Annotated in this window: 47 protein-coding genes and 2 tRNA genes (2 of these 49 cut by a window edge); 36 read left to right on the top strand and 13 right to left on the bottom strand. The window is 72.6% G+C overall.

Annotated features, from left to right (window positions below; genetic code table 11):
- Positions 1–1152, bottom strand: partial view of a murein biosynthesis integral membrane protein MurJ gene (murJ, locus tag ABD330_RS18630; protein WP_344466436.1) — the 5' portion only. It extends 750 nt beyond the left edge of the window; the window shows 1152 of its 1902 coding nt (coding positions 1–1152); the start codon lies at positions 1150–1152; its stop codon lies beyond the left edge, outside the window.
- Positions 1153–1548: 396 nt separating this feature from the next.
- A complete protein-coding gene (locus ABD330_RS18625) occupies positions 1549–2364 on the bottom strand; it encodes a phosphatase PAP2 family protein (RefSeq protein ID WP_344466434.1) in 816 nt (271 codons plus the stop codon).
- Positions 2365–2790: 426 nt separating this feature from the next.
- On the opposite strand from ABD330_RS18625, the gene ABD330_RS18620 reads away from it, so the two are divergent.
- Together ABD330_RS18620 and ABD330_RS18615 are read left to right on the top strand one after the other, a co-directional pair.
- Positions 2791–3762: a sigma-70 family RNA polymerase sigma factor gene (locus tag ABD330_RS18620; RefSeq protein ID WP_425555571.1), complete on the top strand. Its 972-nt coding sequence runs from the start codon at positions 2791–2793 to the stop codon at positions 3760–3762.
- A gap of 120 nt (positions 3763–3882) precedes the next feature.
- Positions 3883–4131: a hypothetical protein gene (locus ABD330_RS18615; RefSeq protein ID WP_344466432.1), complete on the top strand. Its 249-nt coding sequence runs from the start codon at positions 3883–3885 to the stop codon at positions 4129–4131.
- Between the two features lie 43 nt (positions 4132–4174).
- Here ABD330_RS18615 and ABD330_RS18610 read toward each other — a convergent pair whose 3' ends face one another.
- The 5 genes from ABD330_RS18610 to ABD330_RS18590 form a co-directional block, all read right to left on the bottom strand.
- Complete coding sequence (locus ABD330_RS18610) at positions 4175–4609, bottom strand: large conductance mechanosensitive channel protein MscL (protein ID WP_344466430.1); 435 nt, start codon at positions 4607–4609, stop codon at positions 4175–4177.
- 100 nt (positions 4610–4709) lie between these two features.
- On the bottom strand, positions 4710–5036 hold the full coding sequence (locus ABD330_RS18605) for a hypothetical protein (RefSeq protein WP_344466428.1): 327 nt from the start codon (positions 5034–5036) through the stop codon (positions 4710–4712).
- Positions 5037–5360: 324 nt separating this feature from the next.
- Positions 5361–5678 carry an FmdB family zinc ribbon protein gene (locus ABD330_RS18600; protein ID WP_344466426.1) on the bottom strand — a complete coding sequence of 106 codons (318 nt, stop codon included), beginning with the start codon at positions 5676–5678 and terminating at the stop codon, positions 5361–5363.
- 126 nt (positions 5679–5804) lie between these two features.
- Complete coding sequence (locus ABD330_RS18595; protein WP_425555570.1) at positions 5805–7112, bottom strand: MFS transporter; 1308 nt, start codon at positions 7110–7112, stop codon at positions 5805–5807.
- A 346-nt stretch (positions 7113–7458) separates the two neighbouring features.
- Entirely contained in the window at positions 7459–8916 is a 1458-nt protein-coding gene (locus ABD330_RS18590; RefSeq protein ID WP_425555574.1) for a potassium/proton antiporter, read from the bottom strand.
- A gap of 274 nt (positions 8917–9190) precedes the next feature.
- Between ABD330_RS18590 and ABD330_RS18585 the strand changes: the two genes are divergently transcribed.
- Positions 9191–11935: a penicillin acylase family protein gene (locus ABD330_RS18585; protein WP_344466420.1), complete on the top strand. Its 2745-nt coding sequence runs from the start codon at positions 9191–9193 to the stop codon at positions 11933–11935.
- 79 nt (positions 11936–12014) lie between these two features.
- On the opposite strand, the gene ABD330_RS18580 is transcribed toward ABD330_RS18585, so the two are convergent.
- Positions 12015–12593: a 5-formyltetrahydrofolate cyclo-ligase gene (locus ABD330_RS18580; protein WP_344466418.1), complete on the bottom strand. Its 579-nt coding sequence runs from the start codon at positions 12591–12593 to the stop codon at positions 12015–12017.
- An 80-nt stretch (positions 12594–12673) separates the two neighbouring features.
- Between ABD330_RS18580 and ABD330_RS18575 the strand changes: the two genes are divergently transcribed.
- The 12 genes from ABD330_RS18575 to ABD330_RS18520 all read left to right on the top strand — a co-directional run bounded on the left by ABD330_RS18575 (position 12674) and on the right by ABD330_RS18520 (position 27839).
- Positions 12674–13615, top strand: coding sequence for a GGDEF domain-containing protein (locus tag ABD330_RS18575; protein ID WP_344466416.1), 942 nt, complete (start codon positions 12674–12676; stop codon positions 13613–13615).
- 70 nt (positions 13616–13685) lie between these two features.
- Positions 13686–14606: a UTP--glucose-1-phosphate uridylyltransferase GalU gene (gene galU / locus ABD330_RS18570; RefSeq protein ID WP_344466414.1), complete on the top strand. Its 921-nt coding sequence runs from the start codon at positions 13686–13688 to the stop codon at positions 14604–14606.
- A 27-nt stretch (positions 14607–14633) separates the two neighbouring features.
- Positions 14634–15953 (top strand): molybdotransferase-like divisome protein Glp, encoded by a 1320-nt coding sequence (gene glp / locus ABD330_RS18565; RefSeq protein ID WP_344466412.1) that lies wholly within the window; start codon positions 14634–14636, stop codon positions 15951–15953.
- 272 nt (positions 15954–16225) lie between these two features.
- Positions 16226–16675 carry a cyclic pyranopterin monophosphate synthase MoaC gene (gene moaC, locus ABD330_RS18560; protein ID WP_425555573.1) on the top strand — a complete coding sequence of 150 codons (450 nt, stop codon included), beginning with the start codon at positions 16226–16228 and terminating at the stop codon, positions 16673–16675.
- A complete protein-coding gene (locus tag ABD330_RS18555) occupies positions 16672–17166 on the top strand; it encodes a MogA/MoaB family molybdenum cofactor biosynthesis protein (protein ID WP_344466408.1) in 495 nt (164 codons plus the stop codon). Before moaC ends, ABD330_RS18555 begins: the two co-directional genes overlap by 4 nt.
- Complete coding sequence (locus ABD330_RS18550; protein WP_344466446.1) at positions 17163–17786, top strand: GNAT family N-acetyltransferase; 624 nt, start codon at positions 17163–17165, stop codon at positions 17784–17786. The genes ABD330_RS18555 and ABD330_RS18550 overlap by 4 nt, the downstream gene beginning before the upstream one ends.
- Before the next feature lie 150 nt (positions 17787–17936).
- Positions 17937–19109 (top strand): divisome protein SepX/GlpR, encoded by a 1173-nt coding sequence (gene sepX / locus ABD330_RS18545; RefSeq protein ID WP_344466406.1) that lies wholly within the window; start codon positions 17937–17939, stop codon positions 19107–19109.
- 99 nt (positions 19110–19208) lie between these two features.
- Positions 19209–19282 (top strand) — tRNA-Ala (locus ABD330_RS18540).
- A 254-nt stretch (positions 19283–19536) separates the two neighbouring features.
- A complete protein-coding gene (locus tag ABD330_RS18535; protein ID WP_344466404.1) occupies positions 19537–22299 on the top strand; it encodes a PKD domain-containing protein in 2763 nt (920 codons plus the stop codon).
- A gap of 189 nt (positions 22300–22488) precedes the next feature.
- Positions 22489–25218, top strand: coding sequence for a PKD domain-containing protein (locus ABD330_RS18530; RefSeq protein ID WP_344466401.1), 2730 nt, complete (start codon positions 22489–22491; stop codon positions 25216–25218).
- Between the two features lie 325 nt (positions 25219–25543).
- On the top strand, positions 25544–26683 hold the full coding sequence (locus ABD330_RS18525) for a hypothetical protein (RefSeq protein WP_344466399.1): 1140 nt from the start codon (positions 25544–25546) through the stop codon (positions 26681–26683).
- 133 nt (positions 26684–26816) lie between these two features.
- A complete protein-coding gene (locus ABD330_RS18520; RefSeq protein WP_344466397.1) occupies positions 26817–27839 on the top strand; it encodes a hypothetical protein in 1023 nt (340 codons plus the stop codon).
- Positions 27840–27933: 94 nt separating this feature from the next.
- On the opposite strand, the gene ABD330_RS18515 is transcribed toward ABD330_RS18520, so the two are convergent.
- Both ABD330_RS18515 and ABD330_RS18510 read right to left on the bottom strand, forming a co-directional pair.
- A complete protein-coding gene (locus ABD330_RS18515) occupies positions 27934–28803 on the bottom strand; it encodes a peptidase (protein WP_344466395.1) in 870 nt (289 codons plus the stop codon).
- 2 nt (positions 28804–28805) lie between these two features.
- Complete coding sequence (locus tag ABD330_RS18510; protein ID WP_425555569.1) at positions 28806–30155, bottom strand: VWA domain-containing protein; 1350 nt, start codon at positions 30153–30155, stop codon at positions 28806–28808.
- Between the two features lie 83 nt (positions 30156–30238).
- Here ABD330_RS18510 and ABD330_RS18505 point away from each other — a divergent pair, with 83 nt between their 5' ends.
- The 7 genes from ABD330_RS18505 (at position 30239) to ABD330_RS18475 (ending at position 39641) form a co-directional block, all read left to right on the top strand.
- Positions 30239–31063: an ABC transporter ATP-binding protein gene (locus ABD330_RS18505; RefSeq protein ID WP_344466391.1), complete on the top strand. Its 825-nt coding sequence runs from the start codon at positions 30239–30241 to the stop codon at positions 31061–31063.
- Positions 31060–31734 carry an ABC transporter gene (locus ABD330_RS18500; protein ID WP_344466389.1) on the top strand — a complete coding sequence of 225 codons (675 nt, stop codon included), beginning with the start codon at positions 31060–31062 and terminating at the stop codon, positions 31732–31734. The genes ABD330_RS18505 and ABD330_RS18500 overlap by 4 nt, the downstream gene beginning before the upstream one ends.
- A gap of 131 nt (positions 31735–31865) precedes the next feature.
- Positions 31866–33218, top strand: coding sequence for an FtsW/RodA/SpoVE family cell cycle protein (locus tag ABD330_RS18495; protein WP_344466387.1), 1353 nt, complete (start codon positions 31866–31868; stop codon positions 33216–33218).
- 59 nt (positions 33219–33277) lie between these two features.
- Positions 33278–34741: a penicillin-binding transpeptidase domain-containing protein gene (locus tag ABD330_RS18490; protein ID WP_344466444.1), complete on the top strand. Its 1464-nt coding sequence runs from the start codon at positions 33278–33280 to the stop codon at positions 34739–34741.
- 198 nt (positions 34742–34939) lie between these two features.
- Positions 34940–36568 (top strand): DUF2079 domain-containing protein, encoded by a 1629-nt coding sequence (locus ABD330_RS18485; RefSeq protein ID WP_344466385.1) that lies wholly within the window; start codon positions 34940–34942, stop codon positions 36566–36568.
- Positions 36569–36787: 219 nt separating this feature from the next.
- Positions 36788–38032, top strand: coding sequence for a hypothetical protein (locus tag ABD330_RS18480; protein ID WP_344466383.1), 1245 nt, complete (start codon positions 36788–36790; stop codon positions 38030–38032).
- Positions 38025–39641, top strand: coding sequence for a N,N-dimethylformamidase beta subunit family domain-containing protein (locus tag ABD330_RS18475; protein WP_344466381.1), 1617 nt, complete (start codon positions 38025–38027; stop codon positions 39639–39641). The genes ABD330_RS18480 and ABD330_RS18475 overlap by 8 nt, the downstream gene beginning before the upstream one ends.
- 64 nt (positions 39642–39705) lie before the next feature.
- Here the strand turns inward: ABD330_RS18475 and ABD330_RS18470 are convergent, their stop codons facing one another.
- Entirely contained in the window at positions 39706–41406 is a 1701-nt protein-coding gene (locus ABD330_RS18470; protein WP_344466379.1) for a penicillin-binding transpeptidase domain-containing protein, read from the bottom strand.
- 137 nt (positions 41407–41543) lie between these two features.
- Complete coding sequence (locus ABD330_RS18465; RefSeq protein ID WP_425555572.1) at positions 41544–43376, bottom strand: dolichyl-phosphate-mannose--protein mannosyltransferase; 1833 nt, start codon at positions 43374–43376, stop codon at positions 41544–41546.
- 119 nt (positions 43377–43495) lie between these two features.
- Between ABD330_RS18465 and rsmI the strand changes: the two genes are divergently transcribed.
- From rsmI to ABD330_RS18420, 9 genes are all read left to right on the top strand, one after another.
- Positions 43496–44419 carry a 16S rRNA (cytidine(1402)-2'-O)-methyltransferase gene (gene rsmI / locus ABD330_RS18460; RefSeq protein ID WP_344466377.1) on the top strand — a complete coding sequence of 308 codons (924 nt, stop codon included), beginning with the start codon at positions 43496–43498 and terminating at the stop codon, positions 44417–44419.
- Between the two features lie 239 nt (positions 44420–44658).
- Positions 44659–45093, top strand: a complete 435-nt coding sequence (locus ABD330_RS18455) for a hypothetical protein (RefSeq protein WP_344466375.1) — start codon at positions 44659–44661, stop codon at positions 45091–45093.
- Positions 45094–45152: 59 nt separating this feature from the next.
- Positions 45153–46775: a methionine--tRNA ligase gene (gene metG / locus ABD330_RS18450; protein WP_344466373.1), complete on the top strand. Its 1623-nt coding sequence runs from the start codon at positions 45153–45155 to the stop codon at positions 46773–46775.
- On the top strand, positions 46775–47671 hold the full coding sequence (locus tag ABD330_RS18445; protein ID WP_344466371.1) for a TatD family hydrolase: 897 nt from the start codon (positions 46775–46777) through the stop codon (positions 47669–47671). The genes metG and ABD330_RS18445 overlap by 1 nt, the downstream gene beginning before the upstream one ends.
- A gap of 45 nt (positions 47672–47716) precedes the next feature.
- On the top strand, positions 47717–48271 hold the full coding sequence (locus tag ABD330_RS18440; protein ID WP_344466369.1) for a Uma2 family endonuclease: 555 nt from the start codon (positions 47717–47719) through the stop codon (positions 48269–48271).
- A 28-nt stretch (positions 48272–48299) separates the two neighbouring features.
- A complete protein-coding gene (rsmA, locus tag ABD330_RS18435) occupies positions 48300–49181 on the top strand; it encodes a 16S rRNA (adenine(1518)-N(6)/adenine(1519)-N(6))-dimethyltransferase RsmA (protein WP_344466367.1) in 882 nt (293 codons plus the stop codon).
- A complete protein-coding gene (locus ABD330_RS18430; protein ID WP_344466365.1) occupies positions 49178–50110 on the top strand; it encodes a 4-(cytidine 5'-diphospho)-2-C-methyl-D-erythritol kinase in 933 nt (310 codons plus the stop codon). Before rsmA ends, ABD330_RS18430 begins: the two co-directional genes overlap by 4 nt.
- 74 nt (positions 50111–50184) lie before the next feature.
- The gene (locus ABD330_RS18425) at positions 50185–51978 is read left to right on the top strand and encodes an ABC-F family ATP-binding cassette domain-containing protein (protein ID WP_344466363.1); all 1794 of its coding nucleotides are present in this window, start codon (positions 50185–50187) and stop codon (positions 51976–51978) included.
- A gap of 209 nt (positions 51979–52187) precedes the next feature.
- The gene (locus ABD330_RS18420) at positions 52188–53519 is read left to right on the top strand and encodes an MFS transporter (protein WP_344466361.1); all 1332 of its coding nucleotides are present in this window, start codon (positions 52188–52190) and stop codon (positions 53517–53519) included.
- Between the two features lie 64 nt (positions 53520–53583).
- Here ABD330_RS18420 and ABD330_RS18415 read toward each other — a convergent pair whose 3' ends face one another.
- A complete protein-coding gene (locus ABD330_RS18415; protein WP_344466359.1) occupies positions 53584–54180 on the bottom strand; it encodes a flavodoxin family protein in 597 nt (198 codons plus the stop codon).
- 114 nt (positions 54181–54294) lie between these two features.
- On the opposite strand from ABD330_RS18415, the gene ABD330_RS18410 reads away from it, so the two are divergent.
- From ABD330_RS18410 to galE, 5 genes are all read left to right on the top strand, one after another.
- The gene (locus ABD330_RS18410) at positions 54295–54696 is read left to right on the top strand and encodes a winged helix-turn-helix transcriptional regulator (protein ID WP_344466357.1); all 402 of its coding nucleotides are present in this window, start codon (positions 54295–54297) and stop codon (positions 54694–54696) included.
- Between the two features lie 79 nt (positions 54697–54775).
- Positions 54776–54851 (top strand) — tRNA-Thr (locus ABD330_RS18405).
- Between the two features lie 174 nt (positions 54852–55025).
- A complete protein-coding gene (locus tag ABD330_RS18400; protein WP_344466355.1) occupies positions 55026–55694 on the top strand; it encodes a LuxR C-terminal-related transcriptional regulator in 669 nt (222 codons plus the stop codon).
- 152 nt (positions 55695–55846) lie between these two features.
- Positions 55847–56968 carry a galactose-1-phosphate uridylyltransferase gene (gene galT, locus ABD330_RS18395; RefSeq protein WP_344466353.1) on the top strand — a complete coding sequence of 374 codons (1122 nt, stop codon included), beginning with the start codon at positions 55847–55849 and terminating at the stop codon, positions 56966–56968.
- A protein-coding gene (gene galE, locus ABD330_RS18390; protein WP_344466351.1) for a UDP-glucose 4-epimerase GalE crosses the window boundary here: on the top strand, positions 56965–57671 show its 5' portion. It continues 265 nt past the right edge of the window; 707 of the gene's 972 nt are visible here — the first part of the coding sequence; the start codon lies at positions 56965–56967; its stop codon lies beyond the right edge, outside the window. Before galT ends, galE begins: the two co-directional genes overlap by 4 nt.

The raw sequence follows: 57671 nt of genomic DNA, 5'->3' as shown, positions 1-57671 counted from the left end.
GATGATCATCCCGGCGGAGGTGCGCAGCATGCCCGCGATGGCGGCGCCGACCTCCTCCAGCTTGCCGGCCGCCGCGGAGCGGGACATCTGCGGGAGCAGGGCGGTCACCAGGGAGATGGTGATGACGCCTTGGGGGACGACGAAGAGCTGGTAGGCGTTGTTGTAGGCGGCGATGCCGACGCCGGGGAGGTGGAGGTGCTCGCCGAGCTTGCCCGCGCTCGTGGTGAGCCGGGTGATCACGGAGAAGGACAGCTGGGTGACCAGCACCAGCGCCAGCGCCCAGCCGGCCGAGCGGAGCGGTTTGGTGAGACCGGCACCCCGCCAGTCGAAGCGCGGCTTCCACCGGAAGTTCGCGGCCCGCAGCGAGGGCAGCAGGGCGAGGGCCTGGACGACGATGCCCAGGGTGCTGCCCAGGCCGAGCAGCATCGTCGCCCCCGACGTCATGTGCTGCTCGGTCCTGGCGTTGTTGCCGACCAGCATGTAGAGGCCGAAGACGCCGATCGCCACCACGTTGTTCAGCACCGGCGTCCACATCATGGCGCCGAACCGGTCGCGCGAGTTGAGCACCTGGCCGAGCAGGGTGAACACGCCGTAGAAGAAGATCTGCGGCAGGCAGTAGCGGGCGAACGCGATGGTCAGATCGCGCTGGGCGCCGGTGTACGAGGGCGCGTAGAAGCTGACGATCATCGGGGCGGCGAGCACGGCCCCGACGGTCAGGATCACCAGGAAGACGCCGCAGATCGTCAGCAGCCGGTCCGTGTAGGCGACGCCGCCGTCCTTGTGGGTCTGAGCGGCCTGGACGAGTTCCGGGACGAAGACGGAGGCCAGCGCACCGCCGATGAGCATCATGTAGACGATGTTGGGCAGCGAGTTGCCGACGTTGAAGTCGTCGCCTATCGGTCCGGTGGTCAGCGCCGCGACGATCACGGCGCTGCGGACGAAGCCCAGTGCCCGGGAGGCGAGCGAGCCGATGGCCATGATCAGGCCGTTGCGGCCGGCCGACGCGGGGGCGGCCTTCTCCGGGGACCGGCGCTGGGGCGGAACGGGCGCCGCGCTGGGCGCGTACGCGGGCGGCGGGGGGATGTGCCGCAACGACATGGTCGGCGGGTCGCCGTACGAGCCGTGGGGCTCGTCCGTCGTGTGCATGGTCATCGGACCCCCGTCACTCGGTGCCTGGGCGGTGGGGCCACGGGTCCTCCGCAGCTCCGGTCAGGCGGTCCCTCGGTGTACGGAGCCGGTGCTGCCTCGTACGACCGGCTCGGTCCGCGCCGTCGTGCTTGGTTCCCCCGGGCCGGGCACAGGAGTACCCAGCCGGAGAAGTCTGCCCTACCCCGGCACTTCATGGGGAGGGTCGTGCCGTGTGCCGGAGGTCTCGGGGTGCTGGTCAACGGCACGGCCGACGGTGGGGTGGTCGGCGTAGAGGGGGCGATTACGGGTGGTATGCCTGATTTTGAGCTGATTTAACTGGTGTCTGTACGGAGCGTTTTCGAGGATGCGTCACGTTCTTGATCCGCTCCGTGAGGTAGCGCGGGGGTGGTGTGACGTTCCTCACTGCCCGTCAGGATCCGCCTCGCCCCCGGAGACGAGGACGCGCTGGACCCGGGGTCCGGTTCGCCGGTCGACCCGCTGGACGTCCCGGCCCAGGGCGCCGGGGCGCCAGAGTTCGGCGAGGACCGTCACGCCGCCCAGCACCACCCCGGCGGCCAGCCAGCCCGCCAGGACGTCGCTGGGCCAGTGCACGCCGAGCGCGACCCTGGTCCACCCCACCGTCAGGGCCGCCAGTGCGGCGACGGCGCAGGCCGCGGACCGCCCGGCCCGGCCCGCCCGCGGCCAGACCAGGACGACCAGGGTGGCGCAGGTGACCGCCGCGGCCAGCGCGTGCCCGGAGGGGAAGGAGGCGCCCGCCGCCTGTGACACCGGGTCCGCGAAGTGCGGCCGCGCGCGGCCGACGACGGCCTTGCCCGCCGAGTCGGCCAGCCAGCCGACCAGCGCCTGGGCGGCGACCCAGCCCGCCAGCATCCGGGCGCCGATCGCCCACAGCCAGACGGCGGCCGCGCCGAGCAGGGCCCGCATGGTGAGCGGGCCGCCGATGTCGGTGAGGGTCTGCATCGACGCCGTCCACGCGGTGTGGCTCCGGGCGAAGCGGTGCAGGCCGTCCGTCCACCCCTGGTCGGCCCGGGCCAGCGGGCCCCAGTGGCTCTCGACCAGGGCGAGCAGCGCGCCGAGCAGGGCGGTGCAGCCCAGTGCCAGCGCCAGCCATCCGAGCGTGGGACGGCGGCGCCGGGGCGGGCGGGTTCTCCCGGCGCCGCCGGGCGGGGGGCCGGGATCCGAGCCGGCTCGGGCGCCGTCGGTGGACAGGTGCATGGCTGACACCTTCCCAGGGGGAGGGCCGGATCCGGGGTCCAGGGGATAGCGATTTGGCATCTTTTGTGCGGAGAGGCTGCGGATGACCGGTGTCGTTCGTTTGTCCGGCGAGGAGCGCAGCGGCGGCACTCCGGGTCGCGGATCCCTCACACAGGGTTGATGATCGCGGGGAGAATTCCGCAGGATACTGCATCGGACGACGAATCTGGGCCAGTTGGGAATGTTGTCCGAATTCTGTTCGTTGGATCGTTACGTGTGAGCCTCGCTGAGGCCCGCATCTCTGTTGCCCCGGGCCTTCGGGCCCCGGCGGGCGGAGGCTTCGGTGCAGGAGCACCCAGCAGGCGGGGCCACCTCGGCAGGGCACGTCAGTAGGACACGTCAGCAGGACAACCCAGGAAGACCGGCACCAGCAGCAAGGGAGCAAGCATGGCCACTCGTGCCGTCGTTCGCGACAGGGCCGACCGGACTCGCTCGGCCCGCCCGACCAACTATGAGGCCGACCGCGACCTTGTCGGCATGTACCTCGACGAGATCGCCAGGACGCCGCTGCTCGACGCCGCCGAAGAGGTCGAACTCTCGCTGCGCATCGAGGCCGGCGTGTACGCCCAGTACCTGCTGGAGCAGGGCACGCTGCCCAAGGGCGCGAAGCGGGAGGAACTGGAGGTCATAGCCGAGGACGCCGAGCGCGCCAAGGACGTCTTCATCCGCTCCAATCTCCGGCTGGTGGTCGCGGTGGCCCGGCGCTACCCGCGCAGCGGCCTGCCGCTGCTCGACCTCATCCAGGAGGGCAACGCCGGCCTGGTCCGGGCGGTCGAGAAGTTCGACTACGCGAAGGGGTTCAAGTTCTCCACGTACGCGACGTGGTGGATCCGGCAGGCGATCACACGTTCGATAGCCGACCAGTCGCGCACCATCCGGCTGCCCGTCCACCTGGTCGAGGAGCTCGGCCGGATCCGCCGGGTGCAGCGGGAGAAGGCGAAGGAACTGGGCCGCGAGCCCGACCCCGCCGAGGTCGCGGCGGAGCTGGACACCACCGAGCAGCGGGTCAAGGACGTGCTGGACTGGGCCCGTGACCCCGTCAGCCTCAACATGTCGGTGGACGACGAGGGCGAGACGCAGTTCGGCGACCTGGTCGAGGACACCGGCGCGACCTCCCCGGAGGACGCCGTGATGGTCATGCTCCGCCGTGAGGAGCTGGACGGCCTGATCGGCCGGCTGGACGACCGGACGGCGTCGATCATCCGTTCCCGCTACGGGATGGAGGACGGCCGCGAGCGCACGCTGACGGAGGTCGGCAAGCAGCACGGGCTCACCCGCGAGCGGATCCGGCAGATCGAGAAGCACGCCCTGGCCGAGCTGAAGAAGATCGCGGACCACGCGGGCTTCGAGGCCGCCTGACCCACGTTCGGTCCGGGCCCGCGTACGGACCCCGGTACGGCGATCGCCCGTACCGGGGTCCGTCGTCGTGCGGCCTACGCTGGAAGGGACGTGTCGGTGAGCGGAGAAGGAGCGGGGCAGATGGGCGAGCAGCAGGGGCCCGGGCAGGCCGAGCAGCAGGGGCCGGGGCCCGAGCAGGGCGGGGAGCCGCGAGTCGGCGAGCGGAAGCAGCCGAAGGCGAAGCTGGTCTTCGGCGATCCGCTGGACCGGCAGAGCGGCGACGACACGGACAGCGGCTGGGGCGGCGGCAGCGGCAGCGGCAGCGGCAGCGCCAGCGGGCGCGGGCTGGACTGGTACGTGAGCCAGCGGCCGCCGCACCACGGCGGCTAGCGCGCGGCGAGCGGGGACGGGGGCGGGGCAGGACCGGGGTGGATCAGCCGCGGCCGACGACGGGCTGGTCGGTCCCGCAGTAGCGGCACTTGGACGCGGCCTCTGGGATGTCCTCGGAGAGGCAGGCCGGGCAGGTCTTGGCGGGGGCCGGGTCGCCGAAGACCGTGATCCCTCGGTGGGCCTGGACGACCTTGTAGGGGACGACGATCAGGAAGTAGACGACCGCCATGAAGATCACGAAGTAGATCAGGGCGGAGATGAACGACCCGATGTTGAGGTAGGTCGCGTCGTTCCCGGCGTCGCCGAGCTGCCAGCCGAGTCCGGCCGAGTGACCGCCCTGGGCCCTGGTGATGATCGGGTTGATGACGTTGTCGGTGAAGGCCTTGATCAGGGTGCTGAATGCCAGCGCGATGATCAGCCCGACGGCCACGATGACGACGTCACCGCGCATCATGAAGTTCTTGAAGCCCTTCAGCATTACTGCTCCTCGTCCGGTCGGTTGCCCCCAGCCTCCGGCCTCCTCCGGGGTGGCCGCGACCGGGCCGTAGCCGCAGTAGGCCCCACGGGTGACGACCGGCCTATCCCGTCGGCGGGGCGGTACCCGTGCAGCGCGGCGCCCCGGCCGGGCCGAGGACCGTGCTCGTGGCGGCGGCCGGGGGAGGCGAGGTCGGCCGCAGCGGCCCGGCGGCGAGCGCGGTGGCCGTGGCCAGCAGCCCGGCGGCCACCACCCCCGGACGGTGACGGACGGCCTGCCGGAGCCGGTGCCGACCGCCCGAGCCGCGCCGGATCGGCGCGAAGGCGGGGACGGCCCGCCGGGGTGGCACGGCGGGGGCGAAGGCGGGGACGGCCGCCCGGACGGACGACGGGTGCGGACGGGGGAGCGGGGCTTCCAGCTGCGTGGTCACGGGTGGGACACCGCCTCGGAATAGCAGGGCACCGTGGGGCCCGGTCGGGCTCCGTGGTCTCGCGAGCGCCTGGGAGCGGCGTTCGCGAGATCAGAGTGCGCCGACCGTCCGGACGCCGGAAGCCCGCGGCGTCTTCCTGTGGACAACCCGGGGCTGTGGATAACTTCGGTCACCCACACGGGGGACGGGGAGCACGGTGACGCGACCACGAGGGGTGCGAGCGCGGTGGACGGGAGCCCCGGGCCCGGGAACGCCGAACGGCCCGGCGCCGCCGCGGGATCGCGACAGTGCCGGGCCGTGAGCCACGGGGTACGTCCGGTTGGGTCAGCTCGCCGAGCTGGAGCTGGAGCTACTGGCGCTCGTACCGGAGCTGCCGGACCCGCTCGTGGAAGCGGCCGCGGGCGCCGCGGCGGCCGCGGAGCCCGAGGAGGACGACCCCGAGGCGGTCACCGAGCTGGTCGAGGAGGAGCGGCTGTCGGTCCGGTAGAAGCCCGAGCCCTTGAACACCACACCCACGGCCGAGAAAACCTTGCGGAGCCGGCCCTGGCATTCCGGGCACGTGGTCAGCGCGTCGTCGGTGAACTTCTGCACCGCCTCCAAGCCGCTGCCACACTCCGTGCACTGGTACTGGTACGTGGGCACTTGTCTTCCTCCTGCACTTCCCCCTGGCACTCTCGCCTGATGAGTGCTAACGACGGTCAATGATGCGGCATTCCGCTGGATGAGTCCAGCGCTCCAGGTGTGAGCTGCGCCGTGAGCCGGTCGGCGTCAGCCCTGCGAGGCCCCCACCAGCTGGGCCGGAACCGCGCTGCGTGCGACCGGACGGCTCGCGGTGGCCGGCGGGACGAGCAGTCGCCGCAGCGCCACCAGGGCGACCAGGCCGAGCCCGGCGCCCGCGACGGGGACGGCGAAACCGGCCGAGGTGCCGTAGCCGTCGATCAGCTGTCCGGCGACGGTCGACCCGGTGGCCAGGCCGAGCCCGATCGCGCCGGTCAGCCAGGTGAAGGCCTCGGTCTTGGCGCCGTCCGCGACCAGCGTCTCGACCAGCGTGTAGCCGGTGATCAGGGTCGGTGCGATGGCGAGCCCGCAGACCAGCCCGGCGACCGCCAGTGCGGTCAGGTTGGGCATCGCCCACAGCGTGGAGCAGCCCAGCACCAGCAGCGCGTAGCTGCCGAGCATCCGCTGCCGGGCCGGGCGCCGCCAGGCGACCATCCCGTAGAGCACGCCGGCCAGCATGCTGCCGCCCGCGAAGATCCCGTAGACGAGGCCGTTGGCACCGGGCTGGCCCGCCGCCTTGGCGAAGGCCGTGACGGAGACCTGCATGGCCCCGAAGACCGTGCCGACGCCCAGGAAGGAGCCGGCCAGCAGTCGGACGCCCGGCGAGGCGAGTGCGGAGACCCGGCCGGCACCGGGGACGTGCGGGTGCCGGGCGGGGGCGGTGCGGCGCTGGGCCGCGAACGCGAGCCCGCCGACCACGGTCAGCGCGGCCTCGGCGATCAGCCCGGCGGCGGGCGCGATGCCGGTCGCGATGGCGGTGGCGAGCACCGGTCCGACCACGAAGGTGAACTCGTCGGTGACCGACTCGAAGGCGAAGGCGGTGTTCAGCTTCTGCGGCGAGGCCGTCGCCGGGTCGCCGGTCAGCTTGGCCACCCAGCGGGAGCGGACCATGGCGCCGATCTGCGGCACGCTGGCACCGGCCGGCGCGGCGGCCAGGTAGAGCGTCCAGACCGGTGCGTGGCCCAGGGCCAGGGCGATCAGCGCGCCCACCGAGAGCGCGTGCACGACGACGCTCGGCACCAGTACGGCGGCCTGCCCGAACCGGTCGGCGAGCCGTCCGGTCTGGGGCCCGACGAAGGCCTGGGCGACGGCGGAGACCGCCGCGACGGTGCCTGCGGTGCCGTAGGAGCCCTGGGTGTCCAGGACCAGCAGCACGATGCCCAGGCTGAGCATCGCGTAGGGGAGCCGCGCCGCGAGGGCGGGGGCCAGGAACGTCCAGGCGCCGGGGGTGCGGAGTAGCGCACCGTAGCCAACGCGTGCCTGCGGGGTATCGACCGTTCGGCGGGCCGTCACGGTCATGCCTTCCTGCTGCCTGGTAGCGCGGACGGGGCATGGGTGGCCCCGACGGCGCCGAGAGTCGTCCTCTCGCGCGTCGACCGGGGTGATACCGGGTCCGACAGGCCTTTTCGCCCCGGACCGCAGCCGCCGAGCGGTCGCGCCAACTCTGCTTCAGGCAGATGTAGCGGGTGTTCAGTAGTGATGTAGAAGCTTGCCCTCATAGTACGCGCCAGGAGGCAATCCTCCCGGTGAAGCGAAGGTGAACGTAGCGCAGAACACATGAACTGTCGGGTCCGCCGGGCCGAGAGGCAGCGTTGCGCCCCGCTGCCGCCGGATCTGCTGCCGCCGGCCCCGCTCCCGACAGGCCCTAGCGCCCCTGCAGCCAGCCGGCCAGCTTGCCGCCCTGGTCCACGGCGCGCAGCCGCCGCTCCGCGTGCTCGCTGACCTCCTCGGTGGTGACCACGAGCAGCTCGTCGTGGGCCCGCAGCACCGTCGCCTTGTCGGGGACGAAGCTGGTGCCGTCGCGCACCACCAGGGTCACGGCGGACCCGGCGGGCAGCCGCAGTTCGCTGACCTCGACGCCGGACATCCGTGAGGTGCCGGAGAGCGAGACCGAGAGCAGTTGCCCGTGCAGGTGCTCCAGCGGAGCCGACTCGATGTCCAGGTCCTGTCCCAGGGAGCCTTCGCCGATCCGCAGCCAGCGGGCGACCAGCGGCAGCGAGGGGGCCTGGAGCAGGGTGAAGACGACCACCAGGACGAAGACGATGTTGAAGACTTCCTGGGCCTGCGGGATGCCGGCGACCAGCGGGATGGTCGCCAGCACGATGGGCACCGCTCCGCGCAGCCCGGCCCAGCTGAGCAGCGCCTGCTCGCGCCAGGGCAGCCGGAACGGGGTCATCGTCAGCAGCACCGAGGCCGGCCGGGCCAGGAAGACCAGGACGGCGCCGATCACCAGTGCGGGCACCACCGCGGACCCCATGGTGTCGGGGTTGCAGAGCAGGCCGAGCACCACGAACATGCCGATCTGGCCGATCCAGGCCAGCCCGTCGGCGAAGCCCCGGACGGCGGGGCCGTGCGGCAGTTTGGCGTTCCCGAGCAGGACGGAGGCGATGTAGACGGCGAGGAAGCCGGACCCGTGCAGCAGCGCGCCGCCCGCGTACGCCACCAGCGAGAGCGAGATGACGGCGATCGGGTAGAGGCCCGAGGAGGGCAGCGCGATCCGCTTCACCGCGTACGCGCCGAGCTTGCCGACCGCGTAGCCGACGACGCCGCCGACCACCAGCTCGCCGATGATCGTGCCGACCAGCACGTACCAGGAGTCCAGCGGCCCGGTGGTGGCGAAGGCGACCACCAGGATCACCACCGGAGCGTCGTTGAAGCCGGACTCGGCCTCCAGCAGGCCGGTCAGCCGGGAGGGCAGCGGGACGAGCCGCAGCACCGAGAAGACCGCCGCCGCGTCCGTGGAGGAGACGATCGCGCCGAGCAGCAGCGAGACCCGCCAGTCGAAGCCGCCCAGCCAGTGGGCTCCGGCGGCGGTGATGAAGACGCTGACCGCGACACCGAAGGTGGCCAGCACGGTGGCGGCCGGCAGTACCGGTCTGATCGCCCGCAGGCTGGTCTTGAGCCCGCCTTCGGCGAGGATCACCACCAGGGCCGCGTACCCGAGCACCTGGGTCAGCTCGGCGTTGTTGAAGGTGACGCCGAGGCCGTTCTGACCGAGTGCGACGCCGATGCCGAGGTAGATCAGCAGGCTGGGCAGTCCTGAGCGGGTCGCGAAGCGTACGGCGACCACCGCGAACAGGAGGATCACGGCGAACTCGAGCATGAGGCGGTTCAGGTGGTCGACGGTCACGCAGGCGCACCTCGGAGGAGTGATCGGGCGAGGGGGTCGTGCAACAGGGTTTCGTTACTCAGTCTAACATTTTACCTGCTCTTTGGTGACCCGGTGATCATCAGGTGGTCACCGACCGTCCCTCAGCAAGGCCCGGTAGGGTCCAACAGATCCCACCGTGGACGTCCCCCGTGCATGTCCGCCACCCGAGTCGCCCTAATGTGGTGACCTGTCACGGCCGTCGCCCCCCCAGCCAAGGACCCACCAGATGCCCCGCTCGAAGAAGAAGTTCCGGCGCGTCCGTCTGTTCGTGCTCCTGCTGGTGGTCCTGCTGCTCGCCGCATTGGGCGGCGGCTCGTACTGGTCGGTGAGCACCGTGCGGGCCTCGTTCCCGGACGTGACGGGCAACATCACGGTGGCCGGGATGTCCGCTCCGGTCGACGTGAAGCGCGACGCCAACGGCATCCCGCAGATCTACGCCGACAGCTCGGCCGACCTGTTCCGCGCCCAGGGCTACGTCCAGGCCCAGGACCGGTTCTGGGAGATGGACGTCCGGCGGCACATCACCTCCGGCCGGCTCTCCGAGATGTTCGGGTCGGGCCAGGTCCAGACCGACACCTTCCTGCGCACCATGGGCTGGCAGCGGGTGGCGCAGCAGGAGTACGACACCGAGCTCTCGGCCGAGACCAAGAAGAACCTGCAGTCCTACGCGGACGGCGTGAACGCCTGGCTGGCCCAGCACCCCGGCGGCTCCAGCGCCTCGCTGGAGTACGCGCTGCTCGGCGCGGTGCACGGCGGCTACAAGCCCGAGCAGTGGACCCCGGTCGACTCGGTGGCCTGGCTGAAGGCGATGGCCTGGAGCCTCTCCGGCAACATGCAGGAGGAGATCGACCGCTCGCTGCTGGCCCAGGACTTCACCGCGGACAAGATCGCCCAGCTGTACCCGGACTACCCGTACGCCCGCAACGGCACCATCGTGAAGCAGACCGGCAAGATCGACGGCAACGGCAACTACCAGCCCGCCGACGGCTCGGCCGCCCTGCCGCCGCCCCAGCTCGGGCAGGGCCGGGCCACCACCCAGGCCCTGATGCAGACCCTCTCGGACAACATGGCGGGCATGCCGCAGCTGCTCGGCCCGCAGGGCCAGGGCATCGGCTCCAACTCCTGGGTGGTCGCCGGCAGCCACACCACCACCGGCAAGCCGCTGATGGCCAACGACCCGCACCTGGGCCCCGAGCTGCCCTCGGTCTGGTACCAGATGGGCCTGCACTGCCGCACGGTCGGCCCGGCCTGCGGGTACGACGTGACCGGCTTCACCTTCGCGGGGATGCCCGGCGTGGTGATCGGCCACAACCAGAACATTTCCTGGGGCTTCACCAACCTCGGGGCCGACGTCACCGACCTCTACCTGGAGAAGGTCACCGGCCCGGACACCTACCTGTACGACAACCAGGACACGAAGTTCGTCAGCCGCAAGGAGACCGTCAAGGTCGCCGGCGGCCCGGACCGCACCATCACCGTCCGCACCACCCAGGACGGTATGCCGCTGATCTCGGACCAGAGCACCGAGCAGCAGGACATCGGCCGGAACGCCCCGGTCGGCAACGCCGCCCCCGACCGCGCGTCCGGCTACGGCGTCGCCCTGAAGTGGACGGCCCTGACGCCCGGCAAGACCATGGACGCCGTCTTCGAGCTGGACCGGGCCGGCAACTGGACGGCCTTCCGGGCCGCTGCCAGGGACTTCGCCGTCCCCGCGCAGAACCTGATCTACGCCGACACCCAGGGCCACATCGGCTACCAGGCGCCGGGCCTGATCCCGGTCCGCGGCAAGGGCGACGGCCGCTACCCCGCCGACGGCCGCTACCCCGCCCCCGGCTGGGACTCCGCCTACCGGTGGACCGGCTCCATCCCGTTCAACGCGCTGCCCTACAGCTACGACCCGGCCAGCGGCTACGTCGTCACCGCCAACCAGGCCGTGGCCGACCAGAGCTACCCGTACCTGCTCACCAACGACTGGGAGTACGGCACCCGCGCCAAGGAGATCACCGACCAGATCGAGGGCCGGCTCAAGAACAACGGCAAGATCTCCCCGGACGACATGCAGCAGATGCAGCTGGACAACACCAGCGTGATGGCGCAGACCCTCGTCCCGCTGCTGCTCAAGGTCAACATCAACGACCCGTACGTCCGCGAGGCGCAGGACCTGCTGAAGGACTGGAACTACCACCAGGACGCCTCCTCGGCGGCCGCCGCCTACTACAACGGCGTCTGGCGCCAGCTGCTCATCCTGGCGTTCGGCCAGAAGTTCCCGGCCGACCTGCGGGCCACCGGCGACTGCCTGCTGGTCCGTCAGAAGCGCGACCCCACGATGCCCGACGACGCGCTGAACAACACCGTCACGGTCAACGAGTGCGGCACCCGGGACCCGGACAAGGCGCAGCCGGACGGCGGCGACCGCTGGACGGAGGTGGTGCGCCAGCAGCTCGCCAACCCGCAGAGCAGCTGGTGGGACTACATCGACTCCGACCACCACCAGCAGCACGGGCTGACCAGCCTGCTCGCCGAGGCGATGAAGAACGCCCGCCAGGACCTCACCTCCAAGCTCAGCAAGGACATCTCCACCTGGAGCTGGGGCCGGCTGCACACGCTGACGCTCAAGGAGCAGACGCTCGGCACAGACGACTCCTCGATCGCCTCCGGCCTGGTGCACAAGCTCCTCAACCGGGGCCCGTACCAGCTCGACGGCGGCTCCGCCGCGGTCAACGCCTCCGGGTGGAACGCCGCCGCCGGGTACGCGGCCGACTGGGTGCCCTCGATGCGGATGGTCGTCGACCTGAACGACTTCAACGACTCCCGCTGGATCAACGTCGGCGGCGCCTCCGGGCACGCCTTCAACCCCAACTACAACGACCAGACCGCGCTCTGGGCGAAGGGCGTCCTGCTGCCCTGGGCCTACTCGTCCGACCGGGTCGAGCAGGCCACCAAGAACAAGCTGGTGCTCAGCGCGGGGTGACCCCGCCAGGGGGCGTGAGGCGGCAGGTGCGACGGTGCACCTGCCGCCTCACGCCGTTTCCCGCGCCCCCGGGCCCGCTTCAGCGGGTGAGCCAGATCACCCCCGACGGGGTGACCGCCGCGTCCACCGGCAGGTCGTGCGGCTCGGCGGGCACCGCGTCCAGCAGCTCGTGCGGGTAGAGCAGCGTGGCCAGCACGGGCCGCGCACCGGCCGCCGCGAGCCGGGCCAGCACCCGGTCGTAGCTGCCGCCGCCCCGGCCCAGCCGCAGGCCCCGGCGGTCCACGGCCAGGCCAGGCAGCAGCACCAGCGCCGCCCCGGTCACCGCCTCGGGCCCGAGCCGGGGCCCGGTCGGCTCCAGCAGCCCGCGTCCGGCCGGGGCCAGCTCCCCGGCACCCCGGTACTCGGCCCAGTCCAGGTCGTTGTCCGGCAGCAGGACGGGCAGCAGCACCCGCACGCCCCGCTCGCGCAGCGCGTCCAGCAGCGGCCGGGTGCCCGGCTCGCTGCCGACCGAGACGTACGCGGCGACGGTGCGCCCCGGACCGGCCAGCGGCGCCGCGTGCTCCGCGAGCGCGGCGGCGGCGGTTTCGCGCCATTCGGGCGTCAGTTCCCGGCGTTCCGTCAGCAGGCGTGACCTCAGCGCGGTCTTCTCGTTGTGCAACGGATGCTCCTCTGTCCAGTGCCGCTCCCGGCGGCGCTCGCCCACCGGCGGATCCGAGCCTGACACGCGGAAGGCACCCGATGTCCAGCCCACTCCTGGTCCAGGCCCTGGCCCTGCTCGGCGCGCCCGCGCTGGCCGTGGCGGCGGCGGCCGGGCTACGGCTGCGCCGGGCCACGGCGGGCGCGGGCGAGCGGGAGGCGGTACTGCGGCAGCAGATCGCCGAGTTGGAGGTGGAGCGGGCGGCGCTCCAGCGCACCGCCTCCTGCGACCCGCTGACCGGCGTGTGGAACTACCGCCACCTCCAGCTCACCCTGGACCGCGAGGTGGAGCGGACCCGCCGGGCCGACCACGGCGAGGAGCCCCCGCCGCTGGCCCTGCTGATGCTGGAGATCGCCGGGTTCGACGCGATCGTCGAGGAGCACGGGCGCGGCCGGGCCGGCGCCATACTGCGGGACCTCGCGCAGCGCCTCGGCGTCGAGATCCGCCGCACCGACACCCTGGCCCGGTACGGCGGCGAGGAGTTCCTGGTCGTGCTGCCGGACACCGGACTGGACGGCGCGGTGCAGGTCGCCGAGCGGCTCTGCTGGTCGGTGCGGCGGCACCGCCTGCTCGACTGGTCCGCCGCCGGGCCCGAGCCCAGCCGCCCGGCCGGCGGCAACGGGCTGACGGCGGCCGTCGGCATCGCCGTACTGCCCGGCGACGGCGGGCACGCCGCCCTGCTGCTGCGCGCCGCCGACGCCGCGCTGGGCCGGGCCCGGGCGGCCGGCGGTGACTGCTGGCGCGACACCGGAAAGCGCTCCTGCCACACCGCTGACAGGTACCCGGTCGAGCACCTGGCGGCACTGGACGAGCCGGACGCGGCGGTGCGTGACGGAGCCCACGGCACAGCCGGGGACACCGCGGACGAAGCTCCCGAAATCACCGGTAATCTGTCCGTCTGTGCCGGAGGGGGCAGCTACCCCTCCGTCAGTACTGCCCACACCGCTTCCGCTGTGACCGCCCTTCGGGACGGGGGTTCCTGACCGGCTTGGATTCACCTCTGGTCAACCCCGCTCCCTGCTCGGCGGAACCCTGCCTTAGTAAGGTCGACGCATGACGCAGACGAACGCCCGCATCCCTGTCACCAAGGCCGTGGTGCCCGCCGCAGGGCTCGGGACCCGGTTCCTGCCGGCCACCAAGGCAACCCCCAAGGAGATGCTGCCGGTCGTCGACAAGCCGGCCATCCAGTACGTCGTCGAGGAGGCCGCCGCGGCCGGGCTCTCCGACATACTGATGGTCACCGGCCGGAACAAGCGCGCGCTGGAGGACCACTTCGACCGCGCGTACGAGCTGGAGGAGCTGCTCTCCCGCAAGGGCGACCTGGACCGGCTGCGCCGCGTCCAGGAGTCCGTCGACCTCGCCAACATGCACTACGTCCGCCAGGGCGACCCCAAGGGCCTCGGCCACGCCGTCTCGGTCGCCGAGCAGCACGTGGCCGGCCAGCCCTTCGCCGTCCTGCTCGGCGACGACCTGATCGACCCGCGCGACCCGCTGCTCTCCCGCATGATCGAGGTTCAGCAGGAGCTCGGCGGCTCGGTCGTCGCGCTGATGGAGGTCGACCCCTCGCAGATCCACCTCTACGGCTGCGCCGCCGTCAAGGCGAACGGCTTCGGCGAGGACGTCTTCCGGATCACCGACCTGGTCGAGAAGCCCGAGACCGCCGACGCGCCGTCGAACTACGCCGTGATCGGCCGCTACATCCTCGACCCGGCCGTCTTCGACGTGCTGCGCGAGACCAAGCCGGGCCGGGGCGGCGAGATCCAGCTCACCGACGCGCTGCGCGAGCTGTCCACCCGGGACGAGACGGACGGCGGACCGGTGCACGGCGTGCTCTTCAAGGGCCGCCGTTACGACACGGGCGACCGCGCGGACTACCTTCGCGCTATCGTCCGACTTGCCTGCGAGCGCGACGACCTGGGCCCGGGCTTCCGGTCCTTCCTCAAGGAGTTCGTCGCCTCCGAGATGCAGGGCTGACGACTTCCAGAAGGTGAGCGTGAGGCGATGACCGGGTCCACGGAGAGCAGTTGCTGCACGGAGTCCGAGGGCCCGGTCCCGCGCATGTGGACGGTCGACGAGCACCTCGCCGACGTCCTCGCGCAGATCGCCCCGCTGCCCGCGATCGAGCTCCGGCTGCTCGACGCACAGGGCTGCCGCCTGGTCGAGGACGTGGTCGCCGGCGGTGACCTGCCGCCCTTCGACAACAGTTCGATGGACGGCTACGCCGTCCGCACCGCCGACACCGCGGGCGCCACCGAGCAGTACCCCTCGGTGCTCACCGTGGTCGGCGACATCGCGGCCGGCGCGGGCGACCTGCCCAAGGTCGGCCCCGGCCAGACCGCCCGGATCATGACCGGCGCCCCGGTGCCGCCCGGCGCGGAGGCCGTCGCCCCCGTCGAGTGGACGGACGGCGGCACCGGCACCGGCCGGGCCGCCGACAGCATGGGCGCGCCGGTCGACGGCGAGGAGGTCCGGGTGCTCCGGCCGGTCTCCGAGGGCGCCCACATCCGCCGCCGCGGCAGTGACATCAGGACCGGGGACGACATCCTGTCCGCCGGCACCCTGCTCGGCCCCACCCAGCTCGGCCTGCTCGCCGCGATCGGCCGCGACACCGTCCGGGTCCGCCCGCGCCCGCGCGTCGTGGTGCTCTCCACCGGCAGCGAACTCGTCCAGCCCGGCGACCCGGTGGGCCCCGGCCAGATCTCCGACTCCAACAGCTTCACCCTCACCGCCGCCGCCCTGGACGCGGGCGCCATCGCCTACCGCGTCGGCGGCGTCCCCGACGACCCGGCGGTGCTGCGCGCGGTGCTCCAGGACCAGCTCGGCCGGGCCGACCTGATCGTCACCAGCGGCGGCGTCAGCGTCGGGGCGTACGACGTGGTGAAGGAAGCCCTCCAGCCGGCCCAGGGCGGCGAGAGCTACGGCGACGTGGACTTCCGGCGGCTGCGGATGCAGCCCGGCAAGCCGCAGGGCTTCGGCCGGATCGGCGGCGTCCCGCTGCTGGCGCTGCCGGGCAACCCGGTCAGCGCGTACATCTCCTTCGAGCTCTTCGTCCGCCCGGTGATCCGGACCATGCTCGGCGCCCCCGACGTCCACCGCCCGGTCGTCCGGGCGGTCTGCGGCGCCGAGCTGCGCTCCCCGGCGGGCCGGCGGCAGTTCCTGCGCGGCTGGTACGCCGGTGACGGATCGGTCCGGCCGATCGGCGGGGAGGGCTCGCACCTGGTCGGGGCGCTCGCGAAGGCCAACTGCCTGATCGTCGTCCCCGAGGAGGTCACCTCGCTGGCGGCCGACAGCACCGTGGACGTGGTCCTCCTCGCCGGCTGAGCCGGGACCGGAGGGCGGACCGGCGACCGACCGGCGCGCGGGCCGGTGCGCGCCGTACCGGTGAGCGACTCCGCCGCAGGGGGCGGGGCGAGGGGTGAGGCGGGCGCCGCAGCGAGCGGCGCCGGGCCCGGACACGAGCGCCCGCAGGTGAGCCGAGCCACACGGAGGGGAGGTACGGTAGCGCGGTATTCGCACCGTACCTATGGAGTCCTCCCGTGACCGCACCCACCGGCGACCGCCTCACCCACGTCGACGACACCGGCGCCGCCCGTATGGTCGACGTCTCCGAGAAGGCCGCCACCGTACGAACGGCGGTGGCCGCCGGCCGGGTGCGGGTCGCACCGCGCGTGATCGAACTGCTCCGCGGCGAGGGCGTCCCGAAGGGCGACGCCCTCGCCGTCGCGCGGATCGCCGGGATCATGGGGGCCAAGAAGACCCCGGACCTCATCCCGCTCTGCCACCCGATCGCCATCTCCGGCGTGAAGGTCGACCTCACCGTGACCGACGAGGCCGTCGAGATCACCGCCACGGTGAAGACCGCCGACCGCACGGGCGTCGAGATGGAGGCGCTGACCGCCGTCGCCGTCGCCGGGCTGACCGTGATCGACATGGTCAAGGCCGTCGACAAGGGCGCCGCGATCGAGGACGTCCGGGTGCTCAGCAAGACCGGCGGCAAGAGCGGCGACTGGCCGGCCGCGCCCGCTCCGGAGGCCCGGCCGTGAGGGCCCTCGCCGTGACGGTCTCCAACCGGGCCTCCGCCGGGGTGTACCAGGACAAGGGCGGCCCGCTGCTGGCCGCCGGGCTGCGGGAGATGGGCTTCGCCGTGGACGGCCCGCAGGTCGTCCCCGACGGCGAGCCGGTGGAGGCGGCGCTGCGCGCGGCCGTCGCCGCCGGGTACGACGTCGTCCTCACCACCGGCGGCACCGGGATCTCACCGATGGACCTCACACCCGAGATGACCGCCCGGGTGATCGACCGTCAGATCCCGGGCATCGCCGAGTCCATCCGGGCGTACGGGCGGGAGAAGGTCCCCACCTCCGCACTGTCCCGCGGCCTGGCCGGCCTGGCCGGGCGCACCCTGATCGTCAACCTGCCCGGATCCACCGGCGGGGTGAAGGACGGCCTCGCGGTGCTGGCACCCCTACTCGCCCACGCCGTGGACCAGCTGGCCGGCGGCGACCACCCCCGGCCCTCCGCCGGAGGCGGGCACTGAACGCCGCCTGGCAGGTCGAGCTCCACGAGGGGCCGGTCACACTCCGCCCGATCCGGGCCCGGGACCAGAACGCCTGGCAGGAGGTCAGCCGCCGCAACCGGGACTGGCTGCGCCGCTGGGAGGCCACCGTCCCGCCCACCCCGGCCGGCCGCGGCGGCACCCGGCCGACGTACCGGCAGATGGTGCGCTACCTGCGCGGCGAGGCGGCGGCCGGGCGGATGCTGCCCTTCGTGGTGCTGCACCAGGGCCGCCTGGTCGGCCAGCTCACGGTCGGCGGGATCACCTGGGGCTCGATGTGCTCGGCCAACGTCGGCTACTGGGTCGACGAGGGGGTGGCCGGCCAGGGCATCATGCCGACGGCGGTGGCGCTCTCGGTGGACTACTGCTTCGCGGCACTGGGCCTGCACCGGATCGAGGTCTGCATCCGGCCGGAGAACCGGCCGAGCCGCCGGGTGGTGGAGAAGCTGGGTTTCCGCGAAGAGGGGGTGCGGCCCCGCTATCTGCACATCGACGGCGACTGGCGGGACCACTTGGTGTACGCGCTGACGGCCGAGGAGGTCCAGGAGGGCATGCTGGAGCGCTGGCGGTCGATCAGGGCCAGAGGCCCGTACGGTAATTGAATATATGTTCGAAATAGATATCGATATGGCATCGCCGCGCCACCGAGTGGTCACAAATACCGGCAAAATAGTCTGAGAATCAGCTTGATCACACGACACGCCGCGCCAAATTGCTGCCGGGCCTTACCCCGCGCCCGTACCGTGTGAAACGTGAGCAGTAGCGGCCTTATCTACGCGGTCATCGTAGGGGCCTGGGCTGCCTATCTGGTGCCGATGTGGCTCCGCAGGCAGGACGAGCTCAACGAAGCCCGTCCGACGGAACGCTTCAGTACCGCGATCCGCCTGCTGGCCGGCCGTTCGGCTTTGGAGCGGCGGGCATCCCGGGCCCTTGGCGACGAGACACGCGCCGGAACACCCGACGGAACCGGCGACGGAACCCGGGACCGGTCCCGGGGCGATGACCCGGCACGGTCCGCGGCGCCGGTTTCCGACCCGCGCCCGGAGCCCGACGCCGGCACCCGGTTCGGAGCCGAGTTCGCTGCCGAGCCCGACGCCGAACCCGACGCCGGCTCCGACATCGGACCGGAGTCGGAGCGCACCCCGCACGCATCCCTCGACGACCCGATCCCGGCCTCCTCGGCCCGTGCCCAGGGCGAGCACCGCGAGCGCCGGGCCCGGCTGCTGGCGCGCCGTCGGCGGATGGTGACCACCCTGTTCGCGGCCTTCGCGGCCGGCGCGGTGGTCGCAGCGGTCGCGGGCGTGGCCTTCCTCTGGGTCCCGGCCCTGCCGGCGGCCCTCCTCACCCTCTACATCGGCCACCTGCGACGGCTCGAACGCCTCCGGTACGAGGTCAAGCTCGACCGCGTCCGGGCGGCGCAGGCCGCCGAGCGGCTGCGCGAGCGCGAGCGGGCCCGCGAGGCCGACCGGAGCCGGCCGGAGACGCGGCCGCCCGCCCAGCGCCGCACCGGCCGTGGCGCGACCCACGACGCGGCGCACCCGGCCGACGCCAGGCGCCCGCACCTGCGCCTGGCCGTCGACCCCGACGGCGACGGCGGTCACGGCGGTCACGAGGAGCGGCCCACGGCCACGGCCTCGGCGCTGGTGGAGGCGACCGACCACGAGGAGTGGGTGGACGGCATGCGCGAACGCAGCGCGGCCGGCCCCGACTCCTGGGAGCCCGTCCCCGTCCCGCTCCCCACCTACGTGACCGCACCGGTGGCCCCCCGGGTCACCCGCGGCCTCGACCTGAACGCCCGCGGCACCTGGGACTCCGGCCGCACCACCGAGGCCCGCAACACCCAGCTCTTCGACCAGTACGCCGACCCTGCCACCCGCCCGCCCGAGAGCGACTACGCCACCCGCCCCCGCGCGGCCAACGAGTAGCCGCAGCGCCCCGCCGCCGGTCAACGCCCTGCGGCGGGGCGCTCCGCTCCGGGGGTGGTCACGGACCACCTCCAGAAGGTGCTAAAGTTTCCTCTTGTTGGGGCTGTGGCGCAGTCCGGTAGCGCACCTCGTTCGCATCGAGGGGGTCAGGGGTTCGAATCCCCTCAGCTCCACCCAACATCGAAGGCCCTCCCGGGATCATCCGGGAGGGCCTTCGGTCGTTTGTGCGGCAGTGAAGCACGGCAAGCACTCCGGCCACTCCGGCACCGGCCACTCCGGCACCGATCGCTTCGGCTCCGCCACTGGGAACTGACCGGCCGTAACCGTCCTGTGGCGTGCCACAATTCGTCCGCGCCACAAGCGTTCGACAGACTCAGCCACTCGGGGGGACCAGGAAATCATGCGCACGCGCGCCTTGGCAGGGACCGTGATCGCGACCGCAACGCTGCTCGGACTGGGCTTCCCAGTCCTCCCGGCAGTGGCGGCGGAGCAGACGGTGCTGTACGTCGACAAGAACGATCCCAGCTGCTCCGACCACGGCAGTGGCCAGGCCGAGCAGCCCTTCTGCGCCATCTCGGCCGCCGCGGCGGTTGTCCAACCCGGGCAGACCGTAGCGGCGTTGAGCGCCGACTACCAGGAGAAGCTGACCATCACCCGGTCGGGGACGCCCGGGCACCCGATCGTGTTCACCGGCGCACTTCCCGGCTCACACCGCTGGGCCGCGTCGGTGGGCGGGTACCAGCAGAACCCCGTCACCATCTCCGGCGCACACGACGTGGTCTTCGAGAACTTCTCCGTGCTGTCGTCGGTGGACGCCGGGAACGCCATCGTGGTGGACCACTCCGCCAGGATCACGATCGACCACGACTTCGACGGGAACGCCGCCGCCGGCCTGCGGGTGACCGGCGGGAGCACCGACACGGTCGTCAGCCGCAACACCTTCGACGGCACCCACCCCGGCCCCGCGGTGCAGATCGACGCCGGCAGCCGGAACACGACCGTGACCACCAACGTCTTCGACGACGCCTGGGACGGTGCGGTGTCGGTCGCCGACGCCCCTGGTACGAACGTCACCGGCAACACCGTCCACGGCGGCTGCGCCGACGCCATCACCATCAAGGGCGCCGGTACGACCGCCACCATCGAGAACAACGTTCTCGTTCCCGCCGCCGACGAGACGCCGTGCAAGCTCGGCAACGGTCTCGCTGTCGCGTCCGAGGCCGTGCCGCACGTCGAGGCGGACTACAACAGCTTCCAGCCGCTGGCGGGGAGCACGCCGTACAGCTGGGGTGGCGCCGCCTTCTCGGACAGCGCCGCCTTCTTCCAGCAGACCGGCCAGGGCCGGCACGACACCACGGCCGATCTCCAGCTGAACCAGGACCTCATCACCTCCGCCGGCTCCTTGGCCGCGGACTCGGCCGATCCCGCCGCCCCGGGCGAGCCGGACAGTGACTACGACTACGTGCCCGCCGTGGGGAAGCGTGACCGTGGTGCACACGAGTACCGGAGCATCGGCCAGGTGGCGGTCCTGGCCGACAAGCACCAGGGCGCCTACCCCCTCACGGTCACACTCACCGCGCAGGCGAAGGAGCTGTGGGGAACGGACCCGATCGCCTACACCTTCGACTTCGGCGACGGCACCCAGCCGGTCACCGCCGCCTCGAACCAGGTCACCCACGTGTATGCCGCGGCGGGCGACTTCGAGCCCGTGGCGACGGCGTCGGACAGCCACGGGACCCAGGTCTCCGGCGCGGTCGCCGTGCCGGTCAAGGTGCGCACGCCCGGCCCGCCGCAGCCGCGGCTCACCGTCACCCCGCAGCCCACCGGCAGCTTCCGTCCGCTGTCCTACACCTTCGACGGGACCGCCTCGACCGGCCCCTGGCCGATCGTCAGCCGGACCGTCGACTACGGCGACGGCAGCAGCGAGGCCTGTCAGCAGCGCTGCACGCACACCTACGCCGGTCCGGGGCACTACACGGCCACCCTGACGGTGAAGGACACCACCGGTCAGACGGCGACCGGCTCGCTGGCCGTGGACGTGGCGTACCAACCATCGCTCTTCCACGAGGCGTACGGCCGCATCCTGGACACCCGCACCGGCAACGGCTCGTACGACGGCACGCAGGGACCGCTCGGCCCCGACAGTGAGCTGACGGTCAACGTCAACGGGCCGCTCCCGCACGGCGGCGTCTTCACCGACAACGACGGCGGGACGACCGCCGTCGTCCTGAACGTCACGGCGGTGAACCCGACCGCCGCGGGCTTCCTGACCGTCTACCCCTCCGGCCAGACCCGGCCCACCACCTCGAACAGCAACTTCGTCGCCGGACAGACCGCCGCCCACCTGGTCACCGTCCCGGTCGGCCGGGACGGCACGATCAAGATCTACAACCACACGGGCGCGGTCAACGTGCTGGTGGACCTGGTCGGCTGGTACTCGTCGAACGGCGAGGAGCGGTTCACCAGCCTGACGCCCAGCCGGGTGCTCGACACCCGCGTCGGGACCGGCACCGCGACGCCGGGGCAGCTCGGGCCGCAGGGCAGCGTCTGCTTCCCGCTCCCGGCCGGCCTCGGGCTGCCGGCCCACACGGACGAGGTGGTGCTGAACCTCACCGCGACCGGCGCCGACCACGCGGGATTCCTCACCGCGACCGTGGACAGCAGCCTCCGTTTCTTCTCCAGCCTCAACTTCGCGCCCGGCGAGACGGTGGCCAACCAGGTGATCGTGCCGATCTCCGCCCCCATGGGCAACGGCAAGGTCTGCGTCAACAACGGCCCGGGCCACGTCGACGCCGTGGCGGACATCACCGGCTACTACGCCACCGACGGCCAGGGCCTCTTCACGCCGGTCACCCCGAGCCGGTTGCTCGACACCCGCACCGACAACTCCCCGTTCGGCCCGGGTGAACACCGCACCGTGCCGATCGCCGGCACGCCCGGGGTACCCGCCGACGCCATCGGCGCGGTGCTCAATCTGACCGCCACCGAGCCCGACCACGACGGCTACCTGACCGCCTACCCGAGCGGCACCACGCGCTCCGGCACGTCCACCGTCAATTTCGCCGCCGGGCAGACGGTACCGAACCTCACCACCCTCGGCCTCGGCACGAACGGTGGCGTGGACCTCTACAACCTCGCCGGCCACACCCAGGCTGTGGCCGACTTCTTCGGCTACTTCACCAAGGGCTGAGCCGCCCCGACGCCGGTGCCGCCCCCGCCGACCCGGTGGGGGCGGCGCGTCCCGGGCCCGTCCGGCGGCGCGAACTCGGTTGCGGGTGACCGGATCTGGCGGAGTGTCCCCCGGTTCGCCGTAGGTTCGAACGTACGCGCTAGGCTTCGGCCTCTCTGCGTTCGAGCACTACCCAAGACTGGAGGGTCGGTGTCCCATCGCCGCCTCACTGCGACTGCCGCCCTGTTCGCGGCCGGCTTCGCACTGATACCCGCTGTCGGCCACGCCGCCGACAGCGGTCCCGCCGCCGCCGTCCAGGCCCCGGCGGCATCCGCCGCCTTCGAGGCCGCGCGCTCCGCCGCGCTGGACACCTTCGAGAGCCCGGCCGCACACTCCTACCGCATCCCCCGGACGCTGCCGACGGGCGGGCCGACGAGCCGCGCGGCCGGCAGCGGCCGGACGCTCGTCGTCGCCCCCCGGGTGTGCCAGACCGACACCGGGACCGGTACCGCGGCCGCGCCGTTCTGCACCGTCCAGCACGGGGTCGACGCCGCCCAGTCCGGTGACACGGTGCAGGTCCAGGAGGGCAACCTGCGCGAGTCGGTGACGGTCCACACCTCGGGCATCACCGTCATCGGCCAGGGCAACGGGGGCGTCTTCGCCCTCGATGCCCTCGCCGGGCAGCCCGCACTGACCCTGGACGGCGTCACCGGTGTGACGCTGCGAAACCTCCAGCTGCTGTCGGACGGCGTCCCGGCGCTGCGGGTCGTCAACTCGTCCAAGGTGACGATGGACGCCGGTATCGCCTACGCCTGGCAGGGTGACGCCGTCACCGTCGACGGCACGTCCAGCGACGTGACGGTCAGCCGTACCTACGTCCGGATCGGGCGTTGGACCGCGGGGAAGGCCACCGTCCGGATCGCCCCCGGGGCGAGCCGGGTCACCCTCACCGCGGACGCGCTGGCGAACGGCGGTGTCGTCGCCACCGGGGTGAACGGGCTGGCCGTCGCGGGCAACACCGTCCAGCGCGGGTGCTCCCCGGCCCTGGACCTGGACGGCGCGTCGACCGGCGTCACCGTCCGGAACAACCTGTTCGTGGACTCCAACTCCGTCGACAACGACAACGGCGGCTACAAGGAGGACTGCCTGGCGAAGTCGCAGCCCTGGGACCCGAGCGTCCGGGTCGCGGCCGACGCGGTCGCGGGGACCATCTCCGACACGAACACCTTCTACTTCCCGTCCGGCAACGGCACCGCCCCGTACAGCTTCGGGGGGACGGCCTACCAGACCCTGGCCGACTTCCGGACCGTCACCGGTCAGGGCACGCACGACACCGTCGACACCGTGCGGCCCGGCTCGACCCTGATCCGCAACTCGTACGGCGGCCAGGACCTGGCGCTCCAGAAGGGCTCCACCGCGATCGGCACCGCCGACCCGACGGCGCCCGGGCAGCTGGACACCGACTTCTACGGCACCAAGCCGCGCACCAGCCGTGGCGCGGTGGAGTACCTGAGCACCGACCCGGGCCTGGCGATCGGACTGACCGCCAAGAACACCACCGCCCGTGGGATCGAGCTCGACGCCAAGCTCAGCTCGCAGAAGCCGGACTACGCGACCTACACCGTGAACTGGGGTGACGGCCAGCAGACCTCCGGCGCGATCTCCCCGGCCACCGGGCGGGGGGACACGCACACCTACGACAAGCCCGGCCACTACACCGTGACGGCCACGGTCGCGCCCAACTACACGGGTGACGTGGTGACCAACTCGGTGGACATCACCACCGCCGGCTCGCACTACACCGCGTACGGCCCCACCCGCCTGCTGGACACCCGCAACGGCACCGGCGCGCCGACGGCCAAGGTGGCGCCGTTCTCCACCGTGCAGATCAAGGTGGCCGGTCAGGGCGGTGTCCCCGCCGACGCGGTCGCCGCCGCGCTGAACATCACCGCCACCGGCACGGAGCAGGGCGGCTTCATCACCGCCTACCCGGCCGGCAAGGCACGGCCCGGCACCTCGAACGTCAACTTCACCGCCGGGCAGACGGTGCCGAACCTGACGATCACCCCGGTCGGTACGGACGGCTCGGTGGTGTTCTACAACGGCAGCAAGGGTTCGGTGGACCTGGTCGCCGACATCACCGGCTACTTCACCCACTCGTTCTCCAGCGGCTACACCTCCACCAACCCGGGCCGCCTGGTGGACACCAGGATCGGCACCGGCACGGCCAGGGGCTCGGTGCGCGGCGGCGGTTCGTTCACCGTGCAGATCGCCGGCAACAACGTGGGCCCGCTGCCCGCGAGCGGCGTGACCGCCGTGGCGTTGAACGTCACCGTGACGGGCCCGCAGGGCAGCGGCTACCTGACGGCCTTCCCGGACGGGACGGCGCTGCCGACCGCGTCCAACCTGAACTACAGCCCGGGCCAGACCGTCGCCAACGCGGTGATCGTGCCGGTCGGCGCGGACGGGAAGATCAAGATCTACAACGGCAGCTGGGGCTCGGCCGACGTGGTCGTGGACGTCGTGGGCTACTACAGCCCGACGGGCGTCAGCTCCTTCATCCCGGTCACCCCGTTCCGCTGGCTGGACACCCGGACCTGGGGCAAGGGGCCGCTGTACGACAGCAGCCACTACTACATCTACTCGCGGTTCGGTGACCCGGGCGACACCGGGTTCGTCCTCAACACCACCGTCACCAACACCACCGCCGGCGGCTACCTCACCGTCTCGCCGGACCCGAACGACATCGCGGCGTACCAGAACAAGTACGCGACCTGGCCGTCCCGGCCGCTGGTCTCCACGCTGAACTGGAAGCAGGGCGACACCGTGCCGAACCTGGTCCAGGCGACGCCCGGCCCCGGCGGCATCGTCGACTTCTGGAACACCGGCGCCGGCGTCGCCGACCTGGTCGTCGACGTCTCCGGGTACTACACCGTCTGAGTCGGGCACCAGCCCGCGCACCTGCCGCGCACCGGCCGATCCGCCTCGCCGGACAGCCCGGTGACGCTGCCGGCGACGGGCGGGTGAGCACGGATGGCGGCCTTCGAGACCTGGTCTCGGAGGCCGCCGTCCTGCTTTCGGGGGCGCGGTGCCGCCGAGGCCTGCGGGCCGGTCGGGCGTGGCTCCGGCGCAGCGGAGAATTCGTGAGCTGCGGCACCCGGTCTGCTGTACCCTCTGCGAGATCAACAGCCTTACGCGGGTTGACTCGGGGGGATCACCAAAGGTGAATCGATGGCTGGCCATGGCGCTTTCCGGGGGGTGCGCCGTGGCTCAGGCGATGCTCCTGTTCGCGCTCCGTCCGCTGATCCTGATCGAGCGCGGCGCCGGGCCCGCGCGACTGGTCGGCGACGACATCCGGGTGCAGGGCCTGGACCTCGGCGGCTTCGCGGCGAAGGGCGGCGGCCACCTCGGCTGGTGGGTGCCGCAGCTGGTCTTCCTCGCGCTGTCCACGGTGCTGATGTACGGCGTGCTGCGGTCCGCACCGGACGCCCGGCCACGGGTCCGGACCGCGCTGGAGCTGGCCGGGGCGATGCTGTTCGCGGCGGGCGTCGCCGATTTGCTCTGCCTCGCCATGGACCCTGCGCGGCGCCCGACCGGTCTCGGCTACCGCGACTGGTTCGTCGACATCCAGTTGAAGCAGGCGTGGTCCGCGCCCGTGCAGTTCGTCCTGCTGACCGGCTGGGCAGTGCTCCTGCCGTGGGCGGCGGTGTGGCGCCTGCGGGAGTGGCCGATCTTCCGCGAACTGGTGGGGGAGACGGGCACCGGAGACGGCGTCGGCCCGGAGCGGGCTCCGGTGCTCGGCACCGCGCACGAACGCCGCGACGCGGTCCTCGCCGGAATCATCCCGATGGTGCTGCTGGCGGTTGCCGGCGGGCCTCTCCTGAGGCACTCGAACGTGCGCCAGCTGAAGCACGGATCGCTCACCTTCGCCCCGGATCTCTGGCTGCCCTACCGCCCGCCAGCCCTGGCCGACGAGTGGAGCGGAGTCCTCTACCCCGCTCTGCGGATGCGGCCCCTCAGAACGGAGAACATCGCCGGGTGGCTCGGGACCCTGGCGGTCTGCCTCGTGCTGCTCCTGGTGCTCGCAGCGGCACTGCGGGCCGTCGCCACGGGCATGGCCGGGAAGCACCCGCTGCGTCTGCTGATGGAGTGCTGGTGCGCGACGCTGCTCGCGGCGGTCGCGGCCGCCGCAGTGGAGACCGCCCTGCTCGGCGATGTCGTTCCCCGCTTCGCGTTCGGCCCGGTACACCCCTTCGACGCGGTGGGCGCCGACGCGATCCGGTTCGGCGCGGTGTGGGGCTGGGCCACGGGCGCCGCCTTCCTCGGTGCGGTCCTGGTGATCGGGCGTCGTCAGCACGGCAAGGAATCCAGCGTGAAGGAAGGGCGGTCGAGCCGTGCCGAGTAGCCGGACACGAGGCAGCAGGACCGAGGCACTCAACCGGATCCGCCGACGCAGGAGCGGGCAACCCGCCCCGGCGGGTGTCGACCCGTCCTCGGCGACCCCGGCGGGTGTCGACCCGGGTGGAGAGGTGTCCTCCGTGACCCCGGAGGGTGTCGACCCCGGCGGCGAGGAGGCTTCGGCGACCCCGGCGGGTGCTGACCCGGGTGGTGAGGAGCCCCCGGCGGCCCCGGCGAGCGTCGACCCCGAGGGCGAGGAGACCCCCGCGACCCCGACAGGCGCCCTCGACCGGTTGAGGTACCTCAGGAAGCCGGGCACCTGGCTGGCGGGGATCCTGCTGACCGTGGCGGGCGTGACCTTCCAGGACGTACTGACCAGCACCGCGAAGACGGTCCTGTCGCTGGACAGCCTCCCCGACCGGCTCTCGCCGCAGAGCGCCGTCGAGGTCGTCGAGGTCAGGAATGTCAAGGACACCGGGGACTTCCTGGTCCGCGACGACACGGACGGACGCTTCGCCGCCGTGCTGGACTCCGATCAGTCCTGGTGGCAGAAGGCCGGAATCGTCGACGTCGGACAGTCCGCCTGGATGGTCACCCTGCGGGGCCGTGCCACCCAGCAGGTCCGGATCACCGACATCGTGCCCGAGCTGGAGGGCGGGACGTGCGCGCCGCCGCTCTCCGGCAGCCTGGTGCACGCCCCCGCGCAGGGCGCCGCCGACGTCATCCCGCTGGGTATGACCATCGACGCCCCGGTCCCCAAGATGACGGTGACCGCGGAGGGCGTCGGCAGCCACCCGGAGCCGTACTTCACCGGCGCCAAGGCCAAGACCATCACGCTGGACCGGAACGAGAGCGAGGCCTTCGTCATCACGGCCCAGGCGAACTCGGCCTACTGCCGCTGGCGCTACCGCATCCACTACCAGGTGGACGGCGCGGCCGCGGACATGGTGCTCGGCCGCCCGGACGGCAAGCCCTTCGAGCTGACCGCCGAACTGCCCGACGCCGGCCGCTACCCCTCCGTCTACTTCCGTTCCTTCCTCTGCGGCAACGGCGGCTACACCCCTCGTCAGTGGTTCACCGCGACGGGCAAGGCGTACGCCACGAGCAAGGCGTACGCGACCCAGCACGGGGGCACCGGGGTGCCCTGCACGGACCACCACTAGCCGGCCGGGACAGGTCCGGCGAGGCCCGGACGCAGCGGGGCCCGGCCGGACGTGATGTCCGGCCGGGCCCCGTCGTACGGTGGCCGCCGAGGCGTCAGGGGCGGCCCGCGTACGAGTCGTACCGGGGTGCCGGGGCCTGCGGGGCCGGGCGGTGGCGGTGTCCGCGCGGGTGGCGGGTGAGGGTGTAGCCCGCGACGCCCGCCAGGGCGGCCAGTGCGGCGCCGCCGAGGGTCCAGTACCAGCGGGTGTTCCAGCCCGTGAACAGGCCGGAGTACCAGTGCGAGCCGGTCGTGGCCGGGGCCGGTGCGGCCAGGCCGGGGGCGGGGGCGGCCGATCCCGCGTTGACCGGCGGGACCAGGGGGGCCTTGAGCTCGCCGCCCTCGGGCTGGGCGTCGTCCGCGCCGCCCTTGGCGGCGACGTGCACCTTGACCTGCGCCGGGAGCCCGAGGTCCTGGGCGTCCACGTCGGTCAGCGACAGCCGGACGTAGTACGTGCCCGGCAGCGGGTCACCCGACCACGGCTCGGCCCAGGAACGGATCTGACGCAGTGTGCAGCTCAGTGCCACCGAGTCGGCGGCGGTGTCGGCCGTCGTGTTCTGCGGGCCCGCCGTGCAGGACTGGCGGCGGCGCAGCCCGTCGAACAGCTCGACCGACCAGGTCTGCGGGCTGTGCCGCTGGGCGGCCGGCGGCAGGGTGACGTTCACCTGCACGGTGTCGGTCTGCCCCTCAGAGGCGGCGAACGCCCAGTAGAGGTAGTCGCCGGTGGAGGCCGGCACGTTGGCGTCCTGCCCCGCCGCGAGCGTGGTCGCGGTCAGGAAGGACGTCCCGGCGGTGGCGACCGGGACGGTGCCGGAGGAGGCGGACGGGGACGGCGAGGCCGAGGCCGAGGCGGCGGTGGCGGCCGGGGCCAGCACCGGGATCAGGCCGAGGGCGAGCAGTCCGCCGCGAAGGAGTGTCGTACGCATGGTCAGTTCTCCTGCCAGACAGCGATCCGCCAGCGTGCGACCCAGCCGAAGAGCAGGCCGGTCAGCAGGCCGGCGCCGGTGAGCACCAGCAGCAGGATCCAGCCGCGGCCGAGTCCGGCGGCCGGGCCGTCGGGGGCGGGGGAGGCGGCCGTCACGGCCACGGTCAGTTCGAGCGGCAGGCCGGGATCGGCCTGGGTGCCCGACTGCGGGGCGAAGGAGTTGCTGACGACCAGGCAGACCGACTGGCCGGCGGTGGCAGCAGCGGTGTCCGTGGACGTGGACGCGGACGCGGACGGCGAGGCGGTGGCCGCCGGGGCCGACCAGCGCACGCCGGTCGACGCGACGTCCGTGCGGCCGCTGCCCGCGTCCGTACCGCGCACCAGTTCCTGGCCGCTCTGGTCGGTGGCCTGCAGCAGCACGCCGTAGTCGCGGGCGACCGCGCGGTCCAGCGCGACGCTGACCGAGGCGCGCAGCTCCTGGCCGGGCCTGACCGGCACCCGGTAGACCCGGTGCTCGGAGAACTTCTCCCGGTCGCTGTAGACGCCCGGCGCCAGCAGCGGCGCGGAGGCGCACTTGTCGGTGCCGGCGGTCTGGGCCGGGACCACCTTGTAGGTGTCGGTGGACCGGTTGACCAGCTGCTCGACCTTGCCGGTCAGCTGCGCCTGGGTGCGGACGTCGGTGTAGGTGCCGCCGGTCGCGTTGGCGATGCACTGGAGCTGCTGGCTGGTCTTGTCGTCGTGCGCCAGACCCAGCGTGTCGACCACCAGGTGGGTGCCCTGGGCGGCGAGTTCGCGCGCCACCTCGCACGGGTCCGGCGGGGCGCAGTCGTCCTCGCCGTCGGTGATCAGCACCACCCGGTGGGTGGCCGACCCGGTGCCGAGGTCCTGGGCCGCGCCGCGCAGCGCGAGGCCGATCGGGGTCCAGCCGGTGGGCCGGAGGGTGGCCACGGCGGTCTTGGCCTCGACCTTGTCCGTCTTCCCGATCGGGAACAGCTGCTGGGTGTCCTGGCAGCCGTGCGCCTTGTCGCTCACCGGGTAGGTCGCGCCGAGCGTCCGGATGCCGAACTGGGCCTCGGGCGGCAGGGCGTCGATCACCTCGTCGATCGACCGCTGGGCGACCGAGATCCGGCTCTTGCCCTCGATGTCGGTGGCGCTCATCGAGCCGCTGACATCGAGGATCAGGTCGACTCTGGGGGCCTCGGCGGTGGTCTGGGCGGTGGTGGGCGGGCTGGTGGGCTCGTCGGCGTGGGCCGGGAGGCCGCTGAGCAGCGAGCCCGCGGTTATCGCGAGGGCCGCGAGCAGGCCCAGCGGCCCGGCGGGCAGTCGTCGTCTGGTGGTCGTCACGGCCCGCATCCTATGGATCATCAGTTCCCGAAGACCAATGCGGCACCATTCGGGGCGAACTAGGCTGCCGGACAAGGCGGAAGGGGGCCCGAGTGCGGCTGAGCGGGGTCGGCAAGCGGTACGGGCGGGGTGCGCCGTGGATCCTGCGCGGGGTGGATCTCGACCTGCGGCCGGGCGGGCTGGTCCGGGTCGAAGGGGCGAACGGCAGCGGCAAGTCGACGCTGCTCAAGCTGGTCGGCGGGGTCGAGGCGGCGACGACGGGGACGGTCGCGGTGCCCGGCCGCCGGGCGTACGTGCCCGAACGCTTCCCGCCCGCGCTGCCTTTCGACGCGCGGACGTACCTGCTGCGGCTCGGCCGGATCCACGGGCTGTCCGCCGCCGAGGCCGCCCGCCGGTCCGCGTACTGGCTCGACCGCTTCGGCATCGCCGACCGTTCGGGCACCCCGCTGCGCCGGCTCTCCAAGGGCAGCTGTCAGAAGGTCGCCGTCGCGCAGGCCCTGCTCGCCGAGGCCGACGTGCTGCTGCTGGACGAGGCCTGGACGGGCCTCGACCAGGAGGCCCGCACCCTGCTCGACGAGGCGGCCGTCGAGCGCGCGGCCGGCGGCGGCCTGGTGCTGTTCGTCGACCACGACCCGGACCGGCTGGCCGGCGCGGCCACCGCCCGGTACGCCGTCCGGGACGGCGGCCTGCACGCCGCCGGCCCGGTACCGGACGACGGCTCGGCCCCGCGGGTGCGGATCGAGGTGACCGGCCCGCTGCCCGAACGGCTGCCGGGCGACCCGGCGCGCACCGCGCTGGCGGACGGCGGCACGCTGCTCGACGTCCCGGCCCGGCACTCCGACGCGCTGCTGCGCAGCCTGCTCACCGGGCAGCCCGCCGCGCACATCCGCTCGGTCCGGCCCGGGAGGTCCGGGTGACGCACCTGATCCGCTATCAGCTGGAGCTGCTGCTGCGCTCGCAGCGCTGGCTGCCGCCCTTCCTGACGTACGCGCTGCTGATGGTGCTCGGGATCTCGGCCGGGGAGTCGCTGCTCGGCGCGTACGGGTTCGGCACGGCGATGCTGCTGCCCGTCACCGCCTGGTACGTCCGCTGCACGGCGACCGGTGAGCCCGCCGCCGCGCGGGCCTGCCTCGGCGCGGCGGCCGGGCAGCCGCGGACGCACCTCGCCGCGCTGCTGGCGGCGCTGCTCGCGGGGCTGGCACTGGGAACGGCCGGGTTGCTCGCCGTCTGGGCGGTGAGCGGGCGGACCACCCTGCCGCCGCAGGCGGAGGTCCCGCTTCCGCAGGTGCTGCTCGCGGGTCTGCTGGGCACGGTGGTCTGCGTCCTGCTGGGGGCGGCGGTGGGAGCGCTCTGCACCCGTCCGGTGCTGCTGCGCGCCCAGTACGGCATCCCGGCGGCCCTCGGGGCGTCGGTCCTGGTGCTGGCGGCGCCCGGGTCGCCGGCCAACGCGGTCGTCCGCGCGCTGATCACCGCCTCGCGGACGGCCCGGGTGGCCTTCCCGTGGGCGGCCTTGGCCGAGTCGGCCGCCGGCGCCGCGCTGGTGTTCGCGGGGGCGGCCCTGTTCGCCGGGCGCCGTGCGGCGGACTGAGGATCCGCCAGGTGACGGCCCGCCCGCGGCCGGAGCAGCCGAAAACCGGACACACCGTCATCAACATGAATAAATATGGCTAATCCTCGCTAAGGTGCAGGGGCATCTCCCGCACCCCGACAGGACGGCCAGTGGCGTCACCCTCAGCAGCAGCCAGGTCCGGCCCGCCGGCCCGCGGCCCGGTCAAGACCCGCCGCAACACCGAACTCGCGCTGCTCCTCGGCGCGGTGCTGATCGCCGCCTTCGGCTACGTCGAGGTCGGCGCCAACATCGACGGGCGGCTCCCGTCGGGGGCGGTCGGCTACGGAGCGGCGCTGGGCGTGCTGGCGCTGCTCGCGCACGGGGTGGTCCGCTGGAAGGCGCCGTACGCGGACCCGCTGCTGCTGCCGATCGCCGTGCTGCTGAACGGCATCGGACTGGTCGTCATCTACCGGCTGGACCGGGCCACCCCGAAGAGCGCGGCGGCGCCCACCCAGCTGCTCTGGTCCACGCTCGGGGTGGCGCTGTTCATCGGCGTGGTGGTGGTGCTGCGGGACCACAAGATCCTCCAGCGCTACGCGTACGTCGGCGCGCTGGCCGCGCTGGTGCTGATGGTGCTGCCGATCTTCTTCCCCCCGGTGTACGGCTCACGGATCTGGATCAAGGTCGGGCCGCTCTCCTTCCAGCCCGGTGAGTTCGCCAAGATCCTGCTCGCCGTCTTCTTCGCCGCCTACCTCGCGGTGCACCGGGACGCGCTCGCGCTGACCGGCCGCCGGGTCTGGCGGTTCCAGCTGCCGCGCGGGCGGGTGCTCGGCCCGGTGCTGCTGATCTGGGCGGCCTTCGTCGGCGTCCTGGTGCTGGAGACGGACCTCGGCACCTCGCTGCTCTTCTTCGGGCTCTTCGTGGTGATGCTGTACGTCGCCACCGCGCGCAGCGGCTGGATCGCCATCGGGCTGTTCCTGGCGGCCGTCGGCGCGGTCACCGTCGGCTGGCTCTCGCCGCACGTGCACAGCCGGGTGACGGACTGGCTCGACCCGCTCGGCTCGATCGCGGCCGGCCAGGGCGCCAACCAGATCGCCCAGTCGCTCTTCGCCTTCGCCTGGGGCGGGGTGCTCGGCGCCGGGCTGGGCAACGGGCACTCGATCCTGATCGGCTTCGCCGCCAAGTCCGACTTCATCCTGGCCACCATCGGCGAGGAACTCGGCCTGGTCGGGCTGGTCTCGCTGTTCCTGTTGTACGCGCTGCTGGTCTCCCGCGGCTTCCGGACCGGCATCGCGCTCACGGACCCGTTCGGGCGGCTGCTGGCGATCGGCCTGGCCGCCATCGTCGGCATCCAGGTCTTCGTGGTCGCGGGCGGGGTGCTCGACCTGATCCCGCTCACCGGCATGACGCTCCCGTTCATCGCCCAGGGCGGCTCCTCCGTGGTCACCAACTGGATCATCGTGGCGCTGCTGGTCCGGATGAGCGACGCGGCCCGCCGCCCACGGCCGGAGGACCAGCCGTGACCCCGCTGCGCCGCGACCGGCCCGGGGGCTCGGCCAATGGCCCCCAGGGGCTGCCCGGCATCTCCACCACCGGCCGCCGGGCGGGCACCTTCTGCCTACTGCTGATCGTCGCGCTGGCCGTCCAGGCCACCCGGGTCCAGGTCTTCCGCTCCGACTCGCTGGACCACAACTCGGCCAACCAGCGGCTCACGATCCAGCGCTACGCCGAGCCGCGCGGCAACATCCTGGTCGGCCCCGACCCCGTCACCGGTTCGGTGCCGACCGGCGGGCGCTACGACTACAAGCGGACCTACACCGACGGCTCCCAGTACGCGGCGGTCACCGGCTACTCCTCGCAGACCTACGGCAACACCCAGCTCGAAGGCATCGAGGACGCCCTGCTCACCGGCACCGACAACCGGCTCGCCGGTTGGGCGGTCTGGGACGAGATCGCCCGGAAGCAGAACCCCGGCGGCGACGTCTACACCACCATCGACAAGGCCGCCCAGCAGGCCGCGACCCGGGGGCTCGGCAGCCAGAAGGGCGCCGTCGTCGCGATCGAGCCGGCCACCGGCCGGATCCTCGCGCTGGCCAGCACCCCCTCGTACGACCCCGGCAGCTTCGCCGGCTCCTCCACCGCCGACCAGGACGCCTGGAACAAGCTCCGGGCCGACACCGACCAGCCGATGCTGAACCGGGCGCTGCGCCAGATCTACCCACCGGGGTCGACCTTCAAGGTCGTCACGGCGGCGGCGGCGCTCTCCGCCGGCGTGGTGTCCGACCCCGGCGCGGGCACCGGCGCCCCGTATCCGTACATCTTGCCCGGCACCACCACCGAGCTGGTCAACGACACCTCCGCCTGCGACCGGCCGGACCTCTCGCTCGACACCGCGATGGTCTACTCCTGCAACAGCGTGATGGGCTATCTCGGGGTGCGGGTCGGACTCGGCAGGATGGTCTCGATGGCGGAGAACTTCGGCTTCAACGACCCCAGGCTGGACATCCCGGTCCGTGCCGCCCGCAGCAACTTCGACACGAAGATGAACGACTCGCAGGTCGCGCTCTCCTCGATCGGCCAGTTCGACACCGCGGCGACCCCGCTGGTGATGGCCATGGTCGCGGCGGGCGTCGCCAACAACGGCAAGGTGATGTATCCACAGCTTGTGGACAAGCTGGCCAGGAGCGACGGCAGCACCGTCCAGCTGATGAAACCCGTCACCTACAAGCAGGCGCTGACCCCGGAGGTCGCGGCCCAGGTGCGGCAGCTGATGACGGACGTGGTGGAGAACGGCACCGGCCGGAACGCCCGGATCAGCGGCGCCACCGTCGGCGGCAAGACCGGTACCGCGCAGCACGGCGTGGACAACACCGGCGTCCCGTACGCCTGGTTCATCTCCTGGGCCGGGCCGAGCGGCTCCGGCGGCGTCCCGCCGGTCGCCGTCGCGGTGGTGATCGCGGACAGCAGCGCGACGGACGTCACAGGCGGCGGCCTCGCGGCGCCGATCGCCAAGTCGGTGATGCAGGCCGTCCTCGGCAAGGGCTGACGGGGCACGGGCTGACGGGCCGGGCCCGGGACGGGTCCCGGCCCCGGGGTGCGGCAGGTGCGGGGCCGGCCTGCTGTGACAGCACTGTGACGGCCGGGGTGACTCCCGTCACGGAGTCGAAAACGCGGCTCGGCTAGCGTGGGGAGCTTGGTCTCGGCTAACCGGGGTCAGCACACCACTTCCGGGGGGTCTCCCGTCATGCCCACGTCTCGGGGCGCGATGTCCGACGCGGTCACCGCGCTCAGTCCGTCCGCCGTCCCGGTCGTCCCCGTGGCGCCGGCGGCTGCCGTCGGATCCGGGCGGCAGCGGACCGCTCTGCTCATGCTGCTCTGCTTCGCCGTCGCCTTCGCGCTCGGGCTGCAGCAGTGGTCGGCCGTCCAGATCGGCGGATTCGACCTCTCGATCTTCGACCAGGGGATCCGCGGCTACGCGCACTTCGGGCTGCCGATCTCCGAGGTCAAGAGCTACCACCACGAGTTTCCGCCCGGGTTCTCGCTGCTGGGCGACCACTTCTCCCCGGTCCTGGCGCTGCTGGCCCCGCTGTACTGGCTCTGGAACGACCCGCGCACGCTCATGCTCGGCCAGGCCCTGCTGTTCGCGCTGGGCGTCCCGCTGGTCCGGCGGATCGCCGTCCGCACCTTCGCCGCGAGCGACGCCCGGACCGTCCGCCGCGCGGCCGACCTGGCCGGGCTGGTCTACGCACTGGGCTGGCCGCTGCTCGCGGCGGCCCGGGGCGGCTTCCACGAGGTCGGCTTCGCCGTCCCGCTGACGCTGCTGATGTTCGAGCGCGGGATGGCCCGCCGGTACGGCACGGTCGCCCTGGCGGCGCTGCTGATCTGCTGCACCAAGGAGGACATGGGCCTCATGGTCGGCGCGTACGGCCTGGTGCTGGCCCTGCGCAGCCGCCGCGGCCACGACGGGCGCGGCCTCGGCTACGGCCTGGGCCTGCTGATCGCCGGTCCGGTCGTCTCGGTGGCCGCGATCACCTGGCTGATACCCGCGATGGGCGGGCAGCCCGGCTACTACTGGAACTACGGGCAGCTCGGCCCGGACGCCGGTTCCGCGGTGCGCAACGTCCTCGGCGACCCCACGCTGCTGCTGCACTCGGCCTTCAGCACGACGATCAAGCCGCTGCTGGTGCTCTGGCTCTTCGGCACCCTGCTCGCCCTGCCGCTGCGCTCGGCGACCGCGCTCTGCGCGCTGCCGCTGCTCGCCGAGCGAATACTCTCCGACAACCCCAACCACTGGTCGATCGCCCACCACTACGACGCCTTCCTCTGGCCGATCATGCTGACGGCCACCCTGGAGGTCCTGGGCCGCCTGCACGCCCAGGAACGCACCCGGCGCACCGCGCGCCGCCTCGGGGTCACGGTCGCGGCCTTCTCGCTGCTGGCCGCGGTGCCGCTCGGCCTCGGCTCGCTCCTCGTCCCCGGCGACTGGCAGCCCAAGAGCAGCGCCGCCGCGATGGTGCGGGCCGCCGCACTCATACCCGACGGCGCGTCGGTCGAGGCGGACAACCAGATCGTGCCCCGGCTCACCTCCCGGACGGACGCCGTCCTGGTCGACGGGACGCCGCGCGGACGCGACTACGTCCTGATCAGGCCCGAGGTCCGGACCTTCCCGTTCCTCTCCGCCCAGCAGCAGGCCGACCGGGTCCAGCTCCTGCTGGCCCACGGCTACCAGCAGATCTGGGCCGAGGACGGCGCGGTCCTGCTCCACCGCGTCGGCACCCAGCCCATCCCCGGCGCCCACATCCCCGGCCCCGACAGCAAGCCCGTCCAGGACATCGTCCCCAAGGACGTCGGCCGCAACCTCTTCTCCGGCTGAGGACCCCCCTCCGGGGAGGCGGCACGCTCGGCTGGGTCCACCCGACAGTGAGGGCTGACCCCAAGGGGCGCGGGGAACTGCGCGAAACGGGAGTAACGGTCCGGTGCCTTCCGCCTCGCGCAGTTCCTCGCGCCCCTGGATAGTGCAACCTCGGGCGAGCTGCACAGCTGTTCCGCGCGGGTCCGACGGGATCGCCTCGGCAGGCCCTAGCCTTCGATCATGGAACTCGCCGGACGAGGACCGGTGCAGGCCGTCGGCTGGACACTCGCGGCTGGTTGGGCGGCGGTCTTCCCGCTGGCCTCGGCCGTGCCGAACCAGGTCTTCTGGGGCGCCCTCGCCGCCCCCGCCTACGCCGTCGCGGCCCTGCTGCGCCTCGCGCTGCCGCGCCGGATCGCAGCGGCGGCCGCCGCCGGCGCGGCGCTGCTGGGGGCGGTGCTGCTGCCGCTGGTGCTGCTCTCGCTGAGCGGGCGCCGGCAGTCCGAGGTGATGGTGGTCGAGCGTTCCGCGGACCTGCTGGTGCACACCGGCGTCCCGTACCTGCCGCATCCGGTGCTGGCCAGCGACTTCAACCCGTACCTGCCGATGATGACGCTGTTCGGGGTGCCCCGGGCGGTGCTGGGCAACGTGGGGCCGGTCAACCTGCTGCTCGGGGACGCCCGGGTCTGGTTCGCGGCGGCTTTCCTCGGGTGCCTGCTGGCCTGCGGGCGGCTGCTGGGGGCCGGCTCCCGGTGGCGGCTGCTGCCGCCGCTGGCCGCGCTGACGGCCTCGCCGCTGATCGCGCTGGCCCTGACCGGCGGCGGGGTGGACCTGCCGCTGATCGGGGTCTGCTGCCTGGCGCTGGCGCTGGCGGCGAACGGGCGGGCGCTCCCGGCGGGGCTGGTGCTCGGGTTCGCCTGCGCCCTCAAGTGGACGGCCTGGCCGGCTCTGCCGGTCGCCGCGCTGCTGCTGTGGCGGCTGTACGGGCGGCGCCCGGCGGCCCGCGCGGCCGGGACGGCGCTGCTGGCGAGCGCGGCCGTCATCCTGCCGTTCGCGCTGACCCGGGCCGGGGTCCTGCTGGAGCAGGTGGTGCGCTTCCCGTTGGGGCTGACGGCCGTGCCGACCCCGGCGGGCAGCCCGCTGCCGGGCCGGGTGCTGGCGGGGCTGGGCCCGGTCGGGCACGCGGTCTCGCTGGCCCTGCTCTGCCTGGGCTCCGTCGCGGTCGCCGGGTGGCTGCTGGTCCGCCCGCCGACGGGTGCGGTGGCGGCCTGCGACCGGCTCGCCGCCGGGTTGACCGTCGCCTTCGCGCTGGCCCCGGCCGGGCGGTTCGGGTACCTCGCGCTGCCGACCGTGCTGGTCCTCTGGCCCCGGTTGGCGGCCGGGCGGGCTCGGCGGGTGGCCGCCGCCGGGCCGGTGGAGAGGTACGGCACGATGAGGGTGGCAGACAGGCGTACTGGGTCGGCGGCACGGGAGTCATGGCATGGGTGAGCAGCAGCGTCCTGGGGGCGGCGGGTCGGTGCGTGGCACCGGTCGGCGGCGCTTCCTCGGGCTGGCCGTCGGTGCGGCGGCCGGGCTGACCGCCTGCGGTCCGGGCGGGAAGCCGGGGCCGGGCCCGAGCGCCGGGCTGCGGGCCGGTGCGGTGCCGGCGGATCCGAGTCCCTCCGCCTCCGCCTCCGCCTCCGCTTCGGCGAGCACGGTGTCCGAGAACGCCCGGCCGGGCAACGCCGACTGGGCCGTCACCAAGGCCGGCCCGCAGCAGGCGATCGAGGGCTTCGCGGACCGGGTCAGCGTGCTGCCCGGCGAGCAGTTCGGGCTGCACGTGTCCACCACCGCGGCCGGTTTCACCGTCTCCGCCTACCGGATGGGCTGGTACGGCGGCGCCCGGGCCCGGCTGGTCTGGAAGTCCGGGCGGATCGCGGGCCGGAAGCAGCCGGCGGCCACCGTCGACCAGAAGACCCGGATGGTGCGGACGGGCTGGGCGAGGACCACCGCCGTGGACACCACGGACTGGCCGGAGGGCAGTTACCTGCTCCGCCTGGACGCCGACGGCGGCGCGGGGCAGCGCTACGTGCCGGTCACCGTCCGCTCGCGTTCGACCGCCGGGAAGACCGTGGTCGTGAACGCCGTCGCCACCTGGCAGGCGTACAACGAGTGGGGCGGCTACAACCTCTACAACGGCCCGAGCGGCGGCCTGCCGACCCGCTCGCTCCAGGTCACCTTCGACCGCCCGTACCAGTACGACGACGGCGCGGGGCTCTTCCTCACGTACGAGGCCCCGCTGATCGCGCTGGCCGAGCGGCTCGGGCTGCCGCTCGCGTACGTCACCGGGGTCGAGCTGGCGGCCGAGCCGGACCTGCTGCACGGCGCGGCCGCCGTGCTCTCGCTGGGCCACGACGAGTACTGGTCCCCGGAGCAGCGCCAGCACGTCACCGCCGCCCGCGACGCGGGGACGAACCTGGCGGTCCTGGGGGCGAACTGCTGCTTCCGCCGGATCCGCTTCGAGCCCTCCGACCTGGGCCCCGGGCGGGTGGTGGTCTGCTACAAGGGCGCGTACAAGGACGACCCGGGCTACCAGGCCGGCAAGCCCGCCACCACCGACTTCCGCTCCGCGCCCGGCGCCGATCCGGAGAGCTCGCTGCTCGGGGTGATCTACGACGGCTACCCCGTGGACGCCCCGTACGTGGTCACCAACCCCGGGCACTGGCTGTTCGCGGGGGCGGGCGTGCAGAAGGGCGACAGCTTCCCGCACCTGGTGGGTGTCGAGTACGACCGGGTGAACACGGGCTTCCACACGCCGCGTCCGATCGAGATCCTGGCCCACTCCCCGGTGGTCTGCGAGGGGCGGCACAGCTTCTCGGACACCGCGTACTACACCGTGCCGGGTGGCGCGGGGGTCTTCGCCAGCGGCACCATGCGCTGGGTCGAGGCCCTGGACGCGCAGGGCCCGGGCGGCGGCGGGGACCACGGCATGGACGCCAAGGCCGGGGCCTTCACCCAGAAGGTCACCGAGAACCTGCTCCGCGCCTTCGCCGCCGGACCGGCGGGCTCCGCCCACCCGGCCGCCGACAACGTCGCGGCCGTCTACGGCAAGGGCTGAGGCCGGCGGCCGACGCCGGTACCCGGCGGGCGGGGAACCGTGCGGTTCCCCGCCCGTGGGGGGATCAGCCCTTGTTGCCGACCTGGAGGACCACGGCGGCCGCCGGGGCGGCCGCGTCCGCGCCGTGTCCGCCGCCCTCGATCTCCACCGCCACCGCGAGGTTGCCGCTGAAGGCGGTGAACCAGCTGTTGGACTTGGCCTGGTTGCCGACCTCGGCGGTGCCGGTCTTGGCGCCGGTGCCGCTGGGCAGGCCGGACACACCCGCCGCGGTGCCACTGGTCACGACCTGCCGCATCATGCTCCGCAGGGCGTCCAGCGTGCTGCCGGAGAGGGTGCGGTCGGCGGGGAGCTGCTTGCTCCCGGGGACCAGGATCGGCTGGTGGAAGGTGCCGTTCTGGACGGTCGCCGAGACGGAGGCCATCGCGAGCGAGTTCATCGTGATGGTGCCCTGGCCGATCAGGTCGGCGGCCCGCTGGTTGGGGGTGGCGGGCGCGGGGATCTTCGCCGGGTTGATCTTGAGGCCGAGCGCCCAGACCGGGCCGAGGCCGAAGACCTCCTTCGCCGTGTCCGCCTGCTGGCTGCCGGTCAGCGTCTTCATGCCCTGCTGGATGAAGGCGGTGTTGCACGAGGCGGCGAAGTCCTGGGTGAACGTGTTGTTCGGGAAGGCGCCCTTCTCGTCGTTGGCGATGGTGTTCCCGTTCACCGTGATGGTCTCGGGGCAGGGCATGGTCGCCGACGGGCTGATCCCGGCCTCCAGCAGCGCGGCCGCATCGATGATCTTCATGGTCGAGCCGGGGGCGAGGCCGCCGAGGAAGGCCCGGTTGTAGCTGGCGGGGGTGTTGGCGATGGCCAGGATGTTGCCGGTGCTCGGCTCGATCGCGACGACCGACCCCTGGAGCCCCGACGCGTGCGCCTTCAACGCGCTCTCCGCCGCCGCCTGCACCTTGGCGTCCAGGGTCAGGCTGAGCGGCTTGCCAGGCTTGGGGTCGGTGACGGTGAAGAGCTTCTCGGCCGGCTTCTGGCCCGAGTCGTCGGTGATCACCACGCCCTGTCCGGCGTCGCCCGGGTTGCCGGCGGCCTGGCTGTTGAACGAGCCGAGCAGCTGGTCGAGCGAGGCGAAGCCCTTCAGGGACTTGCCGTTGCGGTCCACCACCGAGGACGGCGGTGCGTAGATCGGCGCCACACCGATGCTCTCGCCGGTGCCCAGGTGCGGGTGGATCACGGTCGGCGCCCAGTGCACCAGCGTCTTGCCGTTGCTCATCTTGACCACCCCGAGCGCGCCGGCGTAGTTCCAGGCGTTGCCGGTGGTGGCGAACTCGACCTTCGCCGAGAAACCGACCTTCACCTGCGAGGCGGGCGCGCCCGGGTCGGCGGTGGCACCCGAGGACGCCGACGCGGACGCGGAGGCCGACGCGGACGGCGCGGCGGAGGAGGCCGGGGTGGCCGAGCCGCCGGGGACGAGGGTGATCGCGCTGGGGTTGAGCTTGGTCTTGAAGGCGGTCAATGCCGTCAGGGCCTGGCCCGGCTGGTCGGTCAGCGCGGAGGCCGCGGCCAGGTCCCCGCCGGACCAGGCGTCCAGGAACGCCTTCGCCCCGGCCGCGGCCTGGTCGGCGGTCGGCGGCTCACTGGACACCGTCACCGGGGTGGGGGTCGAGGAGGCCGAGCTGGAGCCGGCCAGCCCGGTGAGGTCGTAGGCGCCGTAGCCGCCCGCGCCGAGCAGCACGGCGCAGACGGTGCCGATGGCTATCTTGGTGCCCTTGTTCATGGTGCGTTCCCCCCGTTGTCCGTTCGGTCGATCGAGACACCCTAGTCAGGCGGACCCCTCGCAACAGCAGCCGGAGTCCGCTTTGTCACCGTTCTGGTACCTGCCGCCGCGTCAGCTCCGGCGGTCCGGGCCGGCGGTCAGATCCAGCTGGTGAACCACATCCGGGCCCGCCAGGCGTCCATCGGGATCGTCTCTCCCGTATAAAGCGGGTAGAAGTACAGGAAGTTGCACATGATCAGCAGAATCAGCAGTCCGGCGGCCGTGACGCCGATCACCCGGCGCTCCGGCGAGGCCTTCGCCGGCCCTATCATCGCGCCGATCATCATCGTCACGGCGAGCACCAGGAACGGCACGAAGGCGACCGCGTAGAACAGGAAGATCGTCCGGGTCGGGTACAGGAACCACGGCAGGTACCCGGCCGCGACCGCGCACAGCACCGCACCGGCCCGCCAGTCCCGCCGCAGCGCCCAGCGGTACAGGCAGTACGCCAGCGCCGCCACGCCCGCCCACCAGAGCAGCGGAGTGCCGATCGCGAGCACCTCGCGGGCGCACTCGTTCACCTGGCAGCCGCTCTGGCCGAGCTTCGGGGAGTCGTAGAAGTACGACACCGGACGGCCCTGCACCAGCCAGCTCCAGGGGCTCGACTGGTAGGTGTGCGGGCTGGTCAGATGGACGTGGAAGTCGTACACCGCCGAGTGGTAGTGCCAGAGGCTGCGCAGCGCGTCCGGCACCCAGGTCATGTCCACCCGGAAGGGCATCCGGACGCCCTGGACGTACTCGGGCGACAGCCCGGCGCGGTGCAGCGCCCAGTCCCGGCCGTAGCCGCCCTTGTCCGGTGCGGTGCTGCTCAGGAACCAGCCCGTCCAGGAGGCCACGTACACCGTGCTCGCCACCAGGAGCAGCAGCGGCCCGGCGAGCGTCGCGTCCCAGAGGGCGTACCGGAGCGGGTGCCGGGTGCCGGCCAGCCGCCGGGCGCCCAAGTCCCAGCAGACGCCGAGCAGCCAGAACGCGACCAGCACGTACATGCCGCTCCACTTGGTCGCGCCCATCAGCCCGATCGAGACGGCGGCGGCCAGCCGGTATGGGCGCCATCCCACCGTCAGCCAGTCGCCGCTGGCGCTCGGGGTGTTCTCCAGGTGGCGGGCGATCAGTGCCCTGGTCCGGTCCCGGTCGAGCAGCAGGAAGCCGAAGGCGGCCAGGAACCAGAACATCACCACCAGGTCGAGCAGCGCGGAGCGGCTCATCACGAAGTGCAGCCCGTCCACCGACAGCAGCAGCCCGGCCACGCAGCCCAGCAGCGTCGAGCGGAACAGCCGGCGGGCGATCCTGGCGGTCATCAGGAGGGACATCGTGCCGAGCAGCGCCACCATGAACCGCCAGCCGAACGGGTGCATCCCGAACAGCCACTCGCCGAGCCCGATCACCCACTTCCCGACCGGCGGGTGCACGATGAACGACGGGTCGGTGCGGAAGGGGATCGACTGCGGCGAGCCGAGGATCTTGCCGTTGGCGTCGTCCGGCCAGTTCGTCTCGTAGCCGCCGTGCCAGAGCGCGTACGCGTCCTTGGCGTAGTAGGTCTCGTCGAAGATCACCGCGTTCGGCTGCCCCAGGCTCGCGAACCGCAGCAGCCCGCCGAACAGCGCCACCCCGACCGGCCCGAGCCAGCCCGACCAGCGGACCAGCCAGGACCAGAGGCCGGCCGGCAGCGCGATGCCCAGCCGGGCCAGCACCGGCGAGGGCGGCACAGGGTCGGGCGTCACGCCCGGGCCGTCCGGCATCGGCGGTACCAGCCGCTCGGCGAGCTCCGCGCCGTCCGGCGCCCGGTACCCGTACCGCTCCAGCCCGCGCTGCCACCGACCGCGCTGCGCCGGGACGGCGGGGGTGTCGCTCGGCAGATCCACGCCACCCCGCTCGGTGTGGTCTACGCCAGTGGGCGTCTCAGGTACCAGGTCGCGGCTCACCCGCCACATCGTAGGGGCGGGCCGTGAGCGGGCGACGGGCCGCTCCGAAGCTGTCCGGTTCGTCACCAATCTCCCCGCCGTGGGGGAGCGGCGGGGAAACCGCCCGCCGTACTGCGAGGATGGGCCCTGTGACTGGTGTACTCGTTCTCGCAGGAACCCCCATCGGCGACGTCTCGGACGCCCCGCCCCGGCTGCTCACCGAGCTGTCCACGGCGGACGTGATCGCCGCCGAGGACACCCGCAGGCTGCGCCGCCTCACCCAGGCGCTCGGGGTCACCCCGGCCGGCCGGGTGCTCTCCTACTTCGAGGGCAACGAGGTCGGCCGCACCCCCGAACTGGTCGAGGCGCTGCTCGGCGGCGCCCGGGTGCTGCTGGTCACGGACGCCGGGATGCCCTCGGTCTCCGACCCCGGCTACCGCCTGGTCGACGCCGCCGTCGCGGCCGGCATCAAGGTCACCGCGGTGCCGGGGCCGTCCGCCGTGCTCACCGCGCTGGCCCTGTCCGGGCTGCCGGTGGACCGCTTCACCTTCGAGGGCTTCCTGCCCCGCAAGGCCGGCGACCGGGCCCGCCAGCTCGCCGAGGTCGCCGCCGAGCCGCGCACCATGGTCTTCTTCGAGGCCCCGCACCGGATCGCCGAGGCGCTCGACGCGATGGCCGTCGCGTTCGGCGCCGACCGCCCCGCCGCCGTCTGCCGCGAGCTGACCAAGACGTACGAGGAGATCAAGCGCGGCCCGCTCGGCGAACTCGCGGTCTGGGCCGCCGACGGCGTCCGCGGCGAGATCACCGTGGTCGTCGCGGGCGCCCCGCCGGCCGGCCCGGTCACGCTCACCCCGCAGGAGCTGGCCCGCCGGGTCGCTGTCCGGGAGGAGGCGGGGGAGCACCGCAAGGAGGCCATCGCGGCCCTGGCGATCGAGCTGGGCCTGCCCAAGCGCGAGGTCTTCGACGCGGTGGTGGCCGCGAAGACCGAGGCGGGAGCGGGCGGCAAGGCGGGCCCGAAGGCGGGCGCGAAGGCCGGTACGAAGGCCGGTACGGAAGAGCGGCGCGAAAGTTAATCGGAAAACCATACAAGCGATCGACGGTCTGCGGGTGATCGGCTTTTCGTGGTCGTACCTTGGTAGGGAGTACTCGATAAACACCCGCTGAGCTGAAGCTTTGGCCCCGACTTCCTCCAGGTAGCTCCAATTCAGAGCCAAGTCTTGGCAAGCCGGGTGGCGGAGTACAGGTCCTGGGCATTCCCTGGGATGTGAAGACCCGAGCCGGACGAACGTCCGGAGGGCGCTGGGAGACGGCTATGAGCGAGACCATCGGTAGCCCTCTGAGTGGCAAGGTGAGCGGCAACGCGGCAGTCGGGCTGACCACCCGGCCGGCCACCCCCGTCGAGACGGTCCGGGAGGCGTACTCCTTCGCCTGCCTGAGCTGCGGCTACGGGTGGGAGCAGGCGTACGACATCGAGCACCACGTGGCCCGGGACGGGCACACCGCGATCGAGTACCACGCCAACGGCGTCCGCGTCCCCTCACCGCTGCTCAAGCCGACCTGCCCGGGGTGCGGCGGCCACACCGTCCGCATCATGCGGGAGGGCCGGGTTGCCACCGCCGAGCACTCCGCGTACCCGGCGCCGGGCTTCGCCCCGCACGCCGAGCCCGCGGCGCCGCCCGCCGACTCCCCGGCACACGCAGGGCCGCGCCGCCGCTGGTTCAGCCGCTTCTCCCGCCGCGCGGCGTAGCCGCCCGCCCCTCGGGCTGCGAGCCGCACGGTTACTCCGGTCAGTCTAAGCTTTCGGCCATGGCGGCCACTGCAGACCACGACACCTCGGCGTTCTACGTCACCACCCCGATCTACTACGTAAACGACCGCCCGCACCTGGGCCACGCGTACACCACCGTCGCGGGCGACGTACTCACCCGCTGGCACCGCCAGCGCGGCGAGAAGGTCTGGTACCTGACCGGTACCGACGAGCACGGCCAGAAGATCATGCGGACCGCCGAGGCCAACGGCGTCACCCCGCAGGAGTGGTGCGACAAGCTGGTCGAGGACGCCTGGAAGCCGCTCTGGCAGCACCTGGATATCGCCAACGACGACTTCATCCGGACCACCGAGCAGCGGCACACCGACCGCGTGCAGGAGTTCGTCCAGGACCTGCACGACAAGGGCGAGATCTACAAGGGCGGCTACGAGGGCCCGTACTGCGTCGGCTGCGAGGAGTACAAGCTCCCCGCCGAGCTGCTGCCCGGTGCCACGGACACTGCGTCTGATTCCAACGACGTGAAGCTCTGCCCGATCCACAAGAAGCCGGTCGAGTGGCTGGAGGAGGAGAACTACTTCTTCCGCCTCTCGGCGTACGGGCCGAAGCTGCTGGAGTTCTACGCCGCCAACCCGGACTTCATCGCGCCCGCCTCCGCGCGCAACGAGGTGCTGCGCTTCGTCGAGCAGGGGCTGCAGGACCTCTCGATCTCCCGCTCCACCTTCGACTGGGGCATCCCGCTGCCCTGGGACGAGAAGCACGTCCTCTACGTGTGGGTGGACGCGCTGCAGAACTACCTCACCGCCGCCGGGTACGGCGCCGACCCGGAGCGTTTCGCCGAGCTGTGGCCGGCCTCCGTGCACCTGGTGGGCAAGGACATCCTGCGCTTCCATGCGGTGATCTGGCCCGCCATGCTGATGGCCGCCGGGCTGCCGTTGCCCCAGCGCGTCGTCGCCAACGGCTGGCTGATGGTCGGCGGCGAGAAGATGAGCAAGTCCAACCTGACCGGCATCGCGCCGCAGGACCTGACCGCGCACTTCGGCGTGGACGCCTACCGCTACTACTTCCTGCGGGCCATCCCGTTCGGCACCGACGGCTCGTTCTCCTGGGAGGACTTCACCGCCCGGTACACCTCGGAACTGGCCAACGACTTCGGCAACCTCGCCTCCCGGGTCGCGGCGATGGTCGGCAAGTACTTCGACCGCTCGCTGCCCGCCGCGACCGCCGCCGGCCCGGCCGAGCAGGCCGTGGCCGAGGGCCTGGCCACGGCCGTGCAGACCGCCGACCGGAAGATCGGCGAGGAGCTGGACTTCGCGGGCGGCATCGCGGCGGTCTTCGAGTTCGTCAAGCAGGTCAACGGCTACCTCACCGAGCAGGAGCCCTGGAAGGTGGCCAAGGACGAGTCCGCGGCCGGACAGGCCCGGCTCGCGACCATCCTCTACACCGCCGCCGAGGCGCTGCGTGCGACGGCCGTCCTGCTCAACCCGCTGATGCCGGCCACCGCCGAGAAGCTCTGGGACTCGCTGGGCGCCGAAGCCGGGCTGGGCGCGCTCGCCGACCAGACCATCGCCACCGTTGCGGACTGGGGGCGGCTGCCGGCCGGCTCCACCGTCACCAAGGGCGAGATCCTCTTCCCGCGCCTGGAAGAGAAGGCGGCCCTCTGATGGCCTCGAAGACTGTGTCCGATTCCAAAAGCGCGGACCGGACCACCCCGCCGCCGCTGCCCGCGCCGCTCGCGGTGGCCGTGGCCGACTCGCACACCCACCTGGACATGCAGTCCGGCACCCCGGCCGAGAGCCTGGCCAGGGCCGCCTCGGTCGGCGTCACCACCGTCGTCCAGGTGGGCTGCGACGTGGCCGGCTCGCGCTGGGCGGCCGAGCTGGCCGCCGAGTTCGAGGCCGTGCACGCGGCCGTCGCCCTGCACCCCAACGAGGCCCCGCGCCTGGTCCTCGGCGACCCGGACGGCTGGTCCGGCCAGAAGCGCACGCCGGGCGGCCCGCCCGCCCTGGATGCCGCCCTCGCCGAGATCGACGCGCTCGCCGCGCTGCCGCACGTCAAGGCCGTCGGCGAGACCGGCCTCGACTACTTCCGGACCGGGCCCGAGGGCGTCGACATCCAGAAGGAGTCCTTCCGCCGCCACATCGAGATCGCCAAGCGCCACGGCAAGGCCCTGGTGATCCACGACCGGGACGCCCACCAGGACGTCATCGACCTGCTGCTGAAGGAGGGCGCCCCCGAGCGGACGGTCTTCCACTGCTACTCCGGCGACGCCGCGATGGCCGAGGTCTGCGCCGAGCACGGCTGGTACCTCTCCTTCGCCGGCCCGGTCACCTTCAAGGCCAACCAGCCCCTGCGCGACGCCCTCGCCGTCACCCCGCTCGACCGCGTCCTGATCGAGACCGACGCCCCCTTCCTCACCCCCCACCCGTACCGGGGCCGCCCCAACGCGCCCTACCTGATCCCGGTCACCCTGCGCTCGATGGCCGAGACCCTGGGCCTGCACGAGGACGAGCTGGCGACGGCCGTCGCGGAGAACACGGCGCGGGCGTTCGGCTACTGAGCCGACCGTCCCGCGCCATACTGGACCTGGCTGAAGGGAGGCACCATGTCGACAGCTATCGATGACCTGTGGGCGACCGTGGGCGAGATGTTCATCCCGGAGGGCTACCGGGTGGAGATCATCGAGGGGAACATCGTCGTGTCACCACAGAGCGAGGTCCAGTCGAGGCTGATGCGGATCATCGTGCGACAGCTGGAAGACCAGCTGGGGCACGATGCGAACATCACCCTCGATGTGCCGGTCGACTTTCCGGGCTACCGGAACGGCTATGCCCCCGACCTCGCAGTGATGGCGCAAGACGCTCGGGTGAACGCCTCCGGGCGGTACGAGTGGGCTGACGTTGATGCGGTGATCGAGATCGTCTCGGCCAGCTCCGTCGACAACGACTATCTGACCAAGCCCAAGACCTACGCGAAGTACAGCATCCCTGTCTACCTGATCGTCGACCCCCTCAAGGGAACATGCCGGCTGCTCACCGACCCTGTCCATGGCAAGGGCTACCAGAAGCAGCTCCCGCTGGAGTTCGGCGATCCAGTCACCTTCATGCTGCCGGACGGTCGCGAGGTCAGTCTTGAGACCGAGCGGTTCCCTCGGAACTGAGGCGCCGCGGGGCCCGTATCCTTGCCGGGTGAGCACCACCGACCCCACCCCCGACAGCCACCTCCTCGGCGCCTCCGACATCCGGGAGCTGGCAGCAGCTCTGGGCGTGAAGCCGACCAAGCAGCGTGGGCAGAACTTCGTCATCGACGGCAACACCGTGCGGCGGATCGTCCGGGCCGCCGGGGTGACGGCGGAGGACTCGGTGGTCGAGGTCGGCCCCGGGCTCGGGTCGCTGACGCTCGCGCTGCTGGAGGTCGCGGCGCACGTGACGGCGGTCGAGATCGACCCGCTGCTGGCGCGGCACCTGCCCACCACCATCGGCGCCCGGATGCCCGAGCGGGCCGAGCACTTCGACCTCGTGCTGAGCGACGCGATGGACGTCACCGAGCTGCCGGGCCCGCCGCCCACCGCGCTGGTCGCCAACCTGCCGTACAACGTCGCCGTGCCGGTGCTGCTGCACATGCTGGCGGCCTTCCCCAGCATCGAGCGCACGCTCGTCATGGTGCAGAGCGAGGTCGCCGACCGGCTCGCCGCCAAGCCGGGCAACAAGGTGTACGGGGTTCCGTCGGTCAAGGCCAACTGGTACGCGGAGGTCAAGCGCTCCGGCGCGATCGGCCGCAACGTCTTCTGGCCCGCGCCGAACGTCGACTCCGGCCTGGTCTCGCTGATCCGCCGCGAGCCGCCGAAGACCACCGCCACCCGGCGCGAGGTCTTCACCGTGGTGGACGCCGCCTTCGCCCAGCGCCGCAAGACCCTGCGGGCCGCGCTGGCCGGCTGGGCCGGCTCCCCGGCCGCCGCCGAGGAGGCGCTGGCCGCCGCCGGGATCGACCACAAGCTGCGCGGCGAGATGCTGACGGTCGAGCAGTTCGCCGCCATCGCCGAGCACAAGCCGAAGGCGTCAGAGCTGTGATCAAGGTCCGGGTCCCCGCCAAGGTCAACGTCCAGCTCGGGGTCGGCGGCCTGCGGGCCGACGGCTTCCACGACCTGGCCAACGTCTTCTTCGCCGTCGCCCTCGGCGACGAGGTGACGGCGGCCCCCGGCGAGGGCGTCACGCTCACCTGCAGCGGCCCGGACGCCGCCCAGGTGCCGCTGGACGACACCAACCTCGCCGCCCGCGCGGCCCGCCTGCTGGCCGCCCACCACGGCCTCGCCGACCCCGGCGTCCACCTGCACATCGCCAAGGCCATCCCGGTGGCCGGCGGCATGGCGGGCGGCAGCGCGGACGGCGCCGCCGCGCTGGTCGCCTGCGACGCGCTCTGGGGCCTGGACACCCCGTTCGAGAACCTGCTCGACCTGGCCGCCGAACTCGGCTCCGACGTCCCGTTCGCGCTGCTCGGCGGTGTCGCGCTGGGCCGGGGCCGGGGCGAGATCCTGGAGGCGCTGCCCGTCACGGGCACCTTCCACTGGGTCTTCGCGGTCGCCGACGGCGGCCTCTCCACCCCCGCCGTCTTCCGCGAGTGCGACCGCCTCCGGGAGGAGGCCGGTACGGGGTCCGGCGACACCGACGTCCCCACCCCGGACGCCGCACCCGCCCTGCTCGCCGCCCTCGCCACCGGTGACCCGGCCGCCCTGGCAGCCGCCCTCACCAACGACCTCCAGTCCGCTGCCCTGTCGCTGCGCCCGTCGCTCGCCGCCACCCTCGCGGCCGGCACCGAAGCCGGTGCGATCGGCGCCCTGGTCTCCGGCTCCGGCCCGACCTGCGCCTTCCTCGCCAAGGACGCCGAAGCCGCCGAGGCCCTCGCGACCGCCCTGGCGGCCTCCGGCACCTGCCGCACCGCCCACGCGACGTACGGGCCGGTCCCGGGGGCGGCAATCCACCCCCGCGCGACCGAGAGCTGAGACGACACGGCGCGCCGACTACTCTTGGAAGGTCGGGGCACTCCCCGGTGACACCGATCCCAGGAGCAGCAGCAGTGGCCGTCAATCTCGCCACCATCGAGTCCGTCACGAAGGTCTTCGGCACTCGTGCCCTGCTGGACGGCGTCAGCCTCGGCGTCAGCGAAGGGGACCGGATCGGGGTCGTCGGGCGCAACGGTGACGGCAAGACCACGCTGATCCGGATGCTCGCCAAGCTGGAGGAGCCGGACAGCGGGCGGATCACCCACTCGGGCGGTCTGCAGATGGCCGTCCTCACCCAGCACGACTCGCTCGACCCGAAGGCGACCATCCGGCACGAGGTGATCGCCGACCGCGACGACCACCAGTGGCTGGGCGACGCGCGGATCCGCGACATCATCCAGGGCCTGTTCGGCGGCCTCGACCTGCCCGGCTTCGACAAGGGCCTGGACACCGTGATCGGCCCGCTCTCCGGTGGCGAGCGCCGCCGGATCGCGCTGGCCAAGCTGCTGCTCGGCGAGCACGACCTGATCGTGCTGGACGAGCCCACCAACCACCTCGACGTCGAGGGCATCGCCTGGCTGGCCCAGCACCTCAGCAAGCGCCGCTCCGCGCTCGTCTGCGTCACCCACGACCGGTGGTTCCTGGACCAGGTCGCCATCAAGATGTGGGACGTCCAGCGCGGCGAGGTGCACGAGTACGAGGGCGGCTACTCCGACTACGTCTTCGCCCGCGCCGAGCGCTCCCGGATCGAGGCGACGGAGGAGAGCAAGCGGCAGAACCTGGCCCGCAAGGAGCTCGCCTGGCTGCGCCGCGGCGCCCCCGCCCGGACCTCCAAGCCGCGCTACCGGATCGAGGCGGCCAACGCGCTGATCGCCGACGTCCCGGAGCCGCGCGACAAGTCCGAGCTGATGAAGTTCGCCAACGCGCGCCTGGGCCGCACGGTCTTCGAGCTGGAGAACGTCACCGTCAAGGCCGGCCCGAAGCTGTTGCTGGAGAACCTCACCTGGAACCTCGGCCCCGGCGACCGGATCGGCCTGCTCGGCGTCAACGGCGCGGGCAAGACCTCGCTGCTGCGCGCCATGCAGGCCGCGTACGCGAGCCAGGGCGACGTGCAGCCCGCCTCCGGCGTGGTCAAGGTCGGCAAGACCGTCCGGCTGGCGTACCTGTCCCAGGAGATCGCCGAGCTGGACCCGACGACCCGGGTGCTCCAGGCCGTCGAGCAGATCCGCGGCCGGGTCGACCTCGGCAAGGGCCGGGAGATGAGCGCCGGCCAGCTCTGCGAGCAGTTCGGCTTCACCAAGGACAAGCAGTGGACGCCGGTCGGCGACCTCTCCGGTGGCGAGCGCCGCCGGCTGCAGCTGCTGCGCCTGCTGATGGACGAGCCCAACGTGCTCTTCCTCGACGAGCCCACCAACGACCTGGACATCGAGACCCTCAACCAGCTGGAGGACCTGCTCGACGGCTGGCCGGGCTCGATGGTCGTGATCAGCCACGACCGGTTCTTCATCGAGCGCACCACGGACACCGTGCACGCCCTGCTCGGCGACCAGCGGCTGCGGATGCTGCCGAACGGCGTCGACGAGTACCTGGAGCGCCGGGCGAAGATCGCCGAGGCGGCGGTGCCCTCCTCGGTGGCCGCCCAGGTGAAGCCGGTCGGCGACACCCGCGCGCTGAAGAAGGAGATGCAGCGCACGGAGCGTCAGATCGCCAAGCTGGACCAGCAGGAGGCCAAGCTGCACACCCAGCTGGCCGACCACGCCGCCGACTTCTCCAAGGTCGCCGACCTCGACGCCCAGCTGCGCAAGGTCAAGGAGGAGAAGGAAGGCCTCGAACTGGCCTGGATGGAGCTCGCCGAGCAGGTCGAGTAAGACCGACCGGCAGAGAGGCGCTGGGGTCGGTTGCACTGTCCGGGGGCGCGGGGGACTGCGCGACATCGGGAGTGACGGCGCCGCACCTTCCGCTTCGCGAAGTGCCTTGCGCCCCTGCGCGTAGTGGGGGCGGGCGGCAGCCACCGCGCGCCCGGATCACCCGTGTGCCTGCTGTCGGCGCAGGTCGGCGGGCCGCCACTGTGGATGTCATGAGCTCTGACGACACAGTGGCGCCCGGCGGCCTCCGCCGGATCGCGACGGCGGCCTTCATCGGCACCGCGATCGAGTACTACGACTTCTTCCTCTACGGCACCGCCGCCGCCCTGGTGTTCGGCCGGGTGTTCTTCCCCGGGCTGGGTGCCGCCGGGGCCCTGTTCGCGGCCTTCTCGGTCTACGCCGTGGCGTTCCTGGCCCGCCCGCTCGGCGCGGTGCTGTTCGGACACTTCGGCGACCGGCTGGGCCGCAAGGCCACCCTGGTGGTCTCGCTGCTGCTGATGGGCCTCTCCACGGCCGCCGTGGGCCTGCTGCCCGGGTACGGCGGCTGGGGGGCGTGGGCGCCGGCGCTGCTGGTGCTGCTGCGGGTCTGCCAGGGGGTGGGCCTGGGCGGGGAGTGGGGCGGCGCGGCACTGCTGCTGGCCGAGCACGCCCCGGCGGGCCGGCGCGGGCGGTACGGGGCGTACCTGCAACTCGGGCCGTGCGTGGGATTCTTCCTGGCCACCGGGGTGTTCCTGGTGCTGTCCGAGGGGCTCAGCGACCGGGCCTTCCTGGCCTGGGGCTGGCGGGTGCCGTTCCTGGCCTCGTTGGCGCTGGTCGCCGTCGGGCTGTACGTCCGGCTCGGGATCGCCGAGAGCCCGCTCTTCCGGGACCGGGCCCGGCCGGTCGAGGTGCCGGTCGTCACGGTGCTGCGGCACCACGGCCGGACGGTGCTGCTGGCCGGCGGCGCGACCATGGTCGGGTACGCGCTGTTCTACCTGACCACCACCTTCGCGCTCGCCTACGCCACCGCCCAACTCGGCCTGGCCCGGGGGCTGGTGCTGGGGCTGCTGCTGGTGGGCGCGGGGGCCAAGGGGTCGGCGGCCTGGTGTACGGCCGGGCGCAGCGACCGCTGGGGGCGGCGCCGGGTGCTGATGCTCGCCACGGCGCTGGCGGTCGGGTGGTCGCTGGTGCTCTTCCCGCTGCTGGAGACCCTGCGGGGGCCGCTGGTGGCGCTCGCCCTGGTCGGGGCGATGGCCGTCCTCGGCTGCCTGTTCGGGCCGGTGGCGGCCTTCCTGCCGGAGCTCTTCCCGACCCATGTGCGGTACACGGGCGCGTCCCTGACGTACAACCTCGGCGGCATCGTCGGCGGCGCGACGGCGCCGCTGGTGGCGACCAGGCTGACCGCCGCGTACGGCACCGCCGAGCCGGTGGGCTGGTACCTGGCGGGGGTCGGCCTGGTCTCGCTGCTCTGCCTGGCCGCGCTGCCGGAGACCCGGGGCAACGACCTCGCGGCGGTGCTGCCCGCCGCGCGGGCCGGGGGCCTGACGGGCCGGCCCGTCAGGTAGCGGCAGGCCCTGGGGGCGGGTCTCCGCCCGCCCCCAGGGCCTGCCGTCATCGGCGGAGCGTCCGTCAGACCGCCAGCGCGATCCGGCCGGCAGCCACGATCGCGGCCTGCTTGGTGACCCGCTCGCCGAGGTGCTCGGCGGTGGCGATGTCGGCCTTGTGCACGGTGGAGGCGTCGCCGTCCACCGGGGTGGAGGCGCCGACGCCGGTGAAGTAGCCGAGCCGGTTGAGGTCCTGCTCGGAGGCGGTGGTGGAGTTCCAGCCCGGGTGCAGGCCCAGGTTGACCCAGTTCATGCCGTGCTGGGCGGCCAGCGTCTGGAAGTAGTTCAGGGTGTGGTGCTTGTCGCCGGCCTTGGAGCCGGAGTTGGTGAAGCCGGCCGCGAGCTTGTCGGCCCACGCGCTGGTGAACCAGCGCTTGCTGGTCGCCTCGGCGAAGGTGTGGAAGGCGGCGGAGGCGGTGCCCATGTAGGTGGGCGAGCCGAAGACGATCGCGTCGGCGGCGTCCAGCTGCGCCCACTGCTCCTCGGTGACGGTGTCCACGGCGACCTGGACGACGTCCGCACCGGCCTCGGCGGCACCGCGGGCGACCGCCTCGGCCAGGACGGCGGTGTGGCCGAAGCCGGAGTGGAAGGCGATGGCGATGGTGGGGCGGTTCGCGGTCATGGCGCAGCTGCTCCTGGGAGAGAAGGGAGGTGGTCGAGCTGGTTACCAATATAGACCAGGTCTCTATTGGTTACCAAGGTCTCGCTGGAGACCGGCCCGGTCTACCCTGGAGCCATGAGCGCGCAGCAGCAGGACATGGCCTTCGACGTCTTCGCCGCGTTCTGCCCCAGCCGGGAGGTCTTCGCGGAGCTCGCCGACAAGTGGTCGCTGCTGATCCTGGCCAGCCTCTACCGGGTCGGCGAGCAGCGCTTCTCGGAACTCCAGCGCTCCGTCAGCGGGGTGAGCCGCAAGATGCTCACCCAGTCCGTGCGCACGCTGGAGCGGGACGGGCTGGTGCGGCGCACCGTCCACCCCGAGGTGCCGCCGCGGGTGGTCTACGACCTGCTGCCGCTCGGGCGCGGGCTGGCCGAACGGGTGGCCACGATCGGGGACTGGGTCGAGCAGAACGGCCACGCGGTCATCGCCGCGCGGTGCGGTTTCGACGAGGCGCGGTCCGGCGGCGAGACGGGCTCCTGAGAGCCCGAAGCGATCCGGGCGGACCCGATTTCACGTTCCGGCCGATCACCCTGTACTGTCTTCCTTGTTCGACCGGTTCGCCCCTATAGCTCAGTCGGTAGAGCGTCTCCATGGTAAGGAGAAGGTCTGCGGTTCGATTCCGCATGGGGGCTCCACAGTGAGCACGAAGGCCCTCGCCGAAAGGCGGGGGCCTTCTGCGTTCCCCGGACCGGTACAACCCGGTGCATGCCCTGGCGGTCCGGCCCGGTATGCGCTGTGATGGTGCGTCAACGGCGTCTCCCGGTGCGGATGTGCCGCGCGGGCGGGCCGGACGGGGACTGGAGGACGCCATGGGCGTTCGGCTCGTGGTGGTCGACGACCACCGGCTGCTGGCTGAGGCACTGGCGGCGGCGCTCCAGCTGAGAGGCCATCGGGTGGTCGGCCTCGGCTCCCCGGCGCGTGCGGTCTGCGAGGTGGCCGCCGGACGCCGGCCCGAGGTGTGCCTGGTCGGGGTGGACGGCCCGGGCGGGCCCGAAGCCTTCGATCCCGTACGGCGGTTGCGGCGTGAGCGCCCGGAGATCGCCGTCATCGTGCTGGGCCCGGTGGGTGAACCCGGGTGGGTGGCGGCCGCCTTCGCGGCCGGCGCGGCCGGCTACGTCCGCAGCGACGAGCGCATCGAGGTGGTCGAACGGGCGATCGCCCGGGTGCGGGCCGGCGAGGCGGCGGTCGCGGTGGAGGTCCTCCAGGGCGCGTTCGACCGGCTGTTGCGGCCGCTGGCGGAGCAGGACGACGAAGCACTGCGCCTGCTGCGCGCGCTGACCCACCGTGAGGTCCAGGTGCTGGTCCGGATCGCCGAGGGCGAGGACACCGCCGCCATCGCGGCCGGGATGGCGATCGCCTCCAGCACCGCCCGTACGCACGTCCAGCGCGTCCTGGCGAAGCTCGGTGCCAGGACCAGGCTGGAGGCCGCGGCCGTGGCGGCCCGGACCGGTCTGCTGGACCGCGTCGGCAGGGCCTGACCCCCCGTCCGGGGCCCGCCGCACCCGCCCGCCGCGGCCGGTGGGTGGCTTCGGCATGTCGCCGCATGAGGCCCCGTCGGGCCGCGCTGTTGACCTGTGGTGGATTATGTTTGATTATGTTCCCGCTGGTAGAAATTTGGAAGGCGGAGGCCGTGAAGAAGACCACGACCAAGCTCGCGGACGGCCGCGAACTGATCTACTACGACGCGGACGACGCAGCGGTCCGTGACGCCGCCGACCCGCGACCGCTGGAACCCACCACCGCGCTGTCCGAGATCCGTCGCGACCCGGCCACCGGTGACTGGGTCACGGTGGCCGCCCACCGCCAGGGCCGGATCTACCACCCCCCGGCCGACGAGTGCCCGCTCTGCCCGTCCCGGGACGGCCGGCTCAGCGAGGTCCCGGCCTCCGACTACGACGTGGTCGTGTTCGAGAACCGCTTCCCGGCCCTCTCCACCGACGCCGTCGCGCACATCACCGGCTCCGACGACCCCCTTCGGACCCGCGCACCCGGCGCCGGCCGCTGCGAGGTGGTCTGCTTCACCGCCGAGCACGACTCCTCCTTCGCCGACCTCACCGAGGCCAAGGCGGGCCTGGTGCTCGAAGCCTGGACGGACCGCACCGCGGAGCTCTCCGCGCTGCCCGGCGTCCAGCAGGTCTTCTGCTTCGAGAACCGGGGCGCCGAGATCGGGGTCACGCTGGCCCACCCGCACGGCCAGATCTACGCCTTCCCGTTCGCCGCGCCGCGCACCGTCAAGATGATCGCCGAGGCCGCGATCCACCGCGAGCGGACCGGCCGCAACCTCTTCGAGGACCTGGTCGCCACCGAGCAGGCCGACTCCGAAAGGGTGGTCCTGGCCGGGGAGCACTGGACGGCCTTCGTCCCGTTCGCCGCCCGCTGGCCGTACGAGGTCCACCTCTACCCCAACCGCCGGGTCGCCGACCTGACCCGGCTCGGCCCCGCCGAGCGCGCCGAGTTCCCGGCGGTCTACCTCGAACTGCTGCGGCGCTTCGACCGGCTCTTCGCCGAGGACGGCGCCGGCACCGGCACCGCGCCGAAGGCCCAGACCGCACCGACGCCGTACATCGCCGCCTGGCACCAGGCACCGGCCCAGCTGGGGGAGGAGCTGGCACTGCATCTGGAGCTGTTCACGATCCGTCGTACGGTAGGCAAGCTCAAGTTCCTGGCCGGGGTCGAATCCGGCATGGACGCGTTCGTCAACGATGTGTCGCCCGAGGCGGCGGCACAGCGCCTGCGGGAGGTCGCATCATGAGTAAGTACCTGGTCACAGGTGGTGCCGGTTACGTCGGAAGCGTGGTCGGCGCGCACCTGCTGGAGGCCGGACACCAGGTCACCGTGCTCGACGACCTCTCCACCGGCTTCCTGGAGGGCGTCCCGGCCGGTGCCGAGTTCGTCCGGGGCCGGATCCAGGACGCCGCCGACGTCCTCGACTCCTCCTACGACGGTGTGCTGCACTTCGCCGCCGCCTCGCAGGTCGGCGAGTCGGTCGCCGACCCGGAGAAGTACTGGCGCAACAACGTGGCGGGCTCGCTGGAGCTGATCAGCGCCATGCGCAAGGCCGGCGTGCGCAAGCTGGTCTTCTCCTCCACCGCCGCCGTCTACGGCGAGCCGGAGTCGGTGCCGATCGCCGAGACCGCCCGGACCTCCCCGACCAACACCTACGGTGCCACCAAGCTCGCCGTGGACCACCTGATCACCAGCGAGGCCGTCGCCCACGGCCTGGCCGCCGTCTCGCTCCGGTACTTCAACGTCGCGGGCGCCTACGGGCAGTACGGCGAGCGGCACGAGCCCGAGTCGCACCTGATCCCGCTGGTCTTCCAGGCCGCGCTGGGCCAGCGCCCGCACATCTCGGTCTTCGGCGAGGACTACCCGACGCCCGACGGCACCTGCATCCGCGACTACATCCACGTCGCCGACCTCGCCGAGGCGCACCTCCTCGCGCTCGGCGCGGCCAA

It is taken from the genome of Kitasatospora kazusensis (assembly GCF_039529945.1).
GTDB classification, from domain to species: domain Bacteria; phylum Actinomycetota; class Actinomycetes; order Streptomycetales; family Streptomycetaceae; genus Kitasatospora; species Kitasatospora kazusensis.
The sequence above is the reverse complement of the archived record's forward strand: the minus strand, read 5'-3'. Positions and strand labels throughout refer to the sequence as shown.

Coding starts and splice junctions, on each gene's coding strand:
- galU (WP_344466414.1), top strand. CDS start 13,686: ATGACGCAGACGAACGCCCGCATCCCTGTCACCAAGGCCGTGGTGCCC.
- ABD330_RS18445 (WP_344466371.1), top strand. CDS start 46,775: ATGGCCTCGAAGACTGTGTCCGATTCCAAAAGCGCGGACCGGACCACC.
- metG (WP_344466373.1), top strand. CDS start 45,153: ATGGCGGCCACTGCAGACCACGACACCTCGGCGTTCTACGTCACCACC.
- ABD330_RS18415 (WP_344466359.1), bottom strand. CDS start 54,180: ATGACCGCGAACCGCCCCACCATCGCCATCGCCTTCCACTCCGGCTTC.
- ABD330_RS18400 (WP_344466355.1), top strand. CDS start 55,026: ATGGGCGTTCGGCTCGTGGTGGTCGACGACCACCGGCTGCTGGCTGAG.
- ABD330_RS18475 (WP_344466381.1), top strand. CDS start 38,025: ATGGGTGAGCAGCAGCGTCCTGGGGGCGGCGGGTCGGTGCGTGGCACC.
- ABD330_RS18575 (WP_344466416.1), top strand. CDS start 12,674: ATGTCCAGCCCACTCCTGGTCCAGGCCCTGGCCCTGCTCGGCGCGCCC.
- ABD330_RS18590 (WP_425555574.1), bottom strand. CDS start 8,916: ATGCTCGAGTTCGCCGTGATCCTCCTGTTCGCGGTGGTCGCCGTACGC.
- moaC (WP_425555573.1), top strand. CDS start 16,226: ATGGTCGACGTCTCCGAGAAGGCCGCCACCGTACGAACGGCGGTGGCC.
- ABD330_RS18625 (WP_344466434.1), bottom strand. CDS start 2,364: ATGCACCTGTCCACCGACGGCGCCCGAGCCGGCTCGGATCCCGGCCCC.
- ABD330_RS18455 (WP_344466375.1), top strand. CDS start 44,659: ATGAGCGAGACCATCGGTAGCCCTCTGAGTGGCAAGGTGAGCGGCAAC.
- ABD330_RS18480 (WP_344466383.1), top strand. CDS start 36,788: ATGGAACTCGCCGGACGAGGACCGGTGCAGGCCGTCGGCTGGACACTC.
- ABD330_RS18470 (WP_344466379.1), bottom strand. CDS start 41,406: ATGAACAAGGGCACCAAGATAGCCATCGGCACCGTCTGCGCCGTGCTG.
- ABD330_RS18420 (WP_344466361.1), top strand. CDS start 52,188: ATGAGCTCTGACGACACAGTGGCGCCCGGCGGCCTCCGCCGGATCGCG.
- ABD330_RS18440 (WP_344466369.1), top strand. CDS start 47,717: ATGTCGACAGCTATCGATGACCTGTGGGCGACCGTGGGCGAGATGTTC.
- ABD330_RS18615 (WP_344466432.1), top strand. CDS start 3,883: ATGGGCGAGCAGCAGGGGCCCGGGCAGGCCGAGCAGCAGGGGCCGGGG.
- glp (WP_344466412.1), top strand. CDS start 14,634: ATGACCGGGTCCACGGAGAGCAGTTGCTGCACGGAGTCCGAGGGCCCG.
- ABD330_RS18465 (WP_425555572.1), bottom strand. CDS start 43,376: ATGTGGCGGGTGAGCCGCGACCTGGTACCTGAGACGCCCACTGGCGTA.
- ABD330_RS18595 (WP_425555570.1), bottom strand. CDS start 7,112: ATGACCGTGACGGCCCGCCGAACGGTCGATACCCCGCAGGCACGCGTT.
- ABD330_RS18620 (WP_425555571.1), top strand. CDS start 2,791: ATGGCCACTCGTGCCGTCGTTCGCGACAGGGCCGACCGGACTCGCTCG.
- ABD330_RS18485 (WP_344466385.1), top strand. CDS start 34,940: ATGCCCACGTCTCGGGGCGCGATGTCCGACGCGGTCACCGCGCTCAGT.
- ABD330_RS18510 (WP_425555569.1), bottom strand. CDS start 30,155: ATGCGGGCCGTGACGACCACCAGACGACGACTGCCCGCCGGGCCGCTG.
- ABD330_RS18410 (WP_344466357.1), top strand. CDS start 54,295: ATGAGCGCGCAGCAGCAGGACATGGCCTTCGACGTCTTCGCCGCGTTC.
- ABD330_RS18515 (WP_344466395.1), bottom strand. CDS start 28,803: ATGCGTACGACACTCCTTCGCGGCGGACTGCTCGCCCTCGGCCTGATC.
- ABD330_RS18610 (WP_344466430.1), bottom strand. CDS start 4,609: ATGCTGAAGGGCTTCAAGAACTTCATGATGCGCGGTGACGTCGTCATC.
- ABD330_RS18585 (WP_344466420.1), top strand. CDS start 9,191: ATGCCCCGCTCGAAGAAGAAGTTCCGGCGCGTCCGTCTGTTCGTGCTC.